This window comes from Streptomyces asoensis (assembly GCF_016860545.1).
Classification (GTDB): Bacteria; Actinomycetota; Actinomycetes; order Streptomycetales; family Streptomycetaceae; genus Streptomyces; species Streptomyces asoensis.
The window spans coordinates 2,106,122-2,163,792 of the sequence record NZ_BNEB01000003.1 but is presented as its reverse complement, the minus strand read 5'-3'; the positions used below and the strand labels follow the sequence as shown (position 1 = coordinate 2,163,792).

45 protein-coding genes and 1 pseudogene (1 of these 46 cut by a window edge) are annotated in these 57,671 nt (G+C 73.1%); 16 read left to right on the top strand and 30 right to left on the bottom strand.

Features of this window, described 5'->3' with window-relative positions; genetic code table 11:
• Positions 1–55 precede the first annotated feature (55 nt).
• Complete coding sequence (locus Saso_RS22410) at positions 56–991, top strand: DUF4429 domain-containing protein (RefSeq protein ID WP_189925133.1); 936 nt, start codon at positions 56–58, stop codon at positions 989–991.
• A 66-nt stretch (positions 992–1,057) separates the two neighbouring features.
• On the opposite strand, the gene Saso_RS22405 is transcribed toward Saso_RS22410, so the two are convergent.
• A complete protein-coding gene (locus Saso_RS22405; RefSeq protein ID WP_189925135.1) occupies positions 1,058–1,852 on the bottom strand; it encodes a class II aldolase/adducin family protein in 795 nt (264 codons plus the stop codon).
• A 110-nt stretch (positions 1,853–1,962) separates the two neighbouring features.
• Here Saso_RS22405 and Saso_RS22400 point away from each other — a divergent pair, with 110 nt between their 5' ends.
• The gene (locus tag Saso_RS22400) at positions 1,963–2,589 is read left to right on the top strand and encodes a hypothetical protein (protein ID WP_189925137.1); all 627 of its coding nucleotides are present in this window, start codon (positions 1,963–1,965) and stop codon (positions 2,587–2,589) included.
• 48 nt (positions 2,590–2,637) lie between these two features.
• Positions 2,638–3,111: a pyridoxamine 5'-phosphate oxidase family protein gene (locus Saso_RS22395; RefSeq protein WP_189925139.1), complete on the top strand. Its 474-nt coding sequence runs from the start codon at positions 2,638–2,640 to the stop codon at positions 3,109–3,111.
• A gap of 40 nt (positions 3,112–3,151) precedes the next feature.
• On the opposite strand, the gene guaA is transcribed toward Saso_RS22395, so the two are convergent.
• Entirely contained in the window at positions 3,152–4,732 is a 1,581-nt protein-coding gene (gene guaA / locus Saso_RS22390; RefSeq protein ID WP_189925141.1) for a glutamine-hydrolyzing GMP synthase, read from the bottom strand.
• Between the two features lie 345 nt (positions 4,733–5,077).
• Between guaA and Saso_RS22385 the strand changes: the two genes are divergently transcribed.
• The 4 genes from Saso_RS22385 (at position 5,078) to Saso_RS22370 (ending at position 9,132) form a co-directional block, all read left to right on the top strand.
• Entirely contained in the window at positions 5,078–5,359 is a 282-nt protein-coding gene (locus Saso_RS22385; RefSeq protein WP_189925142.1) for a chorismate mutase, read from the top strand.
• 835 nt (positions 5,360–6,194) lie between these two features.
• On the top strand, positions 6,195–6,812 hold the full coding sequence (locus Saso_RS22380; protein WP_229901419.1) for a zinc metalloprotease: 618 nt from the start codon (positions 6,195–6,197) through the stop codon (positions 6,810–6,812).
• Positions 6,813–6,839: 27 nt separating this feature from the next.
• Positions 6,840–7,892 carry a hypothetical protein gene (locus Saso_RS38805; RefSeq protein WP_268253233.1) on the top strand — a complete coding sequence of 351 codons (1,053 nt, stop codon included), beginning with the start codon at positions 6,840–6,842 and terminating at the stop codon, positions 7,890–7,892.
• A gap of 193 nt (positions 7,893–8,085) precedes the next feature.
• Positions 8,086–9,132, top strand: a complete 1,047-nt coding sequence (locus Saso_RS22370; RefSeq protein ID WP_189925144.1) for a hypothetical protein — start codon at positions 8,086–8,088, stop codon at positions 9,130–9,132.
• 56 nt (positions 9,133–9,188) lie between these two features.
• On the opposite strand, the gene Saso_RS38360 is transcribed toward Saso_RS22370, so the two are convergent.
• Complete coding sequence (locus Saso_RS38360; protein ID WP_229901420.1) at positions 9,189–9,644, bottom strand: hypothetical protein; 456 nt, start codon at positions 9,642–9,644, stop codon at positions 9,189–9,191.
• On the opposite strand from Saso_RS38360, the gene Saso_RS22365 reads away from it, so the two are divergent.
• Complete coding sequence (locus Saso_RS22365) at positions 9,628–10,305, top strand: LAETG motif-containing sortase-dependent surface protein (RefSeq protein WP_229901421.1); 678 nt, start codon at positions 9,628–9,630, stop codon at positions 10,303–10,305. The two genes, Saso_RS38360 and Saso_RS22365, sit on opposite strands and share 17 nt — an antisense overlap.
• A 150-nt stretch (positions 10,306–10,455) precedes the next feature.
• Here Saso_RS22365 and Saso_RS22360 read toward each other — a convergent pair whose 3' ends face one another.
• From Saso_RS22360 to Saso_RS22320, 10 genes and pseudogenes are all read right to left on the bottom strand, one after another.
• The gene (locus Saso_RS22360) at positions 10,456–12,234 is read right to left on the bottom strand and encodes a GMC oxidoreductase (RefSeq protein ID WP_189925148.1); all 1,779 of its coding nucleotides are present in this window, start codon (positions 12,232–12,234) and stop codon (positions 10,456–10,458) included.
• Positions 12,235–12,298: 64 nt separating this feature from the next.
• A complete protein-coding gene (locus Saso_RS22355) occupies positions 12,299–13,942 on the bottom strand; it encodes a succinic semialdehyde dehydrogenase (protein WP_189925150.1) in 1,644 nt (547 codons plus the stop codon).
• Positions 13,943–14,067: 125 nt separating this feature from the next.
• Entirely contained in the window at positions 14,068–15,084 is a 1,017-nt protein-coding gene (locus tag Saso_RS22350; protein WP_189925152.1) for a serine/threonine-protein kinase, read from the bottom strand.
• A 30-nt stretch (positions 15,085–15,114) separates the two neighbouring features.
• Positions 15,115–15,288, bottom strand: a pseudogene (locus Saso_RS38355) (MBL fold metallo-hydrolase); the annotation flags it as partial.
• Between the two features lie 47 nt (positions 15,289–15,335).
• Positions 15,336–17,216: a serine/threonine-protein kinase gene (locus Saso_RS22345; protein ID WP_229901422.1), complete on the bottom strand. Its 1,881-nt coding sequence runs from the start codon at positions 17,214–17,216 to the stop codon at positions 15,336–15,338.
• A 92-nt stretch (positions 17,217–17,308) separates the two neighbouring features.
• Positions 17,309–18,964, bottom strand: coding sequence for a serine/threonine-protein kinase (locus tag Saso_RS22340; protein WP_189925154.1), 1,656 nt, complete (start codon positions 18,962–18,964; stop codon positions 17,309–17,311).
• A gap of 107 nt (positions 18,965–19,071) precedes the next feature.
• Entirely contained in the window at positions 19,072–20,799 is a 1,728-nt protein-coding gene (locus Saso_RS22335; protein WP_189925156.1) for a serine/threonine-protein kinase, read from the bottom strand.
• 219 nt (positions 20,800–21,018) lie between these two features.
• The gene (locus Saso_RS22330; RefSeq protein ID WP_189925159.1) at positions 21,019–23,754 is read right to left on the bottom strand and encodes a protein kinase; all 2,736 of its coding nucleotides are present in this window, start codon (positions 23,752–23,754) and stop codon (positions 21,019–21,021) included.
• 187 nt (positions 23,755–23,941) lie between these two features.
• Positions 23,942–26,182, bottom strand: coding sequence for a serine/threonine-protein kinase (locus tag Saso_RS22325; RefSeq protein ID WP_189925161.1), 2,241 nt, complete (start codon positions 26,180–26,182; stop codon positions 23,942–23,944).
• A 362-nt stretch (positions 26,183–26,544) separates the two neighbouring features.
• Positions 26,545–28,251, bottom strand: a complete 1,707-nt coding sequence (locus tag Saso_RS22320) for a glycerol-3-phosphate dehydrogenase/oxidase (protein WP_189925163.1) — start codon at positions 28,249–28,251, stop codon at positions 26,545–26,547.
• 345 nt (positions 28,252–28,596) lie between these two features.
• On the opposite strand from Saso_RS22320, the gene Saso_RS22315 reads away from it, so the two are divergent.
• The gene (locus Saso_RS22315; RefSeq protein WP_189925165.1) at positions 28,597–29,805 is read left to right on the top strand and encodes a nucleotide sugar dehydrogenase; all 1,209 of its coding nucleotides are present in this window, start codon (positions 28,597–28,599) and stop codon (positions 29,803–29,805) included.
• A 670-nt stretch (positions 29,806–30,475) separates the two neighbouring features.
• Here Saso_RS22315 and Saso_RS22310 read toward each other — a convergent pair.
• From Saso_RS22310 to Saso_RS22295, 4 genes are all read right to left on the bottom strand, one after another.
• Positions 30,476–31,600: a GuaB3 family IMP dehydrogenase-related protein gene (locus tag Saso_RS22310; RefSeq protein WP_020132149.1), complete on the bottom strand. Its 1,125-nt coding sequence runs from the start codon at positions 31,598–31,600 to the stop codon at positions 30,476–30,478.
• A gap of 128 nt (positions 31,601–31,728) precedes the next feature.
• A complete protein-coding gene (gene guaB, locus Saso_RS22305) occupies positions 31,729–33,234 on the bottom strand; it encodes an IMP dehydrogenase (RefSeq protein ID WP_189925167.1) in 1,506 nt (501 codons plus the stop codon).
• Between the two features lie 164 nt (positions 33,235–33,398).
• A complete protein-coding gene (locus tag Saso_RS22300; protein WP_189718553.1) occupies positions 33,399–33,986 on the bottom strand; it encodes a sigma-70 family RNA polymerase sigma factor in 588 nt (195 codons plus the stop codon).
• 422 nt (positions 33,987–34,408) lie between these two features.
• The gene (locus tag Saso_RS22295; protein ID WP_003948568.1) at positions 34,409–35,020 is read right to left on the bottom strand and encodes a response regulator transcription factor; all 612 of its coding nucleotides are present in this window, start codon (positions 35,018–35,020) and stop codon (positions 34,409–34,411) included.
• Between the two features lie 389 nt (positions 35,021–35,409).
• Here Saso_RS22295 and Saso_RS22290 point away from each other — a divergent pair, with 389 nt between their 5' ends.
• On the top strand, positions 35,410–35,739 hold the full coding sequence (locus Saso_RS22290; protein ID WP_189925169.1) for a WhiB family transcriptional regulator: 330 nt from the start codon (positions 35,410–35,412) through the stop codon (positions 35,737–35,739).
• A gap of 140 nt (positions 35,740–35,879) precedes the next feature.
• Here Saso_RS22290 and Saso_RS22285 read toward each other — a convergent pair whose 3' ends face one another.
• Positions 35,880–36,824 (bottom strand): LysR family transcriptional regulator, encoded by a 945-nt coding sequence (locus Saso_RS22285; protein WP_189925171.1) that lies wholly within the window; start codon positions 36,822–36,824, stop codon positions 35,880–35,882.
• Positions 36,825–36,904: 80 nt separating this feature from the next.
• On the opposite strand from Saso_RS22285, the gene Saso_RS22280 reads away from it, so the two are divergent.
• From Saso_RS22280 to Saso_RS22270, 3 genes are all read left to right on the top strand, one after another.
• Complete coding sequence (locus Saso_RS22280) at positions 36,905–37,609, top strand: MOSC domain-containing protein (RefSeq protein WP_189925173.1); 705 nt, start codon at positions 36,905–36,907, stop codon at positions 37,607–37,609.
• A gap of 122 nt (positions 37,610–37,731) precedes the next feature.
• The gene (locus Saso_RS22275) at positions 37,732–38,505 is read left to right on the top strand and encodes an SDR family NAD(P)-dependent oxidoreductase (protein WP_189925174.1); all 774 of its coding nucleotides are present in this window, start codon (positions 37,732–37,734) and stop codon (positions 38,503–38,505) included.
• Between the two features lie 89 nt (positions 38,506–38,594).
• Complete coding sequence (locus Saso_RS22270) at positions 38,595–39,302, top strand: ester cyclase (RefSeq protein WP_189925177.1); 708 nt, start codon at positions 38,595–38,597, stop codon at positions 39,300–39,302.
• Positions 39,303–39,443: 141 nt separating this feature from the next.
• Here the strand turns inward: Saso_RS22270 and groL are convergent, their stop codons facing one another.
• From groL to Saso_RS22250, 4 genes are all read right to left on the bottom strand, one after another.
• The gene (gene groL, locus Saso_RS22265; protein ID WP_189925178.1) at positions 39,444–41,069 is read right to left on the bottom strand and encodes a chaperonin GroEL; all 1,626 of its coding nucleotides are present in this window, start codon (positions 41,067–41,069) and stop codon (positions 39,444–39,446) included.
• Positions 41,070–41,180: 111 nt separating this feature from the next.
• Positions 41,181–41,489, bottom strand: a complete 309-nt coding sequence (gene groES / locus Saso_RS22260; protein WP_020132158.1) for a co-chaperone GroES — start codon at positions 41,487–41,489, stop codon at positions 41,181–41,183.
• Positions 41,490–41,736: 247 nt separating this feature from the next.
• Entirely contained in the window at positions 41,737–42,528 is a 792-nt protein-coding gene (locus tag Saso_RS22255) for a polysaccharide deacetylase family protein (protein WP_189925550.1), read from the bottom strand.
• A 50-nt stretch (positions 42,529–42,578) separates the two neighbouring features.
• The gene (locus Saso_RS22250) at positions 42,579–43,580 is read right to left on the bottom strand and encodes a polysaccharide deacetylase family protein (protein WP_189925180.1); all 1,002 of its coding nucleotides are present in this window, start codon (positions 43,578–43,580) and stop codon (positions 42,579–42,581) included.
• A gap of 232 nt (positions 43,581–43,812) precedes the next feature.
• On the opposite strand from Saso_RS22250, the gene Saso_RS22245 reads away from it, so the two are divergent.
• The gene (locus Saso_RS22245) at positions 43,813–45,009 is read left to right on the top strand and encodes a THUMP-like domain-containing protein (RefSeq protein WP_189925182.1); all 1,197 of its coding nucleotides are present in this window, start codon (positions 43,813–43,815) and stop codon (positions 45,007–45,009) included.
• Here the strand turns inward: Saso_RS22245 and Saso_RS22240 are convergent.
• The 6 genes from Saso_RS22240 to Saso_RS22215 form a co-directional block, all read right to left on the bottom strand.
• Positions 44,987–47,026, bottom strand: coding sequence for a cell wall-binding repeat-containing protein (locus Saso_RS22240; RefSeq protein WP_189925184.1), 2,040 nt, complete (start codon positions 47,024–47,026; stop codon positions 44,987–44,989). The two genes, Saso_RS22245 and Saso_RS22240, sit on opposite strands and share 23 nt — an antisense overlap.
• A 258-nt stretch (positions 47,027–47,284) precedes the next feature.
• Positions 47,285–48,517, bottom strand: coding sequence for an RNA polymerase sigma factor (locus Saso_RS22235; protein ID WP_189925186.1), 1,233 nt, complete (start codon positions 48,515–48,517; stop codon positions 47,285–47,287).
• Between the two features lie 286 nt (positions 48,518–48,803).
• Complete coding sequence (locus tag Saso_RS22230) at positions 48,804–49,160, bottom strand: YciI family protein (protein WP_189925188.1); 357 nt, start codon at positions 49,158–49,160, stop codon at positions 48,804–48,806.
• 117 nt (positions 49,161–49,277) lie between these two features.
• Entirely contained in the window at positions 49,278–50,273 is a 996-nt protein-coding gene (locus Saso_RS22225) for an LCP family protein (protein WP_229901436.1), read from the bottom strand.
• 225 nt (positions 50,274–50,498) lie between these two features.
• On the bottom strand, positions 50,499–51,854 hold the full coding sequence (locus Saso_RS22220) for an endo-1,4-beta-xylanase (protein ID WP_189925192.1): 1,356 nt from the start codon (positions 51,852–51,854) through the stop codon (positions 50,499–50,501).
• A gap of 188 nt (positions 51,855–52,042) precedes the next feature.
• Complete coding sequence (locus tag Saso_RS22215) at positions 52,043–53,101, bottom strand: LacI family DNA-binding transcriptional regulator (RefSeq protein WP_189925194.1); 1,059 nt, start codon at positions 53,099–53,101, stop codon at positions 52,043–52,045.
• A 151-nt stretch (positions 53,102–53,252) separates the two neighbouring features.
• Here Saso_RS22215 and Saso_RS22210 point away from each other — a divergent pair, with 151 nt between their 5' ends.
• Both Saso_RS22210 and Saso_RS22205 read left to right on the top strand, forming a co-directional pair.
• On the top strand, positions 53,253–55,568 hold the full coding sequence (locus Saso_RS22210; RefSeq protein ID WP_189925197.1) for a beta-xylosidase/alpha-l-arabinosidase: 2,316 nt from the start codon (positions 53,253–53,255) through the stop codon (positions 55,566–55,568).
• A gap of 87 nt (positions 55,569–55,655) precedes the next feature.
• On the top strand, positions 55,656–56,618 hold the full coding sequence (locus Saso_RS22205) for a peptidoglycan-binding protein (RefSeq protein WP_189925199.1): 963 nt from the start codon (positions 55,656–55,658) through the stop codon (positions 56,616–56,618).
• A gap of 79 nt (positions 56,619–56,697) precedes the next feature.
• Here the strand turns inward: Saso_RS22205 and Saso_RS22200 are convergent, their stop codons facing one another.
• Both Saso_RS22200 and tsaD read right to left on the bottom strand, forming a co-directional pair.
• Positions 56,698–56,958 (bottom strand): hypothetical protein, encoded by a 261-nt coding sequence (locus tag Saso_RS22200; RefSeq protein WP_189925201.1) that lies wholly within the window; start codon positions 56,956–56,958, stop codon positions 56,698–56,700.
• Between the two features lie 10 nt (positions 56,959–56,968).
• On the bottom strand, positions 56,969–57,671 hold the 3' portion of the coding sequence (tsaD, locus tag Saso_RS22195) for a tRNA (adenosine(37)-N6)-threonylcarbamoyltransferase complex transferase subunit TsaD (protein WP_189925203.1). It continues 395 nt past the right edge of the window; 703 of the gene's 1,098 nt are visible here — the last part of the coding sequence; its start codon lies off the right edge, out of view; its stop codon occupies positions 56,969–56,971.

Here is a 57,671-nt window from a genome sequence, read left to right as displayed (position 1 = left end):
GTCAGCGCGGGTGAAGCGGTCGGGGCCGTGTTGACCCGGCTGCGAGAATTCGCGTATGGCCGAGATCATCCAGCGGGACGGAACCTGGGCCTTCGACGGCACGACGGTCAGGATCACACCGGGGCTGCACCGCTCGGTGCCGCTGTTCCGCCGGACGTACGGTGAGATCAGCGTGCCCCTGGAGGCGGTCGCCGGGGTCGCCTTCGAACCCGAACGCAGGCGCGGACGGCTGCGGATGAGGCTGCGCGAGGGGGCCGACCCGCTGTTGCAGGCGACCGGCGGCCGGCTGCCCGATCCGGCCGACCCCTACCGGCTCGCCGTGGACGTGGACCGCTGTGGTGTCGCCGAGTACCTCGCCGAGGAGATCCGGCACGCGCTGCTGCTCGACGAGGTTCCGGGCGAGCCGACCGAGACCTATCTCCTGCCGGGGCCGCCGGTGCCGGTCTCGGTGCGTTCCTCCGACGGCACGGTCTCCTTCGACGGCGCCCAGGTGCGGGTCGACTGGGCGGACACCTCGGCCCGGGTGAAGCGGGCGACGGGCCCGCGGGTGGTCGACGTGGGTGATGTCGTACGGGTCGAGTGGCTGCCCAACTCGGGGTACGAGGACGGCTTCCTGCGGTTCGTGACCCGCGAGACGGTGCGGTCCGGGCTGCCCGCCGAGAAGGATCCGTACGCGCTGGATCTGTGGGGGAACGTGAGTCGCGATCTGCTGACGGCGCTGGTGGCGACCGCGGTCACGGCCCGGCTCCCGCACCCCTTCGCCGGTGCGGGAGGGAAGCGGGAGGCAGGGCGCGAGCGGGGGCACGTGGACGGGGCCCCGGTCCGCGGGCGCGGGTCGACGGCGACCGCCGCGGCCCCTGCCCCGAACCCGGCCGGTCATCACGACGTGCTGCTGCGCCGGCTGCGTGAGCTCGGGCAGCTGCACCGGGACGGGGTGCTCACCGACGAGGAGTTCGCCCGGACCAAGGCGGTCGTCCTGCGCGGCTTCTAGACGAGCGGGGCGGGGGCCGACGGGGGGGGCGGGAGCCGACCCGGGGGGGGGCGACCGGGTGGGGGGTCAGCTCAGGAGATCCGGTTCGCTGCGGCTGATGTCCTGCCAGAGGGGCTGGTAGTTGATCCAGGCCACGAGGTCGCCGCCGAGCTGTTCCCGGGTCGCCACCGCGGCCCGGTGGTCGATCAGGACGGGCCGGCCCGCCGCCTTGGCGGTCAGCTGCACCTGGCTGGAGCGTTCCATCGACAGGAACCACCAGGCGGCCGCGTCGACCGAGTCGCCGACCGTGAGCAGCCCGTGGTTGCGCAGCACGAGGGCCTTGTGGGAGCCGAGCGCGTCGGCGATACGCCGTCCCTCCTCCGCGTCCACGGCGACGCCGGTGTAGGCGTCGTAGAGGGCGTGGTCCTCGTAGAACGCGCAGCTCTCCTGGGTGATGGGGTCGAGGAGTTCACCGAGGGCGGCGAGGGCGCGGCCGTGGACCGAGTGGCAGTGGGCGACGGCGACGACGTCGGGGCGGGCGGCGTGCACCTGGGCGTGCACGGTGAACGCGGCCTGGTTGACGTGGTAGCGGCCCTCGACGACCTGCCCTTCGGCGTTGGCCAGCACCAGGTCACCCACGGTCACGTGCTTGAAGGGCATGCCGAACGGGTTGACCCAGAAGCAGTCGTCGAACTCGGGGTCGCGGGCGGTGATGTGGCCCGAGACGCCGTCCTCGAAGCCGAGCCGGCCGAAGATCCGCACCGCTCCGGCCAGCCGTTCCTTGCGATGGCGGCGTTCGTCCTCGGCCGACTCGTGCATCGGTGGCATGGCGAACCGGAGTCGGTCGGTGGGCAGTGGGGCAGGCGGTGTGGGCCCGTGCATCGGTCCTCCAGCACTGGGTTGCTTGACGAGGCGGAAGTTACCGTCGGTCAGCCCAAAAGGGCAGAGCCGTTATGTAAAGATGACGATTTCCGTCACCTCCGGAGCACACGTTGAGTATCGCCGACCGTCACATCACCGCCCTCCTGCGTCAGGCGGCGACCGGTGACACCATCGAACTCGTCCACCCCTTCGCGGAAGCGGAGACGTTCGGCGCGCTGGTGTACATCGCGGAGTGCTACGGCTTCCGGTACGAGAGCGTGCGCCTCGTCGGCAAGCACCGGGTTCTGCACGTCCGGCTGGTGCGCGATCCCGCTCCGTGGGCGCGGCAGAGGGCGGCGGCGAACTCGGCGGCCTTCCCCGACCCGGGGCCGGGCCGCCCGGTACCCGGCATGTACCTGGGGTCGCTCACCCCGGTCCCCGAGGCGCAGCCGGACGTGGACGTGATCACGGCGCTGATCCGCCACGACGCCCTGGGCGAGGCCGCCGACCGCAGGAAGCTGCTGACCGTCGGCTGGGGCGCGGCGGCGCTGTTCGGGCTGATGGCGCCGCTGACCGGGCAGTACGCGGTGCTGCTCCCGCTCGCCGTGCTGATGCCGCTGATGATGCTGGGCGCCCTGCGGGTGAACGCCGCCCGGCGCACGAAGCTGGCCCGGCGGCTCACCGCGGCGGGCTGCACGCCGGTACGGGACACGGCGGGACGGGAACGCTTCGTACGACCGGTGCCGCAGGGTTTCTGACGGGGATACCGGACAGCGGATGTCGGGTATCGGGGTCACACTCGCCGTATGACAGCGAACTGGGCGGCCGTCGCCGCGACCGGACCCGCACTCGCGCGGACCGCCGAGGAGCGCTTCGGGGCCTTCACGCATCATGTCCTCGCGACCCTCCGCAAGGACGGCTCCCCGCGCACCTCGGGCATCGAGGTCCGATTCCTCGCGGGGGAGCTGTGGCTCGGCATGATGCCGGCCTCGCTCAAGGCCCTCGACCTGCGCCGGGACCCCCGCTTCTGCCTCCAGGCCAATCCGGGCGAGGGCACCGGGATGGGCGGGGGCGACGTACGGATCGCGGGCCGGGCGGTCGAGGTGACGGACGGCGAGGCACGGGCGGCGTACGTGAAAGAGGTGGAACCGCCGCAGCCGTTCCACCTCTTCCGCACCGAACTGACGGAGGTCGTACGGACCTTCGTCGAGGACGACACCTATCTGGTCGTCCAGGTCTGGAAGCCCGGAGAGCCGGTGCGCACCCTCCGGCGGACCTGAGCCACGGCGGGACCCCTCTCGCGAAGGGTCCCGGCAGGGCCTACTCCCATTCGATGGTGCCCGGCGGCTTCGAGGTCACGTCGACGACGACGCGGTTGACGTCCCGCACCTCGTTGGTGATCCGGGTGGAGATCTTCGCCAGGACGTCGTACGGCAGGCGCGACCAGTCGGCGGTCATGGCGTCCTCGGAGGAGACCGGGCGCAGGACGATCGGGTGGCCGTAGGTGCGGCCGTCGCCCTGGACGCCGACGCTGCGGACGTCGGCGAGCAGGACCACCGGGCACTGCCAGATCTCGCGGTCGAGACCGGCGGCCGTCAGCTCCTCGCGGGCGATCGCGTCGGCTTCGCGGAGCAGGTCGAGACGGTCCTTGGTGACCTCGCCGACGATCCGGATGCCGAGGCCGGGGCCCGGGAACGGCTGACGCTGGACGATCTCCTCCGGCAGGCCGAGCTCCTGGCCGACCATGCGGACCTCGTCCTTGAAGAGCTTGCGCAGCGGCTCGATCAGCTGGAACTCGAGGTCCTCGGGGAGGCCGCCGACGTTGTGGTGCGACTTGATGTTCGCCGTGCCGGTGCCGCCGCCGGACTCGACCACGTCCGGGTAGAGCGTGCCCTGGACGAGGAAGGCGACCTCGGGGCCGTCGTCCGCGATGATCTCCGCCTGGGCCTGCTCGAAGACCCGGATGAACTCGCGGCCGATGATCTTCCGCTTCTCCTCGGGGTCCGAGACGCCCTTGAGGGCGGTGAGGAAGCGTTCCTCGGCGTCCACGACCTTCAGCTGGACGCCGGTCGCGGCCACGAAGTCCTTCTCGACCTGCTCGGTCTCGCCCTTGCGCATCAGCCCGTGGTCGACGTACACGCAGGTCAGCTGGGAGCCGATGGCCTTCTGCACGAGGGCGGCGGCGACCGCCGAGTCCACGCCGCCGGAGAGACCGCAGATCGCGCGCCGGTCGCCGACCTGCTCGCGGATGGCGGCGACCTGCTCGTCGATGACGTTGCCGGTCGTCCAGTCGGGGGTCAGGCCCGCGCCCCGGTACAGGAAGTGCTCCAGGACCTGCTGGCCGTGCGTGGAGTGCATCACCTCGGGGTGGTACTGGACCCCGTAGAGCTTCTTCTCGTCGTTCTCGAAGGCGGCGACCGGGACGACGTCCGTGGAGGCGCTGACGACGAAGCCCTCCGGGGCGGCGGAGCAGGCGTCACCGTGCGACATCCACACGGCCTGCTCGTCGGGGGTGCCCTCGAAGAGGGTGGAGGCGGGGCGGGAGACGTGCAGGCCGGTGCGGCCGTACTCACGGGCGCCGGTGTTGTCGACCGTGCCGCCGAGCGTCTGCGCCATCAGCTGGAAGCCGTAGCACATGCCGAAGACGGGGACGCCGGCCTCGAAGATCTTCCGGTCGAGACGGGGGGCGCCCTCCTCGTACACGGACGAGGGGCCGCCGGAGAGGACGATCGCCGCCGGCTTCTTGGCGAGCATCTCCTCGACCGGCATGGTGCTCGGCACGATCTCGCTGTAGACCCGCGCCTCGCGGACTCGGCGGGCGATGAGCTGGGCGTACTGCGCGCCGAAGTCGACGACCAGGACGGTGTCGGGGGCGGCGGCAGTAGGAGTCGCTGATGACACGGGGGCCTTCCGGCGGTGGGGCGGGGTCTCTGTGTAACCCGATTCTACCGAGGCGGGCGCGCGGCCGGACCCGGAGCCGGACGCACCATCGCGTCTCAGGATGCGAGCCGCCCCCGGGAACCGCTTTGGAGCTCGCCCGGCGACCCGGCATACTGGCCGCATGCTCGCGCACCCGACCTTCCTCTTTACCTATGGCAACCGGCCCACCGGCTGCCATGGTCGCGCTGCTTGAGCAATTGACGAGCGACTTCCCAGGCGCCCCGGGCCGACAAGGCCCGGGGCGCCTGTCGTTCTCCTCCCGGGTCCTGCCGCTCCGGGGCGCCGCCCCTCACCACAGGAGCCCCCATGACCCCCATCGACGTGACCGGCGCCCGCACCCCCGAGGCCGCCGACGTGATCACCGGCGCCCGTGAGCGCATCGACGCGCTCGACGACCGGATCATCGGTCTGATCCAGGAGCGGGCGGCCGTCTCCGCCGTCATCCAGGAGGCGCGGATCACCTCCGGCGGCCGACGGGTGAACCTCTCCCGCGAGATGGAGGTCCTCGGCCACTACCGGGACGCGCTGGGCAGGCCCGGCACCTCCCTGGCGATGACGCTGCTGGAGCTGTGCCGGGGCCGCGTCTGAGGTCGGGCGCCAGTTCGGTGCCCCTCTCACCCGTACGGGCGCGTGACCGCCTCCCGGACGGCTTCGTTGGTCCCGTTGTCCGTCCCAGCCAGGGGCGGGCCCGGAATGACCACGCGTGGCTCGCCGGGGCGATGAGGCGTACGGATCGTGCCGTGCGCCGTGGGACCTCGCTCCGGAGAAGTGACCGGACGGCAGGGGACAGCAGCCCGGTCACCCAAGAGAACGGCCGGCCCCGGGGACGCCCGGGGCCGAGCCGACCGGCGGAAAAATGCAAAAATGCACAAGGTCCGGGTCAAACGGTTGCGGGGGCAGCGGTCATCCAGCACGATGCGTAGCGAGCCCCGAAGAGCCTCCGATGGGGCCTCGAAGGGCCCCGAAGAGCCTTGAGTCCCCCCTGCGGCAGCCGCCTCGGGCGTGCTGCCCGTACTGCCGAAGGTCCGGGCAGGCGGCGCGACCCCCCGGCGCCGCCCACCCCCCAGGCACCGGCGCTGCCCTGACGCCGGTGCCGACGAGAGAGAAGGGCCCCGCGGATCCGTCCCGCGGGGCCCTTCGTCATGCTCGGGCCTTTCCTCGCGCCGCGGGCCCTCCGCCCTGCCGTGGTGGCTCGGCGGCGCTTATACGGGACCCCCCCCATGAAAGACGAATTCTTTTCGCCTGCTTTCACGGATCTTTCACTCGATAAACACATTCGGCCGCTTAAAGAACGCTTCTGGCCAAACAGCGTTCCGTGAACTTATGGCCAGTGCTTGTTCCCGTTAGATCACCCCATCCGCCCCACGCTCACCGGAACTTCCGAGGAGACCCACAGGGGGCGCACAGATAGGGGGGATCGCCAGTGGCGATCAAACGGAGGACGATCTTCGTCATAGGGGCGGCCACCGCGGCGCTTGCCGCGGGCACCACCGTCGTCCAGGCCTCGCTGACCGACAACATGTACCCGACCGGGAACTACTTCCACGCCTGCCTCGACGGCGAGATGGGCGACGGGTTCTGCCAGACGGACAACAAGACCCTCACCGTCTACCGGGAGGACAGTCTGACCGCGGCGGAGAAGAGCACCGTCTCCCGCGCGGTCCGGGACTACTACGGGCCGACCGACCTCGTCGTCCAGATCAAGTCCTCCGGCGTCTACCGGGGCGACTCCGAGACGGACGTCATCTACAAGTCGAAGAGGCTGCCGCGCGGCAAGATCGGCATCACCTGGTGCGACGACGCCGTCACCGCGAAGAAGTGCGACCAGCACTTCATCGTCTTCAACAAGGACCACTCGGGCATCGGCTCGGTCAACAAGTCGGACGCGTGCCACGAGACCGGGCATGCCGTCGGTCTGACGCACGGGCCCGACGCGAGCCCCCGGCTCGGCCTCTACGACGACCGCCTGGGCTGCATGTCCTACAACGACGTCTACCGGCTCGGCGCCAACAACAAAGAAAACATCAACGCGACCTACTGAGATCCGACCAGGGGGAATTCCGTGGCAATGAGCACCGGAAAGAAAATAACGGGAACCGTGCTGGGTGCCGCCGTGGCCGGCGTCCTGGCCGGATCGGCCGCGCTCGTCCCGTTGACGGACGACGCGCGCGCCACCGGGGCGCAACGGCACGGCGACGTGGTCCTCGGCGAGTCCAAGGACGCCGTCCCGTCCCGCACCGCGAGCGACTGGGTGTCGTACGGCGACCAGGCCGCCGTCGTCCACGTGGCCGCCGAGCACGAAGGGGCCGCCGACAGCGAGGAGGTGGCGGCCGGCGAGGGGTACCTGTCCCGGACGATCGACCTCCAGGTCAGGGAACGCGTGTGGTCGCGGTCCGGGGCGACGGCCCTGCCCGACTCGCTGTCGATCGTCGCGGACGGCTGGGAGTTCAAGGACGACGGCAAGCTGCGTGTGAGCTCGCAGGACGCGTCGCGCATGGAGGTCGGACACGACTACCTGGTCTCCTTCGCCCACTACTCGGACGGCGAGTGGTCGACGATCGGCACCGGCGCGATCCTGCCCTACGACAACGACGAGGTGGGCCAGGGCGAGTACCAGGGCTCGACGGTCACCGCGTCGGCCTACCGCTCGTCCATGGCGTCGCGCCTGGTCACGGGCGTGCCCGAGCCGATGACCTATCTGGCGGCGGGCAAGAACGCGGCGGGGGTCAAGAGCATGCTGACCACGGCGGTCCCCGACGCCACCGCCGCCCAGAACTACTCCCTGGACGCGGTCGCCCGGGCCCGGCTGGTCGCCAAGGCCGCGGCGGCGGCAGCGGCGGCGGCCGACACCTTCTGCCGGGTGGCGGCGCCGCTGGCGACCGACGCCGCCAGCACGTACACCGCGGGCGAGCTCTCGGACCTCTTGGGCGACCTGGCCGGGATGTCGGACGTGGCGGCGGACGGCACCGTGCTGCGCGCGTACGCGGCGCAGCTGCGCTCCGGCGACACGGCCACCTGGACCTCCAGCGCCATCCGCAGGACGGCGGCCACCCGGATCGGGCGTACCTGCACCATCGACGTCGGCGACCTCCTGCCGACCGACACGGGCGACGCCGAGTGACCGCCTCCCGGTGACCGGGCGGCCGCCTCCCCCGGCGGCCCGCCCACCCGCCGAGCCGTGGCCCGAGCGCTCGGGCCACGGCTCGGCCGCAGGCACTTCCCCCGGAGCCGGCGGGGCTCCCGCCGAACGAACGGGGCTCCCGTGGCGTCACAGTGCTGACCTTCCGACCGACACGAGGGGGAATCCCGTGGCCATGACCACCCGGACGAAGATCGCGGGGGCCGTGCTGGGCACGGTCGTCGCCGGTGCGCTCGCGTTCGTCCCGTTGACCGATGACGGTTCCGCGGCCGACGGCGGGGGCGGCAGCGGCGGCAGCCTCGCGGCCGGCCCGGCGGAGAAGGAGGCGGTGCCCTCGTTCACGGCGACGGACTGGGTGTCCTACGGGGACCAGGTCGCGGTGGTGCGGGTCACCGCCGAGCACGAGCTGCGCGAGCCGGACGAGGACGCGGACACCGACACCGCCGGCGCCGGCGCCGGTGAGGACTATCTCGCGCGGACCGTGGACCTCCAGGTGAAGGAACGGGTCTGGGCCCGTTCCGGCGCGCCGGCGCTGCCGTCCGCGCTGTCGTTCACCGCCGACGGATGGCAGGTGAAGGACGGCGCCAGGAAGGAGCTGGGCTCGCCGGACTCCTCACGGCTCGAGGTCGGCCACGAGTACGTGATCACGCTCGCCCGCTTCTCGGGTGGAGTCTGGGCGCCGCTCGGTTCCGGCGGGGTCCTCCCCTACGACCACGGCCGGGTCGGCGAGGGGGAGTTCCGGGGGGAGACGGTGACGTCCGACGCCTACCGCTCGGCCTGGGAGGCGCGCGCGGTGCCCGGGGACGAGGCTCCGGTGGCGTCGAGGACCGCGGGCAAGCCGTCCTCCGCCGTGCGCGAGGTGCTGCGCGGCGCGAGGCCCGACGCGACCGCCGCGCGGTACCCCGGCCTCGACCCGGTCGCCCGGTACCGCAAGGCCGCGGGCGGCGGGAGCGAGCCCGCCGAGACTTTCTGCTCCGTCGCCGCGCCCCTGGCGGTGTCCGAGGACAGCCGCTACACACCGCAGGAGCTCGCCGCCGTCCTCGGCGACCTCGCCGCGCTGGCCGGGCGGGACGCCGCCTCGCTGCGCGCGTACGCGGCGTCGCTCACGGCGGGTGACGAAACCCCGGCCGCGGTGGACGACGCGGCCCGCGCGGCCTCGGTGACCGGGATCGAGCGGGAGTGCGGGACGGACGTGGGAGAACTCCTCCCGACGGACGTGTGATGCACGCCACATAAAGATTGTGTGAGCTGGGTACAACTGTTCCCCCTCGTCACAGGTCACACCCTGCGAACCAAGGCCCACTCCCACACCCCCATGCGGAAGGCCTCTCCACCCCTATTGACGAGGTCTTTTTCCATGAAGCTTCGCCGCACGCTCGTCACCATGGCCGCGACGGCCGCCATGGTGCCGCTGGCCCTGCTGTCCGCGTCCACCGCCTTCGCGGAGGAGAGCGGTTCGCCGTCGGCCGGTTCCTCGGCCTCGGAGAGCACCTCCTCCTCGCCGTCCGGTTCGGGCGAGTCGAGCCCGTCGGGATCCGCCTCGGAGTCGCAGACCTCGTCCCCGTCGGCGTCGGGTTCGCAGAGCTCCAGCGCGTCCAGCTCCCCCACCGGCGGCTCGTCGCCGTCCGCCTCGGGCTCCGGCTCGGCCTCCGCGAGCCCGTCGGCGAGCGAGAGCGACGGCGGCTTCGACCCGGACCGGGACTGCAAGACCTTCGACGTGGACGAGAAGCTCACGACCGAGATCAAGGGTCTGCCGAGCAAGATCGTCGCCGGTTCCGGCTGGCACGACTTCACCTACGAGGTCGGCAACGACTCCGACGTCGACTTCAAGAACGTCTACATGGCCATGTTCGTGGACTACGCCGACGACACCGACGCCTGGCTGTCCGAGGGCCTCGCCGTCATCCAGGTGAAGGAGGACGGCAAGTGGACCGACGCGTACCAGGACTCCTACGAGGACGAGCACGGCAAGACGGTCAACATCACCGGCTCCTTCCTGGCCCAGCTCGACGAGCTGGAGGCGAACTCCTCCGCCTCGCTCGACCTGCGGGTGAAGGTCAAGTCGTCGGCCCCGGCGGGCTCCGCGCTGGCGCTGACCGACGCGCTGTACGTGGGTGACAAGGCGGACTGCCACTTCAACGGCGACTACTACGACGTCGAGATCCTCGCCGCCGGCAGCGACGCGAACGGTGTCGACGACGCCAAGCCGAACGGCGACAAGCCGACCGGGGACGTCAAGGCACAGGGCGGCGCCAAGCCGATCAGCGGGAGCCTCGCCGCGACCGGTTCCAGCTCCGCACTGCCGATGATCGGCCTCGTCGGCGGGGTCGCCGTGGTGGCCGGCGCCGGCGCGGTGTTCGCGGTCCGCCGCCGCTCGTCCGGCACGCACGCGTAACACCCGACAGACCAGCGAAGGGACCTGCGCTCGGAGGGGGGCGCAGGTCCCTTCGCCCTTTCCCGGCACGAACCGGCCGGGACGAGTCCTCACCCGGGACAGGTCCTCACCCCGGCAGAGGGCCCTGGCGCCCTGCCGGATACGGGCGCCCTACTGCTTCGGCGGCACGGCCGGCATGCCCAGGAACGGCAGGCGCAGCGCCCCGAACGCCTCCGCCGGGACCACCGGGCTGACGGGTTCCACCGGCTTCAGCCGCTCGTACGCCGCTCCCTGCGCCGGACGCGGATCCGTCTCGCCCTTGTTGGGCCAGTACGACATCGCGCGCTCGGCCTGGGCGGTGATGGTGAGCGACGGGTTCACCCCCAGGTTCGCCGAGACGGCGGCGCCGTCCACGACGGAGATGCCGGGGTGGCCGTAGAGGCGGTGGTACGGGTCGATGACGCCCGTCTCGCGCGAGTCGCCGATCGGGCAGCCGCCGAGGAAGTGCGCGGTGAGCGGGGTGCCCATCAGCTCGCCGACGTTGGAACCGGCGAAGCCGTTGATCTCGGCGGCGATCGCGGACGCGGCCCGGGAAGCGGCCCTGATCTGCTTGGGGTTGGGGGCGCCGTGGCCCTGGCGTGCCGTCAGCAGACCCCGGCCCACGCCCGCCGGCTTCAGATACGTCGTCAGCGAGTTGTCCAGGGACTGCATCACCAGCCCGATGATCGTCCGCTCCGACCAGCGGCGGTTGGAGAGCGAGCGCAGCACGAGCAGCGGGTGGCGGGCCGCGTTCGCGAGCCAGCCCGCGACGCGCGAGGAGCCCTCCGCGTACGGCACCTGGAGGATCGACAGGCCGCCCATCGAGTTGGAGCCCTTGCCGTAGCGGACCGGCTCGATGTGGGTGCTGTCGTCGGGATGGACGGAGGAGGTGATGGCGACCCCGCGGGTGAAGTCCACCTTGGCCGCGCCCGTCGCCCTGCGGTAGCGGCGGTCGTCGGTCTGGGCGCCGACCAGTGCCTCCGAGTTGGTCCGGGTCAGCTCGCCCAGCCGGTCGGACAGGTAGGGGAGCTGGCGGTTCGCCTTCATCCGGTGCAGCAGGGTCTGCGTGCCGTAGGTGCCCGCGGCGAGGACCACCCGGCGGGCCGTGAAGACCCGGCCCCGCGCCTTGCGGCGGTCGTCGGTGGGCAGCGTGGCGACCGCGTAGCCGCCCTGCGAGTCGTCCGTCACGGACACCACCGTCGTCAGCGGGTGCACGACCGCGCCCGCCTTCTCGGCGAGGTACAGGTAGTTCTCGTTCAGGGTGTTCTTCGCGCCGTGCCGGCAGCCGGTCATGCACTCGCCGCACTCGGTGCAGGCCTTGCGGGCCGGCCCCGCGCCCCCGAAGTAGGGGTCGTCGGCCTGCTCGCCCGGCTTCGCCCGCGCCGTGCCGTCGGCGTCCTTCCCGTCGCCGAAGAACACGCCGACCGGCGCCATGTGGAAGGTGTCGCCGACGCCCATCCGCTCCGCCGCCGCCTTGAGGTGGACGTCGGAGGGGGTCGTCGTCGGGTTGAGCCGTACGCCCAGCATGCGCCGCGCCTGGTCGTAGTACGGCGTCAGCTCCTCCTGCCAGTCGGTGATGTCACGCCACTGGGGGTCGTCGAAGAAGGGCTTCGGCGGCACGTACAGCGTGTTGGCGTAGTTGAGGGAGCCGCCGCCGACGCCCGCTCCGGCCAGCACCATGACGTTGCCCAGCAGGTGGATGCGCTGGATGCCGTACATGCCGAGCCTCGGCGCCCACAGGTAGTTCCTGAGGTCCCAGGAGTTCTTGGGCAGCGACTCACGGGCGAAGCGGCGGCCCGCCTCCAGGACGCCGACGCGGTAGCCCTTCTCCGTCAGGCGCAGGGCGGTCACCGAGCCGCCGAAGCCCGATCCGACGACGAGGACGTCGTAGTCGTAAGCGTCCTGGGGCACAGGCTCTCCTCGTTGAGAACGGGTGGGGTGGGACGGGTGGAGCGGGAGGGGTGGGCCGCGCGGTCTAGCGGAAGCGGAACGCCTTCATCAGGCGCAGGCTCCGGCTCATGAACTCCGCGTACTTCTCGTCGTCCATGCCCAGCGCGGGCGCCATCGGCAGCAGGCGCTGCTGGGCCACCGTCTGGGCCTCGGTGTACTTGAGGATGCCCTCGGAGCCGTGCCGGCGGCCCAGACCGGACTGCTTCATGCCGCCCATCGGCGACTGGACGCTGCCGTAGGCGGGCGCGTAGCCCTCGTTGACGTTCACCGTGCCGGTACGCAGCCGGGAGGCGACCTCCCTGCCGCGGCGGCCGTCCTTCGTCCAGACCGACGAGTTCAGACCGTACGGCGTGGAGTTGGCGAGCTCGACCGCCTCGTCGTCGGTCGTGAAACGGTAGATCGAGACGACCGGCCCGAAGGTCTCCTCGGTGCAGACGGACATGGGCTCCGTCACGCCGTCGAGGATCGTCGGCTCGAAGAAGTACGGGCCGACGTCCGGGCGGGCGACCCCGCCCGCGACGAGCCGGGCGCCCTTGGCGACGGCCTCCTCCACGTGCCGGGTCACGGTCTCCAGCTGGCGCTCGCCCACCAGCGAGCCCATGTCCGCGCCGTAGGCCAGGGCGGTGCCGAGCCGCATGGCCCTGGTGCGGGCGGCGAAACGCTCCAGGAAGGCGTCCGCGACCGACTCGTGGACGTACAGCCGCTCGATGGAGATGCAGAGCTGGCCCGCCGAGGAGAAGCAGGCCCGGACGGCCCCGGCGGCGGCCTTCTCGATGTCCGCGTCCTCGAGCACCAGCATGGCGTTCTTGCCGCCGAGTTCGAGGGAGACGCCGACGAGCCGGGCGGCGGCGCCCTGCGCGACCTCGCGGCCGGTGCGGGTGGAGCCGGTGAAGGAGACGTAGTCGGCGTGCCGCACGACCTCCGGGCCGATGACGGGGCCCTCACCGAGGACGACCTGGAAGACGTCGGCGGGCAGGCCGGCCTCGACCAGCAGGTCGCGGGCCCACAGGGCGGTCAGGCAGGTCTCGGTGTCCGGCTTCATCACCACCGCGTTGCCCGCCACGAACGCGGGCAGCGCGTCCCCCACCGACAGCTCCAGCGGGTAGTTCCAGGGCGCTATCTGCCCCACGACCCCGCGCGGGTGGCGCAGTTCGGTGACCTTCGTCAGCGTCGGCATGGCGCCCGCGTGCCGCTTGGGGCGCAGGTAGGAGGGGGCCTTGCGGCCGTAGTGCCGGGCGGCGACGGCCACCGCCTGCACCTCCTCGTGGGCGTGCAGTCGGGCCTTGCCGGTCTCCAGCTGGATCAGGTCGAGCACCTCGGCCTGCCGCTCCAGGACCAGGTCGTGGAAGCGGAGCAGGACTGCGGCGCGTTCGCGCACCGGCGTCCGCTCCCACACCGCCTGCGCCCTGCGGGCCGCCTCGAAGGCCTTGAGCACGTCGTCGGGGGTGGACTCGGGCAGGTCGGCCAGCTTCTCGCCGGTGAAGGGCGTGTGGTTGGCCGTACGGCCGGAGCCGGTCACGCCCTTGGTGAGCTGGGCGACCAGCTCGGGGGTGACCACGTCCGCCGCCGTACGCACGCCGAGGGGCGTGGGGGCGAGGGGGTTGGTACCGGTCGTGGTCGTCCCACTGATCTCGGTGCCGGTCTTTTCCGGGGCCTGCGAGTCCGTCATGAGGCGCAGGGTATGACGTGCGGAGGACTTTGGGTACCCGCCGGTAATACCGTTTCACCGACCGCACACATGCTGCCAGCGTTCACTGGCAACAAACCTGCTGATCAGGACGTTGCCCCGGTCGTTCACCCGATCTCCAGGCGGTCGCGCGCCCCGTCGGACACCGCGGTGTCCGGCCGGGCGCCGGACACGCCGAGGGGCTCCGCCGCCCGCCGCAGGACCGCACCGGCCCGCGCCGTGGCCGGCGGGCCCCCGGCCACGGCCGCCAGGGTCGCGGCCACCTCCTCGGGGGCGGGCCGCCGCACCGGGTCGCGCACCAGGAGCCGTCCGAGGAGCGGGCCGAGCGGACCGGCCCGCTCCGGCTCCGGCGGGTCGGCGGCGACGACCGCCGCACGCGTCGACTCCGCCGTCGCACGGCGGAACGGGGACCGTCCCTCGACGGCCGTGTACAGCAGGACACCGAGGGACCACAGGTCACAGGCGGGCCCCGCGGCCCGCCCGGACAGCCGCTCGGGCGCGGTGAACTCCGGCGATCCGGCGAGCGCACCACCGCCGGCCCACCCCTCCTCACCCCCGACGGAGGCCCCGCCGAAGTCGGTGACGACGACCCGGCCGCGGGGGTGCGACCGCCCGGCGGGGTCCGAAGCAGGGGCCGGGGCCAGGAGGACGTTCGTGGGTTTCAGGTCCCGGTGGAGGATGCCGACGGCGTGGGCGGCACGCAGGGCGTCCAGGACGGCGGCGCCGACCCGGGCGGCCTCGGCGGGGTCGAGCGGGCCGCGCTCCAGCACCTCGCGCAGGGACTCCCCGCGGACCAGCTCCATGACCGTCCAGGGAAGCGCGCCCTCGGCGGCCGCGCCGGGTCCGCCTTCCACCACCACGTCGTGGACGGCGACGGCGCTGGGGTGGCGCACCCGGGCGGCGGCCCGCGCCTCGCGGTACAGGCGGTGGGCGGTCCTGCGCCGGAAACCGCCCCGCGGGCCGCCCGGCAGCCGGGGTTCCCGGACGGCGACCTCGCGTCCCGTGACCTCGTCACGGGCCCGCCAGACGGTGCCCGTCACGCCGGAGCCGATCCGGTCCAGCAGCCGGTAACGCCCGCCCACCGTACGGCCGTCCGCGCCGCCGGGATCCCCGTCGTTGCTCATGCCCCATGACTACCACGATCCCCCGGCCCCTCACCCGCTCAGGACGAACCGTCCCACCGACCGCCGCCGCACCCGCACCGCGCCCGCACCGCCGAAGTGCGCGGGGATCACCAACTCCCCTTGCTCCGCCGCGCGTTCGAGCACGCGGGTCCGGCTGGCGGCGGCCCCGGCGGGATCGAGGCAGAAGCAACTGCTGCACCCGGGCCGCTGCCGCGCGCAGCCGGCCTGGGGGGTGTCTGGCGCCGCCCGCTTCAGAGCTTGTCGATCTTCAGGTTGGCGATGGCGACGCGGGCCACCTCGCGGCCCCGGTCGGTGAAGTCGCCCTTGCCCGGGTAGCCGATCAGCAGCTTGTACATGTCACCGCCGGTGGACCGGTAGTAGAGGATCCTCAGCTCGCGCGGGGCGGGCTCCCGGGAGTCGTCGGTGGTGTACACGACCGTGTTCCCGGCCGCCTTGCGCCCCTGGAAGGTCTCGTCGCCGTCCGTCCGGGTCCTCGGCGCCTTGGGCATGTTCAGTTCGTAGCTGCCGGACTCCTTGAAGTCGCCGTCGTCGGCGTACATCTCGGCGGCCGCGGAGGCCTTGATCTCGTGGCCGGTGTCCGTCGCCCTGCGGAGCACCTCCAGGACGACCGAGACCGCGCCGCTCGGATCGGTGTAGCTCACCCGGAGTCCGTCCGCCGGCTTCTCCGGCACGCCGCGCACATAGCTCGCCGGCACCGCCAGCGTCGCGGTGACGTTCTTCTCGTGCTTCGTCTTCCAGCCGTCCGGCAGCGGGCCCGCGAACGGGTCGGCGACCACCAGGTACGCCGTCACCGCCGCGGCGACGACGGCCGCGCCGAGCCCGGTCCACGCCGCGCGGCCGAACCGCCGCCGGGTACGGGCGACCGCCGGGTGCCGCACCTCCTCGGTGGGCCGCGGCGCGGGCGGGTTCGCGGCCGCCTCCAGCAGGGCCCGCACCCGCGCGGCGGGCGGACGGCGCGCCGGGTCCTTCTCCAGCAGGCCGTCGACGGCCTCGGCGAGGGGGCCCCGGGCGGCGGCCGGCGGCGCGGGCACCGCGTTGAGCACGGACTGGAGCGTGGCCGGGGTGTTGCTGCGTCGGAACGGCGACACGCCCTCCGTCGCCGCGTACAGGACGACGCCCAGCGACCAGAGGTCGGCGGCCGGCCCCGGCCGCTGCCCGAGCACGCGCTCGGGGGCGATGTACTCCGGCGAGCCGACGATGCCGCCGGTGTCGGTCAGATTGGTCTCGCCCTCGATCCGGGCGATGCCGAAGTCGGTGAGCACGATGCGCTCGTGGCGGCCGAGGAGGATGTTGTCGGGCTTCACGTCCCGGTGCAGGATGCCCGCCGCGTGCGCCGCCTCCAGCGCGCCGAGCACCTCCAGGCCGACCCGGGCCGCCTCGCGGGCGTCGAGCGTGCCCTCCTGGAGGGCGTCGCCGAGCGAGCGTCCGTGGACCAGCTCCATCACGATCCAGGGCCGGCCGTCGACGACCGCCACGTCGTGCACGTTCACGACGGCCGGATGGTCGAGGCGGGCCGCGGCCCGGGCCTCGCGGCGCATCCGCTCGAACAGGTTGGCCTGTTCGCGTTCGGGAAGGTGGTCCGGGACCCGGGGTTCCTTGACGGCGACCTCGCGGTCCATCGTCTCGTCCTTGGCCCGCCACACCGTGCCCATGCCGCCGTGCCCGAGCCTGCCGAGCAGCCGGTACCGCCCCGCGACGAGCCGCCCGACACCGGGTTCCTGCGGCCCGGCCTGCGACTGCGGCGACTGCGGCGACTGCGGCGACTGCGGCGACTGCGGCACGGACGACGGTGGCTGCGGGTGTGGATGCGGCTGCGCGTGCGGCGACAGCGGGTGCGGCCGGTCCGGCGGCTGCGCCTGGGGGTGCGCTTGGGACTGGGGGTGGGCTTGCGACTGCGGCTGGGGCCGGGGGTGCGACTGGGGGTGCTGTTCCGGCAGGGCCGACTGCGGCCGATCCGACCGGGGCCGGTCCGGCCGCGGTGGCTCCGGCGGCCGCGGTCCGTCCGACCGCGGTCCGTCCGGCCGCGGCGACTGGTTCGGCGGCTGCGGCGGTTGCAGAACAAAACTCGTCGTCTCGTCGGCCTCGTGACCGGCGCCCCCGTGGTGGCTCATGCCTCCATGGATATCGCGCCCGGCAGGCCGGATTCCACCGGTGACGCGTACCGGTCACAGACCCGTGACGCGTGATGTTCCTTATCGCCCTTTTAGGTCGATACGGTGAACGTGTCGACCGCGACGTCGAAGTACTCGCGCGCCTCCCGCACCTTCCCGACCGGCGCCGACACCCACACGTCGTACAGCAGGCCGCCCTCCTCCCAGCACAGGTCGTAGGTGTGCCGGGGCCCCTCGGTGGCGCTGAAGCCGTTCCAGGTGAACTCCCAGAGCGCGGCGGGGTGTCCGCGGTGACCGGTCTGCGTGACGCGGCCGTCGTGGTACCCGGGGTTGCTGTCCGGGCCGTCGGCCGCCGCGCGCCGCATCACGGCCGACGGGCCGCCGGGCTGCCGGGGCGAGACCTTGATGCCGAGCCGGAAGACCTGCCCGGGGGACAGATAGAAGACCCGCTCGCCCTGCGGCAGCCGCGTGAAGTCCTCCGGCACGGCGAGCGCGAACCCGGCCGGGTCCCGCGCCACCCGGTAGCCGGACGGGGCGGTGGGCGTGCCGGGACGGCCGTCGGAGGCGGGGGACGCGGAGCCGCCCGGGACGGCGGCGGTGGGCCCCGCCGACCGGGACCCGGTGGCGGAACCGGACGGGGAGCGGGAGCCCGAGGACGCCCCGGCCGAGGTGGTCGCGGGGCCGCTCACCGGGGCGCCCGGGGCCGAACTCGTGGGCGTGCGGCCGCCGTCGCCGTCGCCCTTCATCAGCAGCGCCGCGGCCGAGATGCCCGCCCCCGCCATCGCGGCGACCAGCAGCGCGGCCACGAGCACACCCCGCGTGGAACGCTCCCGGGCCGCGGTTTCGGGCCGCGGGCGGGGCACATCGGCCTGGGTCGGCGTATATCCCGACGACACCGGTGGCGGCGTGCGCCCGGTCTCCAGGTAGGCGCGCAGCAGCCGCTCCGCCTCCGCGGCACCCAGCCGCCGGTCCGGATCGCGCTCCAGCAGCCCCCGCACGACGGGCAGCAGCGGCGCGGCCTGCTCGGGCGTCCTGATCTCCGCGAAGACGACGGCGTGCAGGATCCCGCCGAGCGAGTCGCGGCGGAAGGGGGACTCGCCGCTCAGCGCCGTGCACAGCAGCGCGCCCAGCGACCACAGGTCGGACTCCGCGCCGGTCCGCGCCCCCGACATCCGTTCCGGCGCGGTGTACTCGGGCGAGCCGACGAACGACCCGGTCTCGGTGAGCGTGGTGGCGCCCGCGACCTGCGCGATGCCGAAGTCGGTGAGGACGACCCGGCCGCCGGCGCTGTCGAGCAGGACGTTGGCGGGCTTGATGTCGCGGTGCAGCACCCCTGCGGCGTGGGCCGCGCGCAGGGCGCCCAGCAGGGCGATGCCGATCCGGGCGACCTCCTCGGGCTCGATCGGACCCCGCTCGGCGATCCGGTCGGCGAGCGAGCCGCCGTCGATCAGCTCCATGACGATGCAGGGGCGTTCGCCGTCCTCGACGACGTCGTGCACGACGATGATGTGCGGGTGGCTGAGCTGGGCGACCGCCCGGGCCTCGCGCAGCGTCCGGTCGCGGCGTCCGCGTGCCTCCTCGGCGGAGAGCGTGTCGTCCTGGGTCAGCTCCTTGACGGCGACACGCCGTCCCAGCAGCTGATCGGTGGCTCCCCACACGATCCCCATGCCGCCGCGCCCGAGCCTCGCGTCCAGCCGGTAACGGCCCGCGATGACCCGTGCGCCGTCCCGGCCCCCCTCGGTCCCCATGGGCACATCATGCCCCACCGGACGCCACGCCTCCGGGGCGCCGTCCGGCCAACTCGCGCGACCGGCCCGCCGAAAGCAGGCCATCGGCGCGCCCCGGCGCGCGGACCCTACGCGGTCGGCTCGCGCCAGCTCCGCAGGACGGACCGGAACTGTTCGGCCGCCGTGGCCCAGTCCTCGGCGGGCGAGGACATGTAGATCACGTACTCGCTGCCGTCGCGGGCCACGTACGTCTCCTCGATCGCGCGCCGCGGCCCGGGGAAGTCCGTGTCCTTGGCCAGCGCGGTCCAGGTGTACTCCCACTCGGAGCCGGCGCGGTCCCGGTAGACGTTCTTCTCCAGGGTGACCCGTCGGTAGTCGACCAGCCGCTGGAGCTGCTGCTCCAGGTCGACCTGGTGCGCGTACGGGTCGCCGAAGTCGGGGGACTTGTCGAGGGCGATGCGGACGAAGTGCTCGCCGCCGTCGGGCGTGTAGTCGATCTGCTTGAGGTCGCCGTCGTCCTGGAACACGACACGCTCCCAGCCCTTCGGCAGGGAGAGCCCGAAGCCCAGGGGGTCGTCCACCGTCTGCCAGGAGTCCTCCCCGCCGGGGGTGGACGACCCGTCCGGGGTGTTCGAGGGACTCGACGAGGCGGACGACGAGCCGGACCCGCCGTCCGCGCGGCGCCCCTCGTCCCACTTCTGCCATGCCACCGCCGTACCCCCGCCGACCAGCGCGGCGAGGACGATCACAAGGGCGAGCAGACGCCGCCGGCGGGGCCGGGCGGGCGGTGCGGCCGGGCCCACGTTCGTCGGTCCCACGGCGGTCGCCCCCGTCACGGGGTGGCCGGTCGCGGGAGGGCCGGGCACCGGGTGGCCGGCCGTGGGACGGCCCGGTACGGGCGTCGCCGCGTCCGGTGCCATCGGCACGTAGGAGGTCCCCGGGGTGGGGGACGACAGGGGGTGCGCCACGGCGTGGTGGTCCCCGGTGGCCCGGTCGGGCCCGCCGAACTGCGTCGGCACGTACGCCTGCGCCGCGCCGGGACGCCGTCCGTCGGCCGCCTCGGCGAGGAGCTGTTCGGCCTCGGCGGTGTCGGGCCGGGCAGCGGGGTCCTTGCGCAGCAGGGCGGCGATGACGGGGCCGAGGGGGCCCGCGTGCCGGGGTTCGGCGGCCTCCTCCTCGACGACGGCCTGGAGCGTGGTCAGCGGCGAGGTGCGGCGGAACGGCGAGCGGCCCTCGACCGCCGTGTACAGCGTCGCGCCCAGCGCCCACAGGTCGGAGGAGGGGCCGGGGTCGTGGCCGCGCACCCGCTCGGGAGCCAGGTAGTCGACGGAACCGACGACCTCGCCCGTCCGGGTGATGGTGCTGTCGCCCTCGATCTGGGCGATGCCGAAGTCGGTGAGGAGGACACGTCCGTCGTCGGAGAGGAGCACGTTGCCCGGTTTGACGTCACGGTGCAGCACACCGGCGGAGTGCGCGGCCCGCAGGGCGCGCAGCACCCACAGCCCGACCCGGGCCGCCTCGGTGGGCTCGACCCGCCCGTCCTCCTTGACGGCGTCGGCCAGCGAGCGGCCCTCGACCAGTTCCATCACGATCCACGGACGGCCGTCGTGCTCCAGCACGTCGTGCACGGTGACCACGGCCGAGTGGTTGATCCGGGCGGCCGCACGGGCCTCCGCCCTGGTGCGCGCCAGCAGAACGGCCTGGTCACTCTCCGCGACATAGAGCGCGGCCGTCAACTCCTTGATGGCGACGGCCCGGTGGAGCAACTCGTCGTGCGCACGCCACACCCGGCCCATACCGCCGCTCCCGATGGCGTCGGCGAGCCGGTAACGACCCGCCAGGAGCAGGCCCTGCATCTGATTCACGTTGCCCCGCAATGCTCTTGACAGGGTCAGCGTAAAGACCGGGGTGCCTCCGGGGAACCGGCGGGGCCCTACGGAGACAGCACTGTGACGGTTGTCGCTTCCACGACCGGACGGGAACAGGACGGTAACCGGACGGGGCCGGTGCCGACCGGACGGCGACCGGTCGGTATCCGTTGCGACCGGTCGCGACGGACGGGACCGTCCGGACGCTCAGCCGGTGTACTGGTAGGTGGCCGACGCCTGCTCGAACAGCCGGGTGACCTCGTCCCGCTCGGCCTCCGGACCCCTCACCTGCACGACGTGGTACCGCCCCGCGATGAGGATCGCGACGTTGCGGACGAACAGCTCACGGCCGCCCGCGCCCGTCCAGGTGAACTGCCCCTCGGCCATGGTCCGCGCGCCCACCGTCGTCGTCCGCAGCCCGGAGGCGGTCGCCCAACTGGAGTCCCGGTACGGCTGGAGCTCGCTCTCTTTTTCCCGCTGGTAGACCATCGGGTCGCTGCCGTTCGCCGAGGCGGTGTCGCGCCCGGGCACGACGATCAGCTCGAAGTCCCCGTGTGCGTAGACGACCTGGCCGCGCCCGTTCTTCGGCGAGCGGTCCCAGCCGTTGGCCACGGCGACCTTGAAGCCGGCCTCGTCGGCCCGGACGGTGAACCCGTCGGCGACGCCCGCCCCGGACCCCCCGGTCTGCGTCTGGGTGGCCTCGGCCCCCGAGGACGCGGACGCCGAGGAACCGGCGCCGGGCGAGGTCTGGTCGGGCCGCGGCTCGCTGCTCGCGTCGGGCGCCTGCCCGTCCGGCGCACCGGTGGCCCCGGTCCGCCGCGAGCCGTCGCTCCCCGCCGCGTCACCCTCGCCCGCCTTCGGCATGAACATCAGGGCGTACGCGATCGCCGCGGCCAGCACCAGCAGGATCAGCACCAGCAGGGTGCGGCCCAGGCTGCGGGGCGAACGGCCCGTCTCCGCGCGGCCGCGCTTGTGCCGCCCGTGCGTCGCGGGCAGCCCGGCACGCCGTCTGCGCACCAGTTCGCCCCTGCGGCGGACGATCGGCAGGCGGCGCGGGTCGGTCGGGGGCGCGGCGACGACGTACGTCCCGGCCTCCGGTTCCGGCGCGGACCGCACCAGCGAGCGCAGCCAGCCGCGCAGTTCCTCGAAGTCCAGCCGCTCGGTGGGGTCCTGGCGCAGCAGCGACTCCACGACCGGCCGCAGCGGTCCGCACTCCTCGGCGAACGCGGGCGGCTCGGCGCAGACCAGCTGCACCAGTTCGGCCGTCGACTCCTCCGGGTAGGGCGCGTGCCCCTGGACGGCCCTGAAGAGCAGCGCGCCCAGCGCCCACAGATCGGTCGCGGGACCGATCGGCGCGGCCATCTGCCAGTTCTCGTGCACCGGGCCGGCCTGTTCGGGCGCCCAGCGTTCGGTGACCGGCCCGACCACCGCCATCCGCGCCTGACGCGCCCGCTCGGCGGCCAGCGCGGTGGCGGGTCCGCGCCGGACGGCGTGCCCCTCGCCCCCGTTCGCCGGCTCGCCTCCCCAGCGGACCCCGCCCCGCCCGTCGTCCGGCGGCGTCCGTCCCGGCCCCGGTGCGTGTCCCTGGGCGGGCCCCTGTCCCTGGACGGGGATGTGCGCCCCGGGGACGGGGGTGAGCGAGGCGTGCGAGCCCGGAGCGGGGGTCTGCTGCGAGCCGCCGGGACCGGGCCCCGCGGCGTAGGCCTGGCCGGACGGTCCCTGCCCGTAGCCGGGCGGCCCCGGCGCCGGTGCGCCCGAGACGCCGTAGGGGTCGGCGATCTGTCCGGGGGGAACGGCGAGCTGCCCGGAGGGGTCGCCGCCCGGGGTCCCGTCGGCGCCGTCCGCGGGGGTGCGGGCGCCGGGCAGGGCCGCGCGGCCGTTCTGCTGGGCCTCCTGCACCCGGGCGGCCGCCCGCGCACCGGCACGGTAGGCGGCGATCGCACCGGCGCGCGCGGCACGGATGTCCCCACCGCTCTCCACGGGCGCCCTGCGGGCCACCGCCCCGCCGCCGGCGGACGGTTCACCCGCCGCGGCGGGCAGCGCACCCGGCCCCCGTGCCTCGATGGCGGCCCGTCGGGCGGCCTCCGGATCGACCGCGCCGCCCGGGGCCCCGGTCCCGGCGGACCCGGCGCCGACGGCACCTCCGAACCCACCGAACCCGCCGGTCCCGCCGGCCCCACCTGTTCTTCCGGCAGCGTCGAAGCCGTGCGGCGCGCCGCGGCCGGCGGATCCGCCGTCCCCGCCGGATCCCGGTCCCACCGCGCCCCGGGCGCCCGCCGGACCCGGCGCCCGCGTGCCCGCCGCCGTGTCCTGCGCGGGGACCGGGTCGTACCCGCACAGCGCCTCTTCCGCCGCGCCGACCGCGAGGCCCGTCAGCATGACCCGCCCGTCGTCGCAGACGAGGACCGTGCGCGCGGTGATGTTGCGGTGCACCCAGCCATGGGCGTGCAGCACCCGCAGTGCCATGAGCACGTCGGAGGCGACCTCGGCGGCGCGGTACGGCGTCAGGGGTTTCTCGGCGAGCAGGGCCGCCAGCGGCCGCGCGGCCACCAGTTCACTCACTATCCACAGCGAACCGCCCTCGGCGAACACGTCGAAGACCTGGTCGAGCCGCGGGTGGTCCGGGATGCTCGCCGTGGCCTGGGCCGCCTCCATCGCCCGCCGCACGACGGGGTCGGCGGGCCGGCGGGTCCCCGCGCCCGGGCCGGAGCCCCGGGTCCCCGGCCGCCGCGCCCCGCGTTCGCGGGCCTGGAAGCCGTCGGGCAGTCCCTCGGCGTCGAGCACCTCGGCCTCGACGACCTCCGGCAACGGGACCTGACGGACCAGCACTTCCTGACCGCTGTAGGTGTCGAAGGCCCGCGTCTCGGTGAGTTCGTACTCGTCCGACGGCGGCAGGGGCAGGCGGTAGCGGTCGACGAGTACCCGACCCGCATAGTCGTCCACGATGCCTCCCCCGGCCGCCCGGTCGGTCAATTCCGTTCGCGTCGCGTGCCGTTACAGCCGTATCCGGCCGAATAGCTGGATGCGTACGGTCCGCAAGCACTCACGATACGTGCCGGAGGCAACCCGCAAAGAGGGGATGCCAGATATCACGCCGAACAACGGCCGCCGGGCACCGCCCGGCGGTTCGTCACTTCTTCGGCGTGAAGGAGTCCGTCAGCGCCTTCCAGGTTCCCTGCCGCAGGTCGCTGCCCCACGCGGCGGACTTCGCCGTGTACATGAGCGCGTACCCGAGCGAGTCGTTCACGACGAATCCGCGGTCGATCGTGCGGTACGCCGTCCCGCCGTCCGTGTAGGTGAACTCCCAGTCGGCCGTGTTCCAGCCGCGGTAGTCCACCTTCGCTATCCGGACCTTCGCGTACTGCGAGCGCGCCATGCCGCGCTCCTGGTTCTTCCAGTCGGCGACGGGGTCGTCCTTGGGCGTGGTCGTCCAGGCGACGAGCAGCTTCTGCCCGTCGGGCCCGGTGAAGCGGTCGCCCGCCGAGTCCGAGGACTTGTAGCGCCACCCCGCGGGCAGCCCGATCGAGTAGCCCTGTCCGCTCTTGTACGTCGTCACAGCGGCTCCGGCGCCCGCGGAACCGGACGCGTCGGCTCCGGCGCCCCCGGCCGCGGCGGTGTTGCTGGACGGGGAACCGTCCGACCCGGCGCCCGTCGACGCGGCGGGCTGCGAGGACGACCCGTCGGTGCGGGTCCCGGTGTCCTCGTCCTCCTTGGTGTCGGCGCTCACGCTGCCGCTCGCCACCGCACGGGACCCACCGTCGTTCCCGGAGCCGCCGGCCGTGTCGTCGCCGCCCCCGAGGGTGATGGCCAGGACGGTGCCGAGCACCGCGAGCACCACGACCACGGCGATGATCACCAGGGTCCGCCTGGGCACCACGTCGGTCAGCGGCGCCCTGGGCACGGGCCGCGGCGGCAGGTCCGGCGGCGTCATCACGGGCCACCCGGAACTGCGCCCGGCGCTCCCGCCGTTGCTCCCCGCAGCGGTACCGGCGGCCGCCCCCGTGCCGGGCCTCGCGGCGGCACCGGAGTCCGAGCCGGAGCGGGCCGCCGGGACGGACGCGGAGCGCGCCGCCGAAGGCGCCGGGGAGGGAGAGGACGAAGCCGTCCCCGACACGGGACCGGCGGCCGGGCCGCCGGTCGACGCCGGGGCTCCTGCCGGACCGGTGGCCGGCCGCGCGGGCGGGGCCACCGGCGCGGCGGACGCGGCGGCCGGTGAAGCGGCCGTCCCGGTCCCCCGTCCGGCTCCGCCCTCCCGTACGCCGTTCCTGCGTGTCCCGGCGGCGTTCGCGGAACCGGAGGAACCGGAAGCGCCGGTGCCGTTCGACGACTTGGCGCGGGCCGCGGCCGCCGAGGTCGCGGCGCCCGCCGCGACGGCGGCCTTGCGCACGGACCGGAAGGCGCCGCGCAGCTTCTCGCCCGCCTCCGCGCCCGCCGAACTCCCCCTGCCGTCCGAGGAGTCCGGAAGCACGGGCAGCGGCACGACCTTCGTCGCGTCCGCCGGTTCGGCGTGCCGCGGCTCCGGCGCGTGGAGCACCGCGTTGAGCATGGCCCGGGCGCCGGCGTCGTCGAGGCGCCGTGCCGGGTCCTTGGTGAGCAGGCCGTAGATGACGTCCCTGAGCGGACCCGCGTTCTTCGGCTCCTCCAGCTGCTCGGTCATCACCGCGGTGAGCGTGGCGATCGCCGAGCCCTTGTCGTAGGGGGGCGAACCCTCGACGGACGCGTACAGCAGCCCTCCGAGCGACCACAGGTCGGCCGCCGGGCCGGGCTTGTGCCCGCGGGCCCGCTCCGGGGAGATGTACGAGGGCGCGCCGACGAGCATGCCCGTGGAGGTGATCGACGGGTCGCCCTCGACCTGGGCGATGCCGAAGTCGGTCAGCACGACCCGGCCGTCCTCGGCGATCAGCACGTTGGACGGCTTCACGTCACGGTGCAGGATGCCCTCGCGGTGCGCCGAACGCAGCACGTCGAGGATGGCCAGTCCGACCTCCGCCGCGCGCTTCGGTTCCAGCACGCCGTCCTCGCGGATGACCTCGGCGAGCGACTTGCCCTCGACGAGCTCCATCACGATCCACGGCCGGTCGTCCTCCTCGACCACGTCGAAGACCGTCACCGCGCTGTTGTTGCGGATCCGCGCGATGGCCTTGGCCTCGCGCAGCGTCCGGGTGATCAGCCGCCGCTTCTCGTCCTCGTCGATGTTCCCCGGGAACCGCAGCTCCTTGACGGCGACCGTGCGTCCGAGGGTTTCGTCCTCGGCGCGCCACACCGTCCCCATGCCGCCGCGGCCGAGTACGTCTCCCAGCCGGTACCGCCCGGCGAGGAGACGTGCGCTCTTGTCCTGACGGGATGCTCCCGCCCGCTCCGCCTCCGACATGCGTCCCCTCATGCAACCCGCCCTGACAGAGCCTTCATTGTCCCTCACCCGACAAGTGCCCGACGCCCAGGGTGCCCCTCGTCCGCTCCCGGTCTCGCCCAGGAGGGGAGCATTCCGGCCAGAAGGTGCAGCGCGCTCCGGCCAGGGGGCCCCGTCCGTCCCTTACGGGAGGCGGGTACCCGGCCTGACGGGGCCTGACCGGACCTGGACGACGAAGATGCCGGCGGGCGACGGACCCGACCCGAACCGAGGTCGGACGAGGCGAGGTGAGGTGAAGTCAGGTCAGGTCAGGTCAGGTCACGTCCGGTCAGTTCGGATCGAGTCGGGTCACGTCACGTCACGTCACGCCGGCCGAGGTCGATTCACAGGGGCACGATGTCGGGGGCGCCCAGCCGGGCCGCGTCGGCCGTCAGGTCGTCGGGCTGGCGCTGGGACTCCCGCTCGGCCTCCACCCGCTTCTCGTAGTGCTGGACCTCGCGTTCGATGTGGTCCTTGTCCCAGCCGAGGACCGACGCCATCAACTCGGCCGCCTCACGGGCGCTGCGCGTGCCGCGGTCGAAGGTCTCGATGGAGATGCGGGTGCGGCGGGTCAGGACGTCGTCCAGGTGCCGCGCGCCCTCGTGCGAGGCGGCGTAGACGATCTCGGCGCGCAGATAGTCGTCGGCGAACTGGAGCGGCTCGCCCAGCGAGGGGTCCTCCGCGACGAGGTCGAGCACCTCCTCCGCCATCGCCCCGAAACGGTTCAGCAGGTGCTCCACCCGCACCACGTGCAGTCCGGTCCGCGCGGCGATCCTGGCCCGCGCGTTCCACAGCGCCCGGTAGCCCTCGGCTCCGATCAGCGGCACGTCCTCGGTGACGCAGTCGGCGACCCGCTGGTCGAGGCCGCGCACCGCCTCGTCGACCGCGTCCTTGGCCATGACCCGGTACGTCGTGTACTTGCCGCCCGCGACGACCACGAGCCCCGGCACCGGATGGGCGACGGTGTGCTCCCTCGACAGCTTGCTGGTGGCGTCGGACTCCCCGGCCAGCAGCGGGCGCAGCCCGGCGTAGACACCCTCGACGTCGTCGCGGGTCAGCGGCACCCTGAGCACCGAGTTCACATGCTCCAGCACGTAGTCGATGTCCGCGCTGGAGGCCGCCGGGTGGGCCTTGTCGAGGTCCCAGTCGGTGTCGGTGGTGCCGACGATCCAGTGCCTGCCCCAGGGGATGACGAACAGCACGGACTTCTCGGTGCGCAGGATGAGCCCGGTGCTGGAGCTGATCCGGTCCCTGGGCACGACGAGGTGGACGCCCTTGGAGGCGCGGACGTGGAACTGACCGCGCTCGCCCACCATCGCCTGCGTGTCGTCGGTCCACACGCCCGTCGCGTTGACGACCTGCCGGGCGCGGACCTCGTACTCCCCGCCGCCCTCGACGTCCTGGACCCGGGCTCCGACCACGCGCTCGCCCTCGCGCAGGAAGCCGGTCACCCGCGCACGGTTGGCCGCCTTCGCCCCGTAGGCCACGGCCGTGCGCACGAGGGTGGCGACGAAGCGGGCGTCGTCCATCTGGGCGTCGTAGTACTGAAGGGCTCCGACCAGCGCGTCCTTCCTCAAGGCGGGTGCGACGCGCAGGGCGTGACTCCTGGTCAGGTGCCGGTGGATCGGCAGGCCCCGGCCGTGCCCGCGGGCCATGGACATCGCGTCGTAGAGCGCGACGCCCGAGCCGGCGTACAGCCGTTCCCAGCCCTTGTGCTGGAGGGGGTACAGGAAAGGCACCGGCTTCACGAGATGCGGGGCGAGCCGCTCCAGCAGCAGTCCGCGCTCCTTCAGCGCCTCGCGCACGAGGGCGAAGTCGAGCATCTCCAGGTAGCGCAGTCCACCGTGGATCAACTTGCTGGACCTGCTCGACGTGCCCGAAGCCCAGTCGCGCGCCTCGACCAGCCCCGTGGACAGACCGCGCGTCACGGCGTCCAGGGCGGTGCCCGCGCCCACCACACCGGCTCCCACCACCAGCACGTCGAGTTCACGCTCGGCCATGGCTGCCAGTGACTCGGCTCGCTGCGCCGGCCCCAGTGTCGCTGTCCTCACCGCTGCCTCCCGCTGTAGATCGCGCCGGCCGCACCCTCAGGGCGAGAGCCGGTTCGTTTCCCCCATGCCCAGATTCTGACCGCGTTGCCCGACTTCAGCCACCACGCACCCCCAGCCTGTGGACAACTCTCGCGGAACCCGAACGGGCGTTCCGGAGAATTCCGCCGGTTCCGGCCCGGTCCGGCGCCGCCCCGAGGCGGCCGACCGACACGACCCGGCCAACACAGTCGATCAATCCCGCATAACGGTCATATTTACTCCTAGTCTGACATTGCGCTCGTCCACTCTGTCCACAGGGCTTGCGCACCTGTCCCACCTCGGTTACTGGGAAGGACGGCATACGCCATGCCCGCAGATCTCGCCGTCATCGGACTCGGCCCGTTCGGCCTGCCCCTGGCCCAGGCCGCCGTGGCCGCGGGAATCCCCACCCTCGGCTACCGCACGGGCCCCGAGGCCGGGTCCCTCAGCCCCGCCGAACTGCGCAGGATGCTCTCGGGAGGCTTCCGGCCCGCCACCAACCCCGCCGAACTGGGCCGGGTGCGCACCGCGGTCATCTGCGCCCCCACCCCGCGCGACGCGGACGGCGGACTGGACCTGAGCCAGCTGGAGACGGCCGCCCGCACCCTCGCCGGGCACCTGCGTCCGCACACCACCGTGATCCTCGAGTCACCCGTGTACCCCGGGGCCACGGAGGAATTCCTGCGGCCGCTGCTGGAGGAGACCTCGGGCCTGCGCGCGGGTCGCGACTTCCACCTCGCCTACTCCCCCAGCCGCGTCGACCCCGGCGGCCGGGTCTTCAACCCGGCCAACACCCCGAAGGTGATCGGCGGCCTCACCCCGGCCTGCACCGAGTCCGCCGCCGCCTTCTACGGCCGTCTCACCGACAAGGTGGTCCGCGCGCGTGGCCTGCGCGAGGCCGAGACCGTGCAGCTGCTGGAGACCAACTTCCGGCACGTCAACATCGCCCTCGTCAACGAGATGGCCGTCCTCTGCCACGACCTGGGCGTCGACCTGTGGGACGTCGTGCGCTGCGCCGAGACCAAGCCCTTCGGCTTCGAGGCGTTCCGCCCCGGCCCCGGCGTCGGCGGCCACTCCGTCCCCCTGGACCGCACCGGCCGCACCGGCAGCCCGCTGCGCATGGTCGAGCTGGCCCAGCAGGTCAACGGCCGCATGCCCCGCTACGTCGTCCAGCGCGCCGCCGCCCTCCTCAACGAGCACGGCAAGTCGGCGCGGGGCGCGCGCGTGCTGCTGCTGGGCGTCACCTACAAGCCCGACCTCGCCGACCAGCAGAACACGCCCGCACGCGAGATCGCGATCCGCCTGATGGAGCTCGGCGCCGCCGTCAGCTACAACGACCCGCACGTCCCGTCCTGGAGCGTCCTGGACCGTCCCGTGCCGCGCGCCGACTCCCTCTACGAGGCCGCCGCCGACGCCGACCTGACGATCCTCCTCCAGCAGCACCGCACCTACGACCTCCAGGGCCTGTCCGTGAAGGCACAGCTCCTGCTGGACACACGCGGAGCCACCCCCACGGGGGCGGCGCACCGGTTGTGAACCAGGGCGCACACGGCCGCCCCGGGCTCCGGGGGCTGGTGGCGTGCGCCACGGCCCGCCGGTAACGTACGGAACAGGCGGAGCCCACCGCAGCGGGATCTGCGGCAGGCTCCAGGATGGATCACGGAGTGTCCGCCCCTAGTTGGTCTTGGGGCGGCCGCTCACCATCCGAAAACAGGCGGAGCCCACCGCAGCGGTCACTGCGGCAGGCTCCAGGATGGATCACGGAGTGTCCGCCCCTAGTGTGTGTGGGGGCGGCCGCTCACCATCCGAAAAGACGCAAGATCCACCTCCTCCGGCACTGCACCGTCCGAAGACGGAGTCGGTCCCAGCGGGTGGGCTTGCGGTGACGTCCCACGGGCGCCCCCTTCCACGACGCCGCCATGACCCGGTGAACGGCACGTTCAGGAACTCGGGCCGGGCCCCGAGGGCCGGGGTCCGGAACCATGTCCTGGGAAGGGGGCACCCCACACAACTGGGGCGCCGACCCGGACGCTATCGCCCGCGACCCCCCTGACCAGCCCGGTTCCGCCCTGAACGCAACCGCGCGCCCCCGTCCCGCGCCATCCGCCCCGGTGCACGCGGGCACGGGAAGGAGACATGCGAAAGGGGCCGGCCACCTCACCCGAGTGAGTTGACCGGCCCCTGCCGATGTCCTGCGGAGAAGCGCCTACCGTCGGTGCACCGAGTCCGCGACCGTCACCTCGACGCGCTGGAACTCCTTCAGCTCGCTGTAGCCGGTGGTGGCCATGGCGCGGCGCAGGGCGCCGAAGAGGTTCATCGAGCCGTCGGGCGTGTGCGACGGGCCCGTGAGGACCTCCTCGATGGTGCCGACCGTGCCGAGGTCGACCTTCTGCCCGCGCGGCAGCTCCTCGTTGACGGCCTCCATGCCCCAGTGGTGGCCACGGCCCGGCGCGTCGGTCGCGCGCGCGAGCGGGGAGCCCATCATCACCGAGTCGGCACCACAGGCGATCGCCTTGGCCAGGTCGCCGGACCAGCCGACCCCGCCGTCCGCGATGACGTGCACGTAGCGGCCGCCGGACTCGTCCATGTAGTCGCGGCGGGCCGCCGCGACGTCGGCGACGGCGGTCGCCATCGGGACCTGGATGCCCAGCACGTTGCGGGTGGTGTGCGCCGCGCCGCCGCCGAAGCCGACCAGGACGCCCGCCGCGCCCGTGCGCATCAGGTGCAGGGCAGCCGTGTAGGTGGCGCAGCCGCCGACGATCACCGGGACGTCGAGCTCGTAGATGAACTGCTTCAGGTTCAGCGGCTCGTGCGAACCGGAGACGTGCTCCGCCGACACGGTCGTGCCGCGGATGACGAAGATGTCCACGCCGGCGTCCACGACGGCCTTGGAGAACTGGGCCGTGCGCTGCGGGGAGAGCGCGGCGGCGGTGACCACGCCCGAGTCGCGCACCTCCTTGATGCGCTGCCCGATCAGCTCCTCCTTGATGGGGGCCGCGTAGATCTCCTGGAGGCGGCGGGTCGCGGTCTCCGCGTCCAGCTCGACGATCTCGTCGAGCAGCGGCTGCGGGTCCTCGTGCCGGGTCCACAGGCCCTCGAGGTTGAGGACGCCGAGGCCGCCCAGCTCGCCGATGCGGATGGCGGTGGCCGGGGAGACGACCGAGTCCATGGGGGCGGCCAGGAAGGGCAGCTCGAAGCGGTAGGCGTCGATCTGCCAGGCGATCGAGACCTCCTTCGGGTCCCGCGTACGGCGGCTGGGGACGACGGCGATGTCGTCGAAGGCGTACGCCCGGCGGCCGCGCTTGCCGCGCCCGATCTCGATCTCAGTCACGTGTGTGGCCTTTCCCTGATGCGTTGCAGCGTCTTCCAGTATCGCCGACGGGCACGACGAGGGCGGCCCCGGAGTCTCCCGGGGCCGCCCTCGGTACGCCCTGCGGACGCCTCACGCGCGCGTGGGGCTCACTTGCGGCTGTAGTTCGGCGCCTCGACCGTCATCTGGATGTCGTGCGGGTGGCTCTCCTTGAGGCCCGCGGACGTGATCCGCACGAAGCGGCCGTTGTCCTGGAGCTCGGGCACGGTGCGGCCGCCGACGTAGAACATCGACTGGCGCAGACCGCCGACCAGCTGGTGGACGACGGAGGACAGCGGGCCGCGGTAGGGCACCTGGCCCTCGATGCCCTCGGGGATCAGCTGCTCGTCGGAGGCGACGCCCTCCTGGAAGTAGCGGTCCTTCGAGAACGACTTGCGCTCGCCGCGGGTCTGCATGGCGCCCAGGGAACCCATGCCGCGGTACGACTTGAACTGCTTGCCGTTGATGAACAGCAGCTCGCCCGGCGACTCCTCGCAGCCCGCGAGGAGCGAGCCGAGCATCACCGTGTCGGCGCCGGCGACCAGGGCCTTGGCGATGTCCCCGGAGTACTGGAGGCCACCGTCGCCGATGACCGGGACACCGGCCTCCTTGGCGGCGAGCGCGGCCTCGTAGATGGCGGTGACCTGCGGGACGCCGATGCCGGCGACGACGCGGGTCGTGCAGATGGAGCCCGGGCCGACACCGACCTTGATGGCGTCGGCGCCCGCGTCCACGAGGGACTGGGCGCCGTCACGGGTGGCGATGTTGCCGCCGATGACGTCCACGCGCGTGTGGTTCGACTTGATCTTGGCGATCATGTCGCCGACCAGGCGCGAGTGGCCGTGGGCGGTGTCCACGACGATGAAGTCGACACCGCGCTCGATCAGCGCCTGGGCCCGCTCGAAGGAGTCACCGGCGACGCCGACCGCGGCGCCGACCAGGAGACGGCCCTCGGAGTCCTTCGCAGCGTTCGGGTACTTCTCCGCCTTGACGAAGTCCTTGACGGTGATGAGGCCCTTGAGGACGCCCTCGTCGTCGACCAGCGGCAGCTTCTCGATCTTGTGCTTGCGCAGCAGTTCCATGGCGTCGACGCCGGAGATGCCGACCTTGCCGGTGACCAGCGGCATCGGCGTCATGACCTCGTGGACCCGGCGCGTGCGGTCGGTCTCGAAGGCGATGTCGCGGTTGGTGACGATGCCCAGCAGCCGCTTGTTGCCGTCGGTGACCGGGACGCCGCTGATGCGGAACTTGCCGCACAGCGCGTCGGCCTCGGCGAGCGTGGCCTCCGGGTGGATGGTGATCGGGTCGGTCACCATGCCGGACTCGGACCGCTTGACCAGGTCGACCTGGTTGGCCTGGTCCTCGATGGACAGGTTGCGGTGCAGAACACCGACGCCGCCCTGGCGGGCCATCGCGATCGCCATGCGCGATTCGGTGACCTTGTCCATGGCGGCGGACAGGAGCGGGATGTTCACCCGCACGTTCCGGGAGACGTACGAGGCGGTGTCGATCTCGTCGGGAGCCATGTCCGACGGGCCCGGCAGCAGCAGCACGTCGTCGTAGGTGAGCCCGAGTGTCGCGAATTTTCCGGGCACTCCGTCGACGTTGGCAGTCATGACACCTTCCCCAAATGGCCTTGATCGGTGCGGATGTCCATGCTAACGGGAAGCGCACCCCTCGAATTCCACGCATTCCACGGTCGGACGGGACTCCCGGCTTCGTATGTTCGTACGGGAACGGTCGGCGCCCTGTTCACCGGCGCCTGTTCCCGGGGGGCCGGCTACTGCTCGGCGAGCGCCCGCAGTCTGCTCAGCGCACGGTGCTGGGCGACCCGGACGGCCCCGGGTGACATTCCCAACATCTGGCCGGTCTCCTCGGCGGTGAGGCCCACGGCGATGCGCAGCAGGAGCAGCTCCCGCTGGTTCTCGGGCAGGTTGGCCAGCAGTTTCTTCGCCCACTCGGCATCGCTGCTGAGCAGGGCGCGTTCCTCGGGGCCGAGCGAGTCGTCGGGCCGTTCGGGCATCTCGTCGGACGGGACCGCCGTCGAGCCGGGGTGGCGCATCGCGGCGCGTTGCAGGTCGGCGACCTTGTGCGCGGCGATGGCGAAGACGAAGGCCTCGAAGGGCCTGCCGGTGTCCCGGTAGCGCGGCAGGGCGAGCAGGACCGCCACGCAGACCTCCTGCGCGAGGTCCTCCACGAAATGGCGCGCGTCACCGGGCAGACGGGACAGACGGGTGCGGCAGTAGCGCAGCGCCAGGGGGTGGACGTGGGCCAGCAGGTCGTGCGTGGCCTGCTCGTCGCCGTCCACGGCGCGATGGACGAGAGCCCCGATCGTCCCCACGGCAGTGACCGCCTCGTCGTCGCGCATCGGTCCATGGTGCCCTGCGGCCGGAGCGGTCGAGGCACCGTGCCCGTCGTTGTGCACCGAAGCGTTATGAGCAGGTGCGCCGGAACTCATCCCCTGCGCCCTCCCGTCCCGCTCGACCGACTCGTCCCCGAGGAACTCCACACCTCAAGGATGCGGCATCCGCGGCGAAACGAGCAGCGGGCACCTCGTACGAGCCGGTGGCACCCCCGCCCGCCGGACCGCGGCGGAGATCTTCGCCAGGCCCGCGGACCGCGCCTGAGCAGGGAGGTTCGCTCATGACCCCGCTCCCCTCAGTGAATGACGGATGTCACCCGAACCCGGTCCGGATCCGTCGGACGGCCCAGGACCCGCCCCCCTCCGGACCGGTCACGGACCGGGACCGCAGGGACGGGCAGGCGGGGACGGGCAGCCGGGGGCGCCTCCTAACGGACGAGTCCCCAGCGGAAACCGAGCGCCACGGCGTGCGCGCGGTCCGAGGCGCCGAGCTTCTTGAACAGCCGCCGGGCGTGCGTCTTGACGGTGTCCTCCGAGAGGAACAGCTCGCGGCCGATCTCCGCGTTGGAGCGGCCGTGGCTCATGCCTTCGAGGACCTGGATCTCCCGCGCGGTGAGCGTGGGCGCCGCGCCCATCTCGGCCGAACGGAGCCGGCGCGGGGCGAGCCGCCAGGTGGGGTCGGCGAGCGCCTGCGTGACGGTCGCGCGCAGCTCCGCGCGCGAGGCGTCCTTGTGCAGGTACCCGCGGGCGCCGGCGGCCACCGCGAGGGCGACGCCGTCGAGGTCCTCGGCGACGGTCAGCATGATGATGCGGGCCCCGGGATCGGCGGACAGCAGCCGCCGTACGGTCTCGACGCCGCCCAGTCCGGGCATGCGTACGTCCATCAGAATCAGGTCCGAGCGGTCGGCACCCCAGCGGCGGAGGACTTCCTCGCCGTTGGCCGCCGTCGTCACGCGCTCGACACCGGGCACGGTCGCGACCGCACGGCGGAGCGCCTCTCGGGCAAGCGGGGAGTCGTCGCAGACGAGGACGGATGTCATGGCCGCCCTCCGCAGCTGATGCGCGTCACCTTGTGCCTCCAGGCTGTTACGAATCGTCACCTGTGCGGTCGACCGTCTCGGACGCATGCCCGAGCGTTTGTGTTTTCAACCGCCACCGCCTTCTCAACGACGGTCACCCGAAAGAGTTACGGGGCTGCATGCATTCTTCGGCACTCTACGTGAGGGGGCGGATACGGAGGCGGCAACCACACGGACCCTCAAGCTTTCATCACAACCGATGCCCCAGATGGCTCCATTTCTTCCCTTTTGCTGGTGTCTGAGGCTAGATTCGCAATGAGTCATATTTTCATCTCCTTAGATCGTAGTTGTACGGTCTTGGGCACCGTAGGGCACCGTATCCGCTCTGAACGGCTACAAGGGGTCACGTAATGGCAGATTTCTCCCGCCTTCCCGGACCGAACGCGGACCTGTGGGACTGGCAGCTGCTGGCTGCCTGCCGCGGAGTGGACAGTTCGCTCTTCTTCCATCCGGAGGGTGAGCGCGGGGCGGCTCGGAGCGCTCGAGAGAACTCGGCCAAGGAGGTCTGCATGAGGTGCCCGGTCCGCGCGCAGTGCGCCGCGCACGCGCTGGCCGTACGCGAGCCGTACGGCGTGTGGGGCGGGTTGACCGAGGACGAGCGTGAGGAGCTCATGGGCCGGGCGCGCAACCGCCTGGTGTCGGCGTCGTCGGGCGCCGGGGACCCCGCGTCGAACACATGAAGGAACGTTTCTTCGAATCTCTGTGAGGCCCCGGTCCCGGTGAACGGCGGGTACGCACACGCGTACCCGCCGTTCGCAGGTCCGCGCCGCCGGGCCGGCCGGGCCGGGCGGGTCCGGCCGCCTCGGGCCGCCGGACGGGCTCAGACGATCCGGGCCGCCGCCCGGGCGAGCTGGTCGAGGGTGGCCGAAACGGCCGGGACCTGCGCCAGATCGGGCAGGGTGAGCGCGACGATCTCCCGCCGCACCGCCGGTTCCAGCGTCACCGCGCGGGCGCCCCGCGGACGGACGGACTCGATCGCGAGCTGGGGCAGGACGGCGACGCCGAGACCGGCGCCCACCAGACCGACCACCGCCGGGTAGTCGTCGGTCGCGAAGTCGATCCGGGGGGTGAAGCCCGCGCTCTCGCAGACCTGGACCAGCTGGCCCCGGCAGCGCGGACAGCCGGCGATCCACGGCTCGCCCGCGAGATCCCCGATGGCGAGCGCTCCCGACGCGCCCGTGCGCGCGAGGCGGTGCCGTTCGGGGACGAGGGCGACGAGCCGGTCCGTCAGCAGCGGCCGCACGACCAGGTCGTCCCACTCGCCCTCACCGCCCTGCCCGGCACCCCCGGCGCCCCCGGCGCCCCCGGCGCGTTCGTAACGGAAGGCGAGGGCGATGTCGCAGTCGCCCTCGCGGAGCAGCTCGACGGACCGCGGCGGCTCGGCCTCCTCCAGGGAGACCCGGGTGCCGGGGTGCGCGGCGCGCAGGGCGGCCAGCGCGGTGGGGACGAGGGTGGAGCTGCCGCTGGGGAAGGACACCAGCCGGACCCGGCCGGCGCGCAGCCCGGCGATGGCGGCGACCTCCTCCTCGGCGGCGGTCAGTCCGGACAGGATGCCGGCCGCGTGCCGCACGAGCGCCTCGCCCGCCTGGGTCAGACGCATCTCGCGCCCGCTGCGGACCAGCAGGGGCGTGCCGACGGACGACTCGAGGGCCTTCATCTGCTGGCTGACGGCCGGCTGGGTGCAGCCCAGCTCGCGCCCGGCCGCCGAGAAGGAGCCGGTGGCGGCCACGGCACGCAGGACACGGAGATGACGGGCCTCGATCATCCCCCGATCATAAGTGAGCCTTGGACCGGTGGGCGAATATCACGTCGACACTTTGATGCGGGTGCTCGTAGTGTGCGTCCATGAGGCTTCTGTCTGTGAACCTGGGCCGTCCGAAGGCCGTGCCGTACACCGATCAGCCGCAGGGACTGACCGGTATCGACAAGCGACCGGTCGAGGGACCCGTGCGGATCGCCGCCCCCGGCCCCAAGGGGGTCGGAGCGAGCGGACTGGCCGGGGACACCGTGTGCGACCTGCGCCACCACGGCGGGGACGACCAGGCGGTGTACGCCGTCGCCCGTGAGGACCTCGACGACTGGGAGCGCGAGCTGGGGCGTTCCCTGGCGGACGGCTCGTTCGGCGAGAACCTCACCACCACCGGGCTCGACGTCTCCGGCGCGCTGATCGGCGAGCACTGGCGCGTCGGACCCGACGTCGTGCTGGAGGTGACCTCCGGGCGGATACCGTGCCTCACCTTCCAGGGACACCTCGGCGAGAAGCGGTGGGTGCGGCGGTTCACCGAGAAGGCGGCCACGGGAGCGTATCTGCGGGTCGTCGTGCCGGGCGAGGTCCGCGCGGGGGATCCGGTGACGGTCGTCCACCGGCCGGACCACGAGGTGACGGCGCGGATGGAGTTCCGGGCCGTCACCACGCACCGGGAACTGCTGCCCCGGCTGCTCGCCGCGGGCGACGCCCTGCACCCGGAGGCGCTGGCGAAGGCCCGCGCGTACCTGGAGAAGTACGGGGCGGCGGCCGACGAGGAGCGGAGCGGGACGGCCGCGGGATGAGCGGGCGCCCGGGGGGCGTGGCACGGGGGCGGGGGTGCGCGGGCGTGCACACCGGGCCTTCACCTTCGGGAGGCCGGGTGCAGGGAACGGACGCCCGCACTCCAGGTCACTAACCTTGCGCCATGACAACGGCTCTGATTACGGGTTCGACCGCGGGCATCGGCGCCGCGTTCGCGCGCAGACTGGCGGCGGACGGGCACGACCTCGTCCTCGTGGCACGGGACACCAAGCGGCTGCGTGAGCAGGCGACCGAGTTGCACGACCGGCACGGCATCGAGGCGGAGGTGCTCACCGCCGACCTCGCCACGGACGAGGGCATCGAGGCGGTGGCCGCCCGGCTCGGCAACCGCAAGAACCCCGTCGACCTGCTGGTCAACAACGCCGGCTTCGGCAACAAGGGCCGCTACCTCGACGTGTCCATGGCCGACGAGCTGAAGATGCTCAAGGTGCACTGCGAGGCCGTGCTGCGGCTGACGTCCGCGGCGACCGCGGCGATGCGCGAGCGCGGCCGCGGGGGCGTCGTCAACGTCGCCTCGGTGGCGGCCTTCGTGCCGCGCGGGACGTACGGGGCGTCCAAGGCGTGGGTCGTGCAGTTCACGCAGGGCGCGGCGAAGGACCTGGCGGGCAGCGGTGTGCGGCTCATGGCCCTGTGCCCGGGGTTCGTGCGCACGGAGTTCCACGAGCGGGCGGGGATGGGCACGGACAACATCCCCGGCTGGATGTGGCTGGACGCGGACAAGCTGGTGGCGGCGGCGCTGCACGACCTGGCGCGCGGGAAGTCGCTGTCGGTCCCCGACCCCCGTTACAAGGCCCTGATGGGACTGGTGAAGGTGACGCCCCGCTCGCTGCTGGGCGGTATCAGCTCGCGGACGGGCCGCAAGTACGGGCCGCAGTGAGCGGCTCCGCGGTGGACGGGTGACGTCGGCGCTCCGGTGGGAAAATGGGCGTGACGAGGACCGGACCCAGGGGGGCCGGAGGCGGCGTCATGACGTTCGTACAGCTCATCGACTGCAGAACCAGCCGGTTCGACGAGATGGACCGGCTGATGGACACATGGGTCGAACAGACCAGGGGCAAGCGGACCGCGACGCACGCGGTGGTCGGCAAGGACCGCTCCGACGCGTCGCACTTCGTCGAGATCGTGGAGTTCCCGTCGTACGAGGAGGCGATGCGGAACTCGAACCTTCCCGAGACGGACAAGATCTTCCAGGAACTGGTGGCTCTCTGCGACGAGTTGCCGACCTTCACGGATCTCGACGTCGTACGGGACGACCAGTTGTACGCCGGGACGGCACGGCGGTTCTTCGAGGCGATCGGCGCGCCGGGTGAACTGCCGCCGCTGGACGGCCTGGTGGCCGAGGAGTACCACGACCACGACCCCGCCAACGAGCAGGACACCGTGGGGATGGACGCGATGCGCCGGGAGATCGGGATGTGGCGCGGCGGCTTCGACTTCGCCTTCTCGCTCGACGACCAGATCGAACAGGGCGACCGCGTGTGCAACCGGTGGACGTGGAGCGGCACCCACAAGGGCGACTTCATGGGGATCCCGGCCACCGGGAAACGGGTCTCCATGACCGGGACGACCGTCTTCAGGTGCAGGGAGGACGGGAAGATCGCCGAAGCCTGGTGGCAGTACGACCGGCTGGGGCTGATGGAACAGCTGGGGGCGCTGGACGCGCTGGAGCAGTAGCCCGCGGCGGTGGAACAGGGCGGACCGGGCGGTGGAACCGGGGGGACAGGACCGGGGCGGGGAGAACGCCGAGGCCCGGCACCCCTTGTCTTCAAGGGTGCCGGGCCTCGGTACTGCCGTGTGTCCTACCGACGCGCTGCGTCAGTGGGCGTGGCCGTGGCCGTGGCCCGCGGCGGCCGGCTCTTCCTCTTCCTTCTTCTCGACGACCAGGGTCTCGGTCGTCAGCAGGAGGGAGGCGATGGAGGCGGCGTTCTCCAGGGCGGAGCGGGTGACCTTGACCGGGTCGATGACGCCGGCCTTGACCAGGTCGCCGTACTCGCCGGTCGCGGCGTTGAAGCCCTGGCCCTTGTCGAGCTCGGCGACCTTGGAGGTGATGACGTAGCCCTCGAGGCCCGCGTTCTCGGCGATCCAGCGCAGCGGCTCGACGACGGCGCGGCGGACCACGGCGACACCGGTGGCCTCGTCGCCGGTCTTGCCCAGGCCGTCCTCCAGCACCTTGGCGGCGTGCACCAGGGCGGAGCCACCACCGGAGACGATGCCCTCCTCGACCGCGGCGCGGGTCGCGGAGATGGCGTCCTCCAGACGGTGCTTCTTCTCCTTCAGCTCCACCTCGGTGGCGGCGCCGACCTTGATCACGCACACGCCGCCGGCCAGCTTCGCGAGGCGCTCCTGGAGCTTCTCGCGGTCCCAGTCGGAGTCGGTGTTCTCGATCTCGGCCTTGATCTGGCCGACGCGGCCCTGGACCTCGGAGGAGTCGCCGGCGCCGTCGACGACCGTGGTGTCGTCCTTGGTGACGGTGACGCGGCGGGCGGAGCCGAGCACGTCGACGCCGACCTGGTCGAGCTTGAGGCCGACCTCCTCGGAGATGACGGTGGCGCCGGTGAGGACGGCCAGGTCCTGGAGCATCGCCTTGCGGCGGTCACCGAAGCCGGGGGCCTTGACGGCGACCGCGTTGAACGTGCCGCGGATCTTGTTCACGACCAGGGTCGACAGGGCCTCGCCCTCGACGTCCTCGGCGATGATCAGCAGCGGGCGGGAGGAGTTGGTCTGGATGACCTTCTCCAGCAGCGGCAGCAGGTCGGCGATGGAGGAGACCTTGCCCTGGTTGATGAGGATGTAGGGGTCCTCGAGGACGGCCTCCATGCGCTCCTGGTCCGTCACGAAGTACGGCGACAGGTAACCCTTGTCGAAGGCCATGCCCTCGGTGAAGTCCAGCTCCAGACCGAAGGTGTTGGACTCCTCGACGGTGATGACACCGTCCTTGCCGACCTTGTCCATCGCCTCGGCGATGAGCTCGCCGACCTGCTGGTCCTGGGCGGACAGCGCGGCGACGGCGGCGATGTCGGACTTCTCGTCGATCGGGCGGGCGGTGGCCAGCAGATCGTCGGAGACGGCCTTGACGGCGGCGTCGATGCCCTTCTTCAGGGCGGCCGGGGAGGCACCCGCGGCGACGTTCTTCAGGCCCTCGCGGACCAGCGCCTGGGCGAGCACGGTGGCGGTGGTCGTACCGTCGCCCGCGATGTCGTTGGTCTTGGTCGCCACCTCCTTCACCAGCTGCGCGCCGAGGTTCTCGTACGGGTCGTCGAGCTCGACCTCACGGGCGATCGTGACACCGTCGTTGGTGATGGTGGGGGCGCCGAACTTCTTGTCGATGACGACGTTGCGGCCCTTGGGGCCGATCGTCACCTTGACCGTGTCGGCAAGCTTGTTGACGCCGCGCTCGAGGGCGCGACGGGCGTCCTCGTCGAACTTCAGGATCTTCGCCATGGGAGCGGTTCAGCCCTCTCGGAAAAAGTGGGAGAAACGAACTGCGCCCCCGGCACCCGGCTTCACAAACACGCGGGGCCAGGAGCGCAGTTCACTGCAAAACTGGGTGAATTACTTCTCGATGATCGCGAGCACGTCGCGAGCCGAGAGGACGAGGTACTCCTCGCCGTTGTACTTCACCTCGGTGCCGCCGTACTTGCTGTACAGGACGACGTCGCCGACCTTGACGTCGAGCGGCAGGCGCTCGCCGTTCTCGAAGCGACCCGGGCCCACGGCGAGGACGGCGCCCTCCTGGGGCTTCTCCTTCGCGGTGTCCGGGATGACCAGGCCAGAGGCGGTGGTCTGCTCGGCGTCGAGCGGCTGGACCACGATGCGGTCCTCGAGCGGCTTGATGGCAACCTTGGAGCTGGTGGTCGTCACGATCCGACCTCCCCCTTCGGAGATCTCACGGGGCTAACTGTCTGAGGTGGCGACCAGGTGGATCCGTCGTCGCGGGTGCCGGACCTGCCCGTCGCTGTTGGCACTCTCCAGGGGGGAGTGCCAGAAGCGAGACTATGACCGCGATTAGCACTCGGTCAAGCGGAGTGCCAATGCTCGTGGCGCGTCGGCGGGATTTCGGCCCTGGACGGGCCTCGTCCCCGAGCGCCGGACGGGCCGAAAACACTCGTCAGACGTAGTTCTCCAGGCGGGCCACCGTCAGGTGCTGTCGCTGGATCTGGCGCAGGAGGCGGGTCGTGCGTTCCCGCAGGCCCGGGCCGGTCGACTCGTCCGGGGCCACCGCGACGACGTCGCCGGGGCGCAGGTGGCGGGGACCGTGGGTGTAGGTGAGGCCGGCCGGGCCCATCGCGGCGCGCCACAGGACGACGGCCGCGATGCCGCAGTCGGCGGCGGCCCGGCGGGTGGTGGCGTCGTAGGCGCCGTGGGGCGGGCGCAGGAGACGGGGGCGCAGGCCGAACCGGGCGCGGAGCTTGTCCTGCTGGCCGCAGATCTCGGCGCGCTGTCCGGCGTACGGCAGACCGCGCAGGACCGGGTGGTCCAGCGTGTGGTTCTGGATGCCGGCGCCGACCGACCGCAGGCGGGCGAAGTGGGCGTAGCCCGGGCCCACCACGCTGTCGGTGAGGAACAGGCTCACCGGGAGGCGCAGTTCGCGGACCATGTCGACGAAACGGGGGTCGCGCTCGGCGCCGTCGTCGTAGGTGAGGAAGACGACCCGGTCGGCGGTCGGCACGTGGTCGACGACCGGCGGGACGGCCGCGCCGGGGCTGCCCGCCAGGGAGCGCGCGGGAGCGGCGGGCGCCGGGGCCAGCGGAGCCGTCAGGCCCCAGCGGCGGTAGGCCTGTTCCGCGGCAGGGCCGTGCGGGCGGACCCGGGCGGCCGCCTTCTTGCCCAGCCGTTCGATGGGGTCGACGGACTGGGCGCAGCCCGGCAGGGCGACCAGGGCGGCCAGGGTCATGAGCATCGCGAGGAGCAGGCGGGCGACCGGCAGCCCCCGCACCGTGGGCCGGGCGCTCACAGGTAGTCCTCCAACCGGGCCACCGCGTAGCCCTTCGCCGTGACCTTGTCCATGAAGCGGCGGACCATGTCGGGCATCGTGCCCTTCCAGTCGCCGCGGCCGCGGAAGTGGCTCAGGACGATGTCGCCGGGGTGCAGGTCCCGGTCCTCCTCGCGGTACTCCCAGTGGTCGACGAAGACCTCCTCGTCCCACAGCGGGGCGTAGCGCACCCCGCAGGTCTTCGCGGCCCGCAGGGTGTCGCGGTCGTAGTTGCCGTACGGCGGCCGGAAGAGGGTGGGGCGCTTGCCGTAGCGCTCCTCGATCACGTCCTGCATGCCGCAGATCTCCCGCTTCTGGCGGGCGTAGGAGAGGGCGGGCAGGTAGGGGTGGTGGAGCGTGTGGTTGTTCAGGCCCACGCCCAGGTCCTGAAGCTTCTTGAAGTAGCCGTAGTCGTCCTTGACCAGGTAGTCGCTGAGGAAGGCGGTGTAGGGGATCTTCAGCTCGTTCATCATGCGCAGGAACGCCGGGTCCTTCTCGGCGCCGTCGTCGATGGTGAGGAAGACGACCTTGTCCTCGGTCGGGACGCCGGTGAAGACCGGCGGGAGACCGAGCTCCTCGTGACCGTCGACCTCGAAGCCCTTGCGGGTGGTGATCTCCGGCTTGTGCGCGGGCGGCGCCGGGGGCGTCAGCGGGACCTGCCCGAGGCCCCAGCGCCTGGCCGCGGCGACGCGGGCCCGGTGCGCGGCGCGGAGCCGGCCGGCGTAGCCGTGCAGGGCGCGGGCGGGCGGCGCCTCGGGGGGTGCCGCCTTCGCGGGCTGCTGGCCCGGCGCGGGGCGGGCCGCGCGGCCGGGACCCTCACCGCCTCCCGAGCAGCCCGACGCGAGGACGGCCAGCGCGAGGACGACGAACACGCTCCGGATCCCCGCACGCCCGCCCGCGCGCCGGATGCCGCTGAGCGCGCGCCGGCGCGGCAGGTGAGAACAGCCGCGCTTGTCATCATCTTGTACGACAGGTCCCATGGCGCCGGATCCTCGCAGCCACCGCCCCGGAACCCGGACCGACACCTCCGCCGGCCGCGCACCATCCACCGACTGGCCCACAGCGGGGCGCCGGCGGTCCGCCGGGCCGACCGACGCCCCGACCGGCCGACCGGGGCCCGGGTCCGCGGGGGCGGGCGGCACCCCCGGGTCCGCGAGGGCGGGCGGCACCCCCAGGTCCGCGGGGGTGGGGCGCGGGCCCGACAATGAGGGGGTGACCGTCCTCGCTCCGCTGCTCACCCCCGAGGGCCGCGCCCTCCTCGAAGCGGTGCGCGGCACCGCTCCCGCCGACGAACTCGCCGTCGCCACCCGGCTGCGCCGCGAGCACCCCACCGAGCTGGTGTCCGCCGCCATCGGCCAGGCCCGGCTGCGGCAGCGGGCCGCGGTGAAGTTCGGGGCCGCGGACGCGGAACGCATGTTCTTCACGCCGAACGGGGTGGAGCAGTCGACGCGCGCGAGTGTCGCCGGGCACCGGGCCGAGCGGATGAAGGCGCTCGGCGTGACCTCGGTCGCCGACCTGTGCTGCGGGATCGGCGGTGACGCGATCGCGCTCGCCCGGGCCGGGATCCGGGTGCTGGCCGTCGACCGGGACCCGGCAACGGCGGAGGTGGCGCGCGCGAACGCCGAGGCGCTCGGGCTGAGCGCCCTGATCGAGGTGCGGGAGGCGGACGTCACGGAGGTGGACACCGGCGGCTACGACGCCGTGTTCGTCGATCCGGCCCGCCGGGGAGGCCGCGGTCGCATCTTCGACCCCGAGGCCTACTCCCCTCCCCTGTCCTGGGCGGTCGGCGCCGCTCTCGCCGCCCCGCGCGCCGCCCTGAAGATCGCACCCGGTGTGCCGCACGAGGCGATCCCCGCCGAGGCGGAGGCCGAGTGGATCTCCGACGGCGGGGACGTGAAGGAGGCGGTGCTGTGGTTCGGGACCGAGCCGGGGGCCGTGCGGGCCACCCTGCTGCCCGGGCCGCGGACGCTGCTCGGCCGCGGACTGCCCGACCCGCACGTGCGGCCCGTCGGGCGGTACCTGTACGAGCCGGACGGGGCCGTCATCCGGGCGCATCTGGTCGCCGACGTGGCCGAGGAACTGGACGGCGGGCTGATCGACGAGACGATCGCCTACGTCACCGCGGACACCCTGCGCCCCACGCCGTACGCGACGGCCTACGAGATCACCGACCGGCTGCCCTTCAACGTGAAGAGGCTGAAGTCCCTGCTGCGCGAGCGCGGGGTCGGGATCCTGACCGTGAAGAAGCGCGGGTCCGCGGTGGAGCCGGAGGAGCTGCGCAAAAAGGTGCTCCCCAAGGGTCACGGGCCGCACTCGGCGACCGTCTTCCTGACCCGGGTGGCGGGGGCGCCGACGATGCTCGTCGGCGCCCCCGCCGGGCAGGCGGTTACTGCCGGTGGAGCGTCTTGAGCGGTGCCAGGTTCGGCTGGGCGCCGACCCGCTCGGGACGCGTGGCGCCCGGGGCGCCGCCGTCGGTGCCCGCGGCGAGAGCCCGCGCCGACGTCGCCGCCGGGACGAGGCCGTTGTAGTACGGGCGGTACGTGAAGTACGCGCTGCCCGCGCTCATCGAGGTGCCCGCGGTGTTCAGCTCCGCCTGGGCGAGCGAGCCGGTGCCGCCGAACCCGACCATGGAGTTGACGCTGGCGGTCTCGCGCACGAGGTAGTTGTTCACCTCGGGCGACAGGGTGGTGGCGCTGCTGCTCCACAGGAGGGGGCCGAAGACGTTCATCGCCGCGGCGCCCGAGACTCCGTCGCGCCAGGCGCCGGAGTAGGCGAGGCCGGTCATGTTCGGCGCGGTCCACCAGAACATGGCGATGGCCACCGAGAGGGAGCCGTCCGTGGTCCCCGAGATCGGGTAGTACGAGTACGTGGACGGCCACCGGGAGAAGGCGGTGTGGGTCAGCGCGTAGCTCGCCGCCGAACCGACCGGGATGATCATGGTCTTGTCGGGGTTGAGGCTGTTCAGGTACGCCTGCACCGACGCGGTCAGCTTGTTGCCGTTGGTGAGGACGATCCCGGCCGCGCTGGCGGAGCCGTCGGAGCCGGCCGCGGCCGCCGCCGAGAGCGCCGCGCGGTACTCGGTGCCGCCGGCCAGGAAGACGTACTTGGGGGCGGAGGTGATGGTCCTGCTCACCATCACCGACGTCGCGTAGCGGTCCGCGCCGGTCAGCCGCACGGGGACGTACCCGAGCGCCTTCACCTGGGCGGCGACCGTGTTGTCCAGGACGGACGCGCTGCCGGTCAGGTAGACGGGCTTGCCCGGCGCCAGGATCCGCTTCAGCTCGTTCTTCGTCGTCGACGAGAGCCCGGTCTTCTGGGTCATCAGCACCGGGCCCTCCTTCCGGCCTGCCAGGGCGGGGGCGGTGACGGCGTACGCCGGGTCGTCCTGGTTGACCAGCACCGCGGACTTGGCGTTCATCAGCCCGGGCTCACTGCGGCCGAGGGTGTTCCAGGTCCAGCGCGACGAGGCGGTCGCGGTGAGGTAGGCGTTGGCGCCCCAGACGCGGCCCGTGCTGTTCTGCCGCAGCGGCTGCCAGCTGGGGTTGCCGACGTGCGTGCCCTGCGTGGCGTCCGTGACCGCGGTCAGCTCGCCGGTCGTCGCGTCGGCGTACTCGACGGTGTGCACGTCGTCGCTGTTCGGCGAGGTGTGGGCGTCGAAGATGATCCGCTTGCCGGTGGGCGACCAGGACGGCGAGGCGAACCGGCGCGGGCCAGTGGTGAGCTGCTTGACGTCGGTGCCGTCGGCCTTCGCCGTGAAGATCTGGGGGTTGCCGTCGGTGTCCTTGCGGACGAACGCCAGCTTGGTGCCGTCCGGGGACCAGGCGGGCTGCTCGGCGTCGGCCAGGGCGAGCCTGACCGTCCGCGCGCCGCTGTCGTAGAGGTACACGCCGGCGGCGGCGGAGCAGCTTCCGGCGCGGCGCTCGAAGGCGACCAGGCCGTTGACGTTCACGCTCGGCCCGGAGTCGCAGACGGTGGCCGGCTCCAGGTTCGCCGGGAGCAGCGGACCGGGCGCCCACGAGGCGTCGGAGGGACCGTAGGCGAGCTGGCCGCCGCTGGCGAAGACGACGTAGCGGCCGCCGTTCCAGAAGGTCAGGTCCTCGTACGGGGCGCTGGAGCGCAGGCCCTCGGCCCACGGCAGGGTGATCTTCTTGGTGCCGTTGGGCAGCACGCTGGAGATCTGGCCGGAGACGCTGAGCACGCGGCTGCCGTCGGGCGCCCAGGTGGCGTAGCTCCCCACGTTGGGGATGGTGCTCGTCTTTCCGGTGACGGGGTCGATGACCAGACCCCCGTCGTTGAGGATCTTGCCCTCGGTGCCCGGCCAGGGCCCGGCGTCGTCGGCGACGGCACCGGGTGCCGCGGCCAGGGTGCCCGCGGCGGCGAGTGCCACCGCGGTGGCGAGCGCCGCGGCGCGGCGGCGCGTGAACATTCTCAAGTTGTCGACCCCCGGGGATCACGTGATGTCGCGATGATGTCGGTGGAGCCGCGCTGCGGGCCCGGTCGGCGCCGTCCCCCGTCGCCTGACCGTCGGCCGCACAGATGTTTCACAGCGGCCGGATCACTCTAGGTCTGCGTCACCCCGATGGGAACGGATTTACGCGCCACACATGTGCGAACTTGCGGGCGTGCCGGTGAGATCCGCCGGGCCGGACATCGGCCCGGACGCCGGCCCGGACCTCGGCCTGGATCAATCGCGGCATCCTTCGGCCCGCGCACGCAGCAGTGCGCGCTCCCGCTCGTTGCCCGTCAGCTCCGCCGCCCGTTCGAACTCGGGCCTCGCCTCCGCCGGCCGGCCCAGTCGCAGCAGCAGGTCGCCGCGGACGCTGGGGAGGAGGTGGTAGTCGCGCAGGGCCGGTTCGCCGGCGAGGCCGTCGACGATCTCCAGGGCCGGTCCCGGCCCGTCCGCCATGGACACGGCGACCGCGCGGTTGAGCTCGACGATCGGGGACGGTGTCCGCAGGGCGAGCAGCCCGTAGAGGGTGGCGATGGTCTTCCAGTCGGTGTCCTCGTAGGTGCGGGCGTGCGCGTGACAGGCGGCCACGGCGGCCTGGAGGGCGTAGGGGCCGGGAGCGCCCGTCGCGGTGGCGCCGGCCCGGTCGAGGGCGGCGATGCCCCTGGCGACGAGCATGCGGTTCCAGCGGCGGCGGTCCTGGTCCTCCAGGAGGACGGGACTGCCGTCCGCGGCGGTACGGGCGGCCGTGCGGGACGCCTGGAACTCCAGCAGGGAGGCGAGGGCGTGCACCTCCGGCTCCTTCGGCATCAGCGCCGCCAGCTGCCTGGCCAGCCGCAGCGCGTCCTCGCACAGCGCGGGGCGCAGATAGTCGTCGCCGGCGGTGGCCGCGTACCCCTCGTTGAAGATCAGGTAGATGACGTCGAGGACCGAGCCCAGACGGGCCTCGCGGTCGGGTCCGTACGGCACCTCGAAGGCGATGTTCCTGGTGGCCAGCGTCTTCTTCGCGCGCACGATGCGCTGGGCCACGGTCGCCTCGGGGACCAGGAAGGCGCGGGCGATCTCGGGTGTGCTCAGCCCGCCGAGCAGGCGCAGGGTGAGCGCGGTGCGGGCCTCGGCGGACAGCACGGGGTGGCAGGCGGTGAAGACGAGCCGGAGCAGGTCGTCGTCGATGGCGTCGGGGTCGGCGGGCTCCTCCGGCGAGGCCACCGGGTCCAGGTTCCGGCCGATCTCCTGGAGCTTGCGGGCGTAGTTCTCCCGGCGCCGGACCAGGTCGACGGCACGGTGCCGGGCGGTGGCGGTGAGCCAGGCGCCGGGGTTGTCCGGCACCCCGTCGCGCGGCCACTGCTCCAGCGCGGCGACCAGGGCGTCCTGCGCCAGTTCCTCGGCGATGCCGACGTCCCGCACGACCCGTGCGACGGCGGCGATGACCCGCGGCGACTCGAGCCGGAACACGGTCTCGATCGCCACACGCGGATCCGGACCCGACCGGCCACCGGAAACGGACCCGGGTTCGTGGGCGGGCCCGGGGCCGCCGGGCCGCCCGGGTGCGGGGACAGGACCGGCGTCGCGGACAGGACCGGGGGCGCGGGCGGGCTCGGCGTCACCGGGTGGGCCGGGCTCCGGGGTGGGGCCGGGGGCGTCGGCGGGGTCGGGGGGCCGGGGGGTGTCGGTGGGGCGTTGTTCCACAACCCACCATCGAACACCCCGGCACCCGCCCGGACCAAGGAACGCCCCGGCGCGCGCCGGGGACCGCTCAGCCCTCGGCGATCTCCCGCACCTCACAGGTGACGGTCCAGAACTCCTCGTGGACCTTGAGGAACCGCTTCGTCCACTCGATCGCCTCGGCCCGGTCCTTGCACTGCATGATCGCGTAGCCGCCGACGGCCTCTTTGGACTCGGTGAAGGGTCCGTCGGTGACGGAGATCCGGCCCCCCTCGTAGTGCACGCGGGCGCCCTGCGCGGTGGGGGTCAGCCCCTCGGTCTGGAGCATCACACCGGCCTTGGTGATCTCCTCGATCAGCTCGCCCATCCGCTGCATCAGCTCGGGGCTCGGGCCCTCGGCGGGGGCGGTGGCCTCGTCGATCCTCACGAGCGACAGGTAACGGGGCATGGTGACTCCTCGGGTGCGGTGGGCCGGGTCCTTCCCGGCCTCTCACCCCTGCGTCGAACGGCGCCGGCCCGGATCGACACCGTCGCCGGAATTCTTTTCGGGGCCGTCCCGGCGGCCTCAGCGCAGGGACTTCCACAGAGCGCTCGCGGCCGGTTCCTGGGCCACCACCCGGTTGGGATCGGAAGGGGCCGCCACGACGGGCATGGTCACCGTCGTCAGGCCCGTGGCCGACAGGCCCTCCAGGCTCCGGGCCAGATCGGTCAGTTCGGCCAGGGAGTCGAGGCCGGTGTCCGTGGTGAGGCTGCCGGTGACCGCGTCGGCGACCGTGTAGAGCCGGGTGGGGGAGGTCAGCAGGTCGGTGGAGGCGATCTGCCGGAGCAGGGCCTTCACCAGGTTCTGCTGGAGGCCTATGCGGCCGAGGTCGCTGCCGTCGCCTATGCCGTGCCGGGTGCGGGCCAGGGCGAGGGCCCGGGTGCCGTCCAGCCGGTGGGTGCCGGCCGCGAGGTGCAGGTGGCTGTCGTCGTCGTCGATGTCCTCGCCGGTGGTGACGGTGACCCCGCCGAGCGCGTCGACGAGCTTCGCGAAGCCCGAGAAGTCGACCTCGACGTAGTGGTCCATGCGGACGTCGGTCATCGCCTCGACCGTCTTCACGGCGCAGACCGGACCGCCGACCGAGTAGGCGGTGTTGAACATGACGCCGTACGCGACCCCCGTGGAACCACCGCCCGGCAACGGGCACGCGGGGCGGGTGACCAGGGTGTCGCGCGGCACGGAGACGACGGTGGCCGTCGTACGGCCGGCGTCGACGTGCACGACCATCGCGGTGTCGGAGCGGGCGCCGGTGCTGTCGCCGCCGCCCAGCTCCTGGTTCTCCTTGCCGCTGCGCGAGTCGGAGCCGAGCACCAGGATGTTCACCGCCCCGGTGGGCAGCGGGGAGGCGGACGCCGATCCGGACGGGGACGGGGTGGTGACCGCCCGCGCGGGACGGTTGTCACCGAGCGCGTTGTCGATGTCGACGCTCTTGATGTTGCCGTTGAGGTGCCAGTACGCCCAGCCCGCCGTCGCGGCGCCCGCCACCAGGACGGCGGCCAGGGTGAGCCCGGCGGCTTTCAGCGCCCTCGCCCGCCGCCCGGCAGGACCGGCCGGAGCGGTGTCCGTCCCGCGGCCCGTCCCGGTGTCCGTTCCTGCGCCCGCGTCGTCCTGTGCCTCGTGTCGCGTCACGGACAGGAACGTAAGTCCGAATTATGAGCGCACTGTTAGGACGGCGGCCCCGTGGAGTATTTCTCGTGGAAATCTCATGCTCCCCGGGCGCGGAGCCGCCGTCGGCACCGCAGACCGTCAGCCCAGGGTCACCACCGGCACCGGATTGCTGCCGCTCCAGCTCGCGTTGAACCCGAAGGACACCGAACCGCCGTCCGGCACCGAGCCGTTGTACGAGGCGTTCACGCAGGTGACGGCGGCCCCGGACTGGGTGCAGTTCGCGTTCCAGGCCTGGGTGATCTGCTGGCCCGCGCCGTACGTCCAGGTGACCTTCCAGGAGGACAGCGCGGCACCCGAGCAGGAGATCGTCACGTTCCCGGTGAACCCGGTGTTCCACTGGCTGCCCACGCCGTACGACGCCGTGCACGCGCCGGTCTGCGGCGGTGTCGTCGTGCCGCCCAGGGCCTCCGCGATGCCGTAGTACGCCGGTTTCGGCGCGTAGTTCGCGTCGTACGGCGTCGCTGCCCCCTGCCCCGGGAAGGTGCTCTCGACCCAGGAGTCCGAGTCGGTGAAGCCCCAGACCGTGAGGTTGACGCAGCGCGCCACCGCCGCGCAGGCCGCGGTGACCGCCTTGTAGTCGGCCTTCTGCTGGGCCAGCTCGGCGCTGTCCGACGGGAGCGTCATCCGGGCGTCCAGCTCGGTGATCGCCACGTCCACGCCCAGGTCGGCGAAGCGCTGGATGTTCTGCTGGAGGGTCGAGGGGACCTGCCCCACGACGAGGTGGGCCTGGAGGCCGACCCCGTCGATCGGGACGCCCCGCTCCTTCAGCGACCTGACCAGGTTGTACAGGGCGGTCGACTTCGCGTTGACGCCCTCCACGTTGTAGTCGTTGACGTAGAGCTTCGCGGCCGGGTCGGCGGCCCGCGCCCAGGTCAGGGCGTTCGCGATGTAGTCGGCGCCGAGGCCGTCGTACCAGAGGGTCGAGCGGTAGGTGCCGTCCTCGTTGAAGGGCTCGTTGACGACGTCCCAGGCGGCGATCTTCCCCTTGTAGCGGCCGGCCTCGGTGGCGATGTGGTTCTGGAGCAGGGTGCCGAGCTGGGCGGAGGTCCAGCTGCCGTTCGTCAGCCAGCTCGGGTTCTGGCTGTGCCAGACGAGGGTGTGACCGCGCACCTGCTGGCCGTGCGCCTGCGCGAAGGCCACGATCTGGTCGGCCTCCGCCCAGTCGAAGGAGTTCCGGACCGGCTCCACCGAGCCCCACTTCATGGCGTTGCCGGGGGTCAGGGAGCTGAACTGGGCCCCGGCGAGGTCGCCATAGGTCCCGGTGAGTCTGGAACCGGTGACCGCCGTGCCGATGACCTTGCCCTTGGCGGCGCCGAGGTCGCGCAGCGGGGTGTCGGCGGCGTGCGCCGCCCCGGTCAGAAGGGCGCCGACGGTGGCGGCCCCGGCGAGCAGAGCGGCGAGACGTGCACGGAACGATGGACTGGAGGATCTCATGGCGGGTACCTCCGAAAGTTTCGGTTGTTCAACCGATTGACTTCGGAGGAGTGTGGGGGTGTCCGCCACACCCGTCAATACGTCAACTTCCGGCCACGGGCAGCCCTGCGGCCACCCACGCCCCACCGGCCGCCACCCACGCCCTACCGACCGCCACCGGCTGCCGCCAGCCCCCAGCCGCCAGCCGCCTACTGGGCGGGTGGGGCCGCGGTGCTCGCCCGCACCACCAGGCTCGTCGCCAGCTCGACCCGGGTCGCCGCCGGCCCCTCCCGGGAGGTCGAGCGCGCCAGCTCCAGCACCAGCCGGGCCGCCGCCTCGGCCATCTCCGTCAGCGGCTGGCGCACGGTCGTCAGCGGCGGCCCCACCCAGCGCGCCACCGGCAGGTCGTCGAAGCCGACCACGCTCACGTCCTCCGGGATCCGCAGCCCCAGCTCGCGGGCTGCCTCGTAGAAGCCGAGCGCCTGGAGGTCGTTGCCCGCGAAGACGGCGGTGGGCCGGTCGGGGCGGTCGAGGAGCTCACGGCCGAGCCGGTAGCCGGTCTCGTGGTGGAAGTCGCCGGTCTTGATCAGCCCGGGGTCGACCGGCAGCCCGGCGGTCTCCAGCGCGGCCCGGTAGCCGTCGATCCGGGCGCGGCTGCACATGATCTGCGGCGGCCCGCTGATCGCCCCGATCCGCCGGTGCCCCAGCTCGACCAGGTGCCGGGTCGCGGCGAGGCCGCCCTGCCAGTTGGTCGCCCCGATGGACGGCACCTCGGCGCCCGGGTCGCCGGCCGGGTCCATGACCACGAACGGGATGGAGCGGCTGGTGAGCAGCGCCCGCTGGGACTCGTCGAGCCCCGAGAGGACCAGCACCACCCCGTGCGGGCGGCGGGCGGCGACCTGGTCGGCCCAGGTCCGCCCGGGCGTGAGCCGACCGGCGCTCTCGCTGAGGACGACGCTCAGCCCGGCGTCGCGCGCCACGTTCTCCACGCCCCGGATGACCTCCATCGCCCAGGCGCTCTCCAGCTCGTGGAAGACCACGTCGATCAGCGGCGAGCGGGTGGCCTCGGCCCGGCGGCGCCGGTAGCCGTGGGCGCGCAGCAGCTCCTCGACACGGGTGCGGGTGGAGGGGGCGACGTCGGCCCGGCCGTTGAGGACCTTCGAAACAGTCGGCGCGGATACGCCGGCCTCACGAGCGATCTCCGCGAGCGTCGCGGTCTGTGTCGGCCGCGCTTCTGTCCGCGTTTCCACGGGCTCCGAGGGTGTCATGGCGGCGATCGTATCGCCACGCGACCTCTTGACGAACCCATGTCGACGCCATAGGTTCCCGGAACATTCGAAGTACAGTCCGAAACATTCGCGCCTCGCTGTCCGTACCGATTGTCCACCTGGTGGCTCACCGACCTCTGACAGGAGTTTCATGACCACCGCCCCCTGGCGTGACCCCGCCCTGCCGGCCACCGCCCGCGTCGACGACCTCCTCCCCCGGATGACCCTGGAGGAGAAGACCGCCCAGCTGTACGGCGTGTGGGTCGGCGCCGCGACGGACGGCGAGGGAGTCGCCCCGCACCAGCACGACATGACCGCCGACCACGCCGACGACTACGACGAGCTGATCACCCGGGGGCTCGGCCAGCTGACCCGGCCCTTCGGCACCGCGCCCGTGGACCCCGCGCTCGGCGCCCGCGCGCTCGCCCGCGCGCAGCGCGAGATCGCCGCGGCCGGCCGCTTCGGCATCCCCGCGGTCGCCCACGAGGAGTGCCTGGCCGGCTTCACCGCCTGGCGGGCCACCGCCTACCCGGTCCCGCTCGCCTGGGGCGCCGCCTTCGACCCGCCGCTGGTGGAGGAGATGGGCCGGGCGATCGGCCGCGACCTGCGCGCCGTCGGTGTCCACCAGGGCCTCGCCCCCGTCCTGGACGTCGTACGGGATCCGCGCTGGGGCCGGGTGGAGGAGACGATCGGCGAGGACCCGTACCTGGTCGGCACGGTCGGCACGGCCTATGTCCGCGGGCTCGAGTCCGCCGGGATCGTCGCCACGCTGAAGCACTTCGCCGGGTACGCCTCCTCCGCGGGCGCCCGCAACCTGGCCCCGGTGCGGGCCGGGACACGCGAGTTCGCGGACGTCACCCTGCCCCCCTTCGAGATGGCGCTGCGCGAGGGCGGCGCCCGCTCGGTGATGGCGGCCTACACGGAACGCGACGGCGTCCCGGCCTCCGCCGACCCCGAGCTGCTGACCCGCCTGCTGCGGGAGGAATGGGGCTTCACCGGCACGGTGGTCGCCGACTACTTCGGCATCGGTTTCCTCCAGACCCTGCACCGGGTCGCGGGCACGCCCGTCCAGGCGGCCCACCTCGCCCTCGCCGCCGGCATCGACGTCGAGCTGCCCACCGTCAAGTACTACGGCGAGGAGCTGGTGGAGGCCGTGCGCGCCGGCGAGCTCCCCGAGGAGCTGATCGACCGGGCCGCCCGCCGCGTCCTGCTCCAGAAGTGCGAACTGGGCCTGCTGGACGAGGACTGGCGGCCGGAGCCCGAGTCGGCCGGGCCCGTGGACCTCGACCCGCCGGCCAACCGCGCCCTGGCCCGCAGGCTGGCTGAGGAGTCGGTGGTCCTGCTGGACAACCCCGACGGGCTGCTGCCCCTCGCCCCCGACACCCGCGTCGCTGTGGTGGGCCCGAGGGCGGCGGACGCGCTGGCGATGCTGGGCTGCTACTCCTTCCCCTCCCATGTCCTCACCCACCACCCCGAGGTGGACCTGGGGATCGCCGTCCCGACCGTGCTGGAGTCGCTGCGGGAGGAACTCCCCGACGCGAAGGTCACGTTCACAGAGGGCTGCGGGGTCTCGGACCCGGACCCGTCCGGTTTCGCGGAGGCCATCGCCCGCGCCTCGGAGGCGGACGTCTGCGTGGCCGTGCTCGGCGACCGGGCGGGTCTGTTCGGCCGGGGCACCTCGGGCGAGGGCTGCGACGTGGCCGACCTCGGCCTGCCCGGCGTCCAGGGCGAACTGCTGGACGCCCTGGTCGCGACGGGCGTCCCCGTCGTCCTCGTGCTGCTCACCGGCCGGCCCTACGCGCTCGGCCGCTGGCACGGCCGGCTCGGGGCCGTCGTCCAGGCGTTCTTCCCCGGCGAAGAGGGCGGCCCCGCGGTGGCGGGCGTGCTGTCCGGCCGGGTGAACCCCTCGGGCCGCCTCCCGGTGAGCGTGCCGCACCTGCCCGGCGGGCAGCCCTGGACCTACCTCCAGCCGCCGCTGGGCCTGGCGGGCGAGGTCAGCAACCTGGACCCGACCCCCCTGTACCCCTTCGGACACGGGCGCTCCTACACCGAGTTCACATGGGAGGACTTCTCGGGGCCGGACGCCGAGATCGGCACGGACGGCTCGTACGACCTGGCCGTCACGGTCCGCAACACCGGGGGGCGGGCGGGCGCGGAGGTCGTGCAGCTGTACCTGCACGACCCGGTGGCGAGCGTGACGCGTCCCGACGTACGGCTCGTCGGGTACCGGCGGCTGGAGCTCGCGGCGGGCGCGGCGGCACGGGTGACCTTCCGCTTCCACGCCGACCTGTCCGCGTTCACCGACCGCGCGGGGCGCCGGGTCGTCGAACCCGGCGACCTGGAACTGCGGCTGGCAACGTCCAGCGCCCGCCCGCTGGGGGTCGCCCGGCTCCGCCTCACCGGCCCGCTGCGCGAGACGGGACCGGGACGGCACCTGCACTGCGAGGTGACCGTCGGGCACCCGTAGGGGTCTGCGGGGGTCGGTCCGGTCGTTCGGAGGGGGCGGGGCGACGGGCTGCATAGGATGGGAGGCCCGCCCCGAGAGGCGCATCCCGTGAGTGAACCGCAAGACGACGTCTGCCCGTTATGCGGCGCGCGCCGGGCCGACGACGGCACACCGGCGTGCGTCTGCGCCCGGCTCGCCTCCGACGCTCACCGCAGCGCGCGCACGGCCGAGGCGGCCGCCGCCGAGGACTTCGACCCGGTGCGCATCCGCCCGTTCGTCGTCCTCGGCGACAGCCAAGGCCAAGGGGAAGGGCGCGAGGTCGGGGACGAGGCCGGGGCCCCCGGGGACGGCACCGGTCCCCCCGGACCCGTCCGCCCCGTCCCGTGGCCCGCGGAGGGCCCCGGCGGGCCGCCGTCCGCGCGCGACACCGCGAGACGCACCGCGGACGGCTCCGAGGACGCCGGCCCGGGGGAACGGACCCCGCCGCGCCGGCCCGGGCGCCGGGTGCGGCTCCTCCTCCTCGCGGGCGTCCTCGCGGCCGCCGTGACCGCGGCCGTGCTCACCGGATTCCTGCTGTACGACGGCCCCGCACGCGAAGGCGTCCGCCCCCAGGGCGTCCGGGCGCCGGTGCCCGAGGAGACGTCCGGGAGCCCGGCGGCCACGATGACCGGAACGCCGTCCACGGCCGCCTCGCGCACGCCGCGACCGTCGCCGTCAGCCTCCCGGACCCACGCACCGCCCTCGACCACACCGGCCGCGCCCTCGCGTTCCGCCGTCCCCGCCCCGGCCCCGTCCGCCGACACGACCGCGACCGCGAGCCCCCGGCCCGGCGCGACGGACTCCGCGCCGTCGGTGCTGCGCCTCGGCGACACCGGGCCCGAGGTCGCCGAACTCCAGTCGCGTCTGCGGCAGAGCGGCTTCTACACCGGAGCCGACAGCGGTACGTACGACCGTCAGGTCGAGACCGCGGTGCGCTCGTACCAGCTCGCCCGGGTCGTCCTCCAGGACGAGTCAGGGGTCTACGGAGCCGCCACCCGGGCGGCGCTGGAAGCGGAGACGGACGAGCCCTAGGCGGGCCCACCGGACCCGCCTGGTCCCCGGACCCGCCTGGCCTACGGGACCCGCCGGGCACCCCGCGCGCGCCGGGCGCTCACGCCCCGTCCGGCACCGCCTCGAACCGCCAGCGGTGCACGGCCCGGCTCACCAACCCGCCGTCGGGTTCCGGGAGTTCCGGCAGGTCGGCGTCCAGGCCGGCGTCCCACCAGGTGATGACGAGCACCCGGTCCTGCGGGGCCCGGAAGGTCTCGCGGCGCACCGGCCGGCCGGCGAGTTCCTGCGCCCGCGCCCACGCGAGCAGCTCCTCGCCCCGCCCGGCGACCGCCCGGGCCTCCCACATCAGCGCGACGGTCATGACGTGGTCCTCACGGGTACAGGTTGTCCTTGCCGGCCTCGTGCGCGTGGTCGTGGTCGTGGGTGCGCCCCGGCACGTGCGGCTCCGTCACCGGCAGCGAGGAGTCCGCCGAGAGGTCCCAGGCGGACGCGGTGCGCCCGCGGGCCACCATCTCCGCGCCCAGCGCCGCCACCATGGCGCCGTTGTCCGTGCACAGCTTGGGCCGCGGGACCCGCAGCCGGATGCCGGCGGCCTCGCAGCGCTCCTGCGCCAGAGCGCGCAGCCGGGTGTTCGCGGCCACGCCGCCGCCGATCATCAGGTGGTCGACGCCCTCGTCCTTGCAGGCCCGCACGGCCTTGCGGGTCAGGACGTCCACGACCGCCTCCTGGAAGGACGCCGCCACGTCACGGACCGGGACCTCCTCGCCCGCCGCGCGCTTCGCCTCGATCCAGCGGGCGACCGCGGTCTTCAGACCGGAGAAGGAGAAGTCGTAGACCGGGTCGCGCGGGCCGGTGAGGCCGCGCGGGAACGCGATCGCCTTCGGGTCGCCCTCGCGCGCGTAGCGGTCGATGACCGGGCCGCCCGGGAAACCGAGGTTCAGCACGCGGGCGATCTTGTCGAAGGCCTCGCCCGCCGCGTCGTCGATGGTCGCGCCCATCGGACGGACGTCGGAGGTGATGTCGGTGGACAGCAGCAGGGACGAGTGGCCGCCGGACACCAGCAGCGCCATCGTC

What these genes read in the sequence shown, in the direction of transcription:
- Saso_RS22410 (WP_189925133.1), top strand. Translation starts at nt 56, where the DNA reads ATGGCCGAGATCATCCAGCGGGACGGAACCTGGGCCTTCGACGGCACG.
- Saso_RS22405 (WP_189925135.1), bottom strand. Translation starts at nt 1,852, where the DNA reads ATGCACGGGCCCACACCGCCTGCCCCACTGCCCACCGACCGACTCCGG.
- Saso_RS22395 (WP_189925139.1), top strand. Translation starts at nt 2,638, where the DNA reads ATGACAGCGAACTGGGCGGCCGTCGCCGCGACCGGACCCGCACTCGCG.
- Saso_RS22385 (WP_189925142.1), top strand. Translation starts at nt 5,078, where the DNA reads ATGACCCCCATCGACGTGACCGGCGCCCGCACCCCCGAGGCCGCCGAC.
- Saso_RS38805 (WP_268253233.1), top strand. Translation starts at nt 6,840, where the DNA reads ATGAGCACCGGAAAGAAAATAACGGGAACCGTGCTGGGTGCCGCCGTG.
- Saso_RS22370 (WP_189925144.1), top strand. Translation starts at nt 8,086, where the DNA reads ATGACCACCCGGACGAAGATCGCGGGGGCCGTGCTGGGCACGGTCGTC.
- Saso_RS22355 (WP_189925150.1), bottom strand. Translation starts at nt 13,942, where the DNA reads ATGACGGACTCGCAGGCCCCGGAAAAGACCGGCACCGAGATCAGTGGG.
- Saso_RS22350 (WP_189925152.1), bottom strand. Translation starts at nt 15,084, where the DNA reads ATGAGCAACGACGGGGATCCCGGCGGCGCGGACGGCCGTACGGTGGGC.
- Saso_RS22345 (WP_229901422.1), bottom strand. Translation starts at nt 17,216, where the DNA reads ATGAGCCACCACGGGGGCGCCGGTCACGAGGCCGACGAGACGACGAGT.
- Saso_RS22340 (WP_189925154.1), bottom strand. Translation starts at nt 18,964, where the DNA reads ATGGGGACCGAGGGGGGCCGGGACGGCGCACGGGTCATCGCGGGCCGT.
- Saso_RS22335 (WP_189925156.1), bottom strand. Translation starts at nt 20,799, where the DNA reads ATGCAGGGCCTGCTCCTGGCGGGTCGTTACCGGCTCGCCGACGCCATC.
- Saso_RS22325 (WP_189925161.1), bottom strand. Translation starts at nt 26,182, where the DNA reads ATGTCGGAGGCGGAGCGGGCGGGAGCATCCCGTCAGGACAAGAGCGCA.
- Saso_RS22315 (WP_189925165.1), top strand. Translation starts at nt 28,597, where the DNA reads ATGCCCGCAGATCTCGCCGTCATCGGACTCGGCCCGTTCGGCCTGCCC.
- guaB (WP_189925167.1), bottom strand. Translation starts at nt 33,234, where the DNA reads ATGACTGCCAACGTCGACGGAGTGCCCGGAAAATTCGCGACACTCGGG.
- Saso_RS22300 (WP_189718553.1), bottom strand. Translation starts at nt 33,986, where the DNA reads ATGCGCGACGACGAGGCGGTCACTGCCGTGGGGACGATCGGGGCTCTC.
- Saso_RS22295 (WP_003948568.1), bottom strand. Translation starts at nt 35,020, where the DNA reads ATGACATCCGTCCTCGTCTGCGACGACTCCCCGCTTGCCCGAGAGGCG.
- Saso_RS22290 (WP_189925169.1), top strand. Translation starts at nt 35,410, where the DNA reads ATGGCAGATTTCTCCCGCCTTCCCGGACCGAACGCGGACCTGTGGGAC.
- Saso_RS22285 (WP_189925171.1), bottom strand. Translation starts at nt 36,824, where the DNA reads ATGATCGAGGCCCGTCATCTCCGTGTCCTGCGTGCCGTGGCCGCCACC.
- Saso_RS22280 (WP_189925173.1), top strand. Translation starts at nt 36,905, where the DNA reads ATGAGGCTTCTGTCTGTGAACCTGGGCCGTCCGAAGGCCGTGCCGTAC.
- Saso_RS22275 (WP_189925174.1), top strand. Translation starts at nt 37,732, where the DNA reads ATGACAACGGCTCTGATTACGGGTTCGACCGCGGGCATCGGCGCCGCG.
- Saso_RS22270 (WP_189925177.1), top strand. Translation starts at nt 38,595, where the DNA reads ATGACGTTCGTACAGCTCATCGACTGCAGAACCAGCCGGTTCGACGAG.
- groL (WP_189925178.1), bottom strand. Translation starts at nt 41,069, where the DNA reads ATGGCGAAGATCCTGAAGTTCGACGAGGACGCCCGTCGCGCCCTCGAG.
- Saso_RS22255 (WP_189925550.1), bottom strand. Translation starts at nt 42,528, where the DNA reads ATGCTCATGACCCTGGCCGCCCTGGTCGCCCTGCCGGGCTGCGCCCAG.
- Saso_RS22250 (WP_189925180.1), bottom strand. Translation starts at nt 43,580, where the DNA reads ATGGGACCTGTCGTACAAGATGATGACAAGCGCGGCTGTTCTCACCTG.
- Saso_RS22240 (WP_189925184.1), bottom strand. Translation starts at nt 47,026, where the DNA reads ATGTTCACGCGCCGCCGCGCCGCGGCGCTCGCCACCGCGGTGGCACTC.
- Saso_RS22230 (WP_189925188.1), bottom strand. Translation starts at nt 49,160, where the DNA reads ATGCCCCGTTACCTGTCGCTCGTGAGGATCGACGAGGCCACCGCCCCC.
- Saso_RS22220 (WP_189925192.1), bottom strand. Translation starts at nt 51,854, where the DNA reads ATGAGATCCTCCAGTCCATCGTTCCGTGCACGTCTCGCCGCTCTGCTC.
- Saso_RS22215 (WP_189925194.1), bottom strand. Translation starts at nt 53,101, where the DNA reads ATGACACCCTCGGAGCCCGTGGAAACGCGGACAGAAGCGCGGCCGACA.
- Saso_RS22210 (WP_189925197.1), top strand. Translation starts at nt 53,253, where the DNA reads ATGACCACCGCCCCCTGGCGTGACCCCGCCCTGCCGGCCACCGCCCGC.
- Saso_RS22200 (WP_189925201.1), bottom strand. Translation starts at nt 56,958, where the DNA reads ATGACCGTCGCGCTGATGTGGGAGGCCCGGGCGGTCGCCGGGCGGGGC.